Raw genomic sequence first — 51630 nt, forward strand, 5'->3', positions numbered from 1 at the left:
ACCGGCAGGATCTCGGTCGGCCCGCCCGGCGTATTCGCGTCAAAGACGCCAACGGCAAGCACGCCCGTCCACCAGGCGCCGGTGTCCAGGTTTGTCCGGTGGGCCAGCCGTTCGGGAACTTCGGGCTGCTCCTTGCGGCCGTGCCGCGGCGTATGCCCATGAACCACATGCGCCGGCAGGGCGGAGGCCGGCGCCCAGAGGAACCGCTCGCGAATCCATAGGCAGGTATCCTCGTCCTGCTCGGCCAGTTCCAGGCGCGGCATCAGCCCCGCATGGACGTAGATGCGATGGGCGTCACGGGCGACGACCGGCAGGTCCTGCATCCAGATCAGGTGCTCGCGCGGAATCTCCCCGCCGTAGGAAGCCAGGGTGGCCTCGCCGCCGTTGCCCAGCCAGAACGCGCGTTCCTCGCCGAACCCGTCCAGCAACATCGCTTCATGATTACCCTTCAGGCAGACGAGGCCGCCCTGCCGGTCCCACCGCATCAGGAACTCGATAACGCCCCGGCTGTCCGGCCCGCGATCCACATAGTCGCCCAGGCAGACGACGGTATGGGACCGCCCGCCGGCATGGGCTTCGATCATGTCGGCTGCCTGCTCCAGCAGGTCCAGCCGGCCGTGGATGTCGCCGATGGCATAGACGATGTCGGTGTCGGGAAGCTGGATCGGGCGCATGGTCGATGCAGTCAGTATTGGCTCGCGCAAAGGCGCCGCCAATGTGTCGACCGTCACGATGCAGGGAAGATGGTGGATGTGACAGGGATTGAACCTGTGACCCCCTCGGTGTGAACGAGGTGCTCTCCCGCTGAGCTACACATCCATCTCAGGAGGCGGGGTCTATAGCGACCCGGTTGGGCGGGGGCAAGAGGCGAGGCGATCCACCGTGGCGACCAATTCATCGAAGTGGCTGATCACCGCGTCGGCGCCCAGGTCCGCGACACCGTCGGGGGCGTAGCCGAAGTCCACGGCGATCACCGGGATGCCCGCCGCCTGGGCGGCCAGGGTGTCGTAGGCGGTGTCGCCCAGGTGGATGGCGCGGGCCGGGTCACCGCCGGCGCGCGCGATGGTGGTCAGCAGGTGGCGCGGGTCGGGCTTGGGGGCGGGGGCCTGGTCGGGGCCGATGACCACGGCGAAACGGCGGGTCATGTCGAGGGCGTCGAGCAGGGCCAGGGACAGGTTGGTCAGCTTGTTGGTGCAGACCGCCAGGGTGGCGCCGCGGGCCGTCAGGGCATCGAGGGCGCCGAGGCAGCCATCGAAGGGGCGGGTCTCATGGGCGATGCGGCCCAGGTATATGGCGATGAACCGCTGCAGCAGATTGTCGAGCTCGCCCGGGTCGAGGAGCGCGCCGGCGCGTTCGAAGCCGCGCTCGATCAGCCAGCGGGCGCCGCGACCAACATAGAGCCGCACCTCGCTGTAGGGCACGAGCGCCAGGCCCTCTTCGTCCAGCAGGGTATTGAGGGCGCCGACCAGGTCCGGGGCGCTGTCGACGAGGGCGCCGTCCAGGTCGAACACCAGGGTCCAGCCGGTCAGATCAATGGGGTTATGCATCGGGCCGGGCTTTCGGCTAAACGGCAGGGGAATGCAATGAGTGTCGGGACGAGTCGATGAGCAAGCGAGCCGCCGTGATCATGGCCGCCGGCCAGGGGACGCGGATGAAGTCGCCGCTGCCCAAGGTGCTGCACCGGGTCGGCGGCCGAACCATGCTCGACCGCGCGATCGATGCGGCGCAGGGCGCGGGCTGCGAGCGAGTGGTGGTGGTCTGCGGGACCCACAGCCCCTCGGTGATCGAGCATGTGAAGGCGCGGCTGGGCGAGGCTGCCGTGGCCATCCAGGACCCGCCGATGGGCACCGCCCACGCCGTGCTCTGCGCCAGGGAGGCGCTCGCGGGCTTCGAGGGCGAGGTGCTGGTCACCAACGCCGACTGCCCGCTGCTGACCGCCGCCGACCTTGAGCCCCTGTTCGGCAAGGGCGAGCTGACCATGCTGGCCTTCGAGCCGACCGACGCCGCCCTGTACGGCCGGATGATCCAGGACGCCGACGGCCGCCTGCTGCGAATCGTCGAGGCGCGGGACGCGAGCCCAGACGAACTGGCGGTCGGCGTCTGCTACAGCGGCATGCTTGTCGGGCGTGCCGGCCCTCTGTTCGACTGGCTGGCCCGCGTCGACAACAACAACGTCAAGTCTGAGTACTACATCACCAGCATTGTGGGGCTGGCGAACGCCGACGGCGTGCCGGTCGCGGTCGCCCTGGCCTCCGAGACCGCCGTCATGGGCGCCGACGACCAGGCCGGCGTCGCCCGCGCCGAGGCCCTGTGGCAGCAAAGCCGCCGCGCCGAGCTGCTGGCCCAGGGCGTCTCCATGGTCGCCCCGGAGACGGTGTGGCTGTCGTTCGACACCCAGATCGCCGGCGGCGCGGTGATCGAGCCCAACGTGGTCTTCGGTTCAAACGCCGTGATCGAATCCGGCGCGGTGATCCGCGCCTTTAGCCATGTGGAGGGCGCCGTGGTCCGCGCCGGGGCCATTGTCGGGCCCTACGCCCGCCTGCGCCCCGGCGCCGACATCGGCGAGGGCGCCCACATCGGCAACTTCGTCGAGGTCAAGAAGGTCAAGGTCGGCCCGGGCGCCAAGGCCAACCACCTGGCCTATCTCGGCGACGGCACGGTGGGGGCGAAGGCGAATATCGGCGCCGGCACGATTTTCTGCAACTACGACGGCTTCGACAAATTCGACACCCATGTGGGGGAGGGGGCCTTCGTCGGCTCCAACTCCTCGCTGGTGGCGCCGGTGAGTGTCGGCAAGGGGGCGATGACCGGCTCCGGCTCGGTGATCACCCGCGACGTACCGGATGATGCGCTGGGGCTGACTCGGCCCGAACAGGTCAACAAGGAAAACTGGTCGGCGCGGTTCCGCGCAGCCAAACTGAAGGCAAAGGGTAAGTCATGACACGGTTTCTTCTGATCGTTGGGGCGCTGGGCGCCCTGTTCCTGCCGGTGGGCGCGGCGGCGGCGGCCGAGCCCGACTTCGTCAGCATCTTCCGGAAGGTCTGCATCGATACGGTCACCTCGGTCGACGCCCAGGCCGCGGCGGGTCGCCAGGCCGGCTTCAGCGACGTCCAGGCGCCAGCGCCCCAGGGCCTCGAAAAGGCGGTGTCGATGACCCGGGTCGTCGGTGACCAGCAATGGCTGCTGATCGCGGGCGCGATGACCACGCCGGCGAACGACGAATTCCCGGTACAGGCCGGCCTGACCTGCCTGATCGGCGGAAACTCAGGGATCGACCACGCCGGCGTCGAGCGCTGGATAGGGTTCAAGCCCTACTCGGAGAAGGGCGGGGTGAAGATGTTTGCCTTCGAGGTCGTCGATGGCCGGCGAATTCCCCTCAACGCCGAGGACGGCAAGGCGGTGACCGCGGCGCTCGGCCGGCGCGGCTACTACCTGATCATGCTCGGTGGATCGCCAGGCCAGGAGCTGGTCGTCTCGGCCTTCAGCCGGTCTCCCGGAAAACCATGACCGCCGACGCCCAGAAGCAGGCGGCCGGAGAGGCCGCCGCGGAGCTGGTCGAGGCCGGCATGGTGGTCGGCCTGGGCACCGGCTCGACCGCCGCCTGGTTCGTGAAGGCGCTGGCGGCGCGGGGGTTGGACATCCGGGGGGTGCCGACCTCTGACGCCACTGCCGACCTGGCGCGCGAGTTGGGCATCTCCATCGTCGGGCTGGACGACGTCAAGCGCGTCGACCTCACCGTCGATGGCGCGGACGAGATCGGACCCGGCCTGTCGCTGATCAAGGGCGGCGGCGCGGCCTTACTTCGCGAGAAGCTGGTCTGGGAGGCGTCGAGTCGCTGCGTAGTCATTGCCGACGCGGCCAAGCAGGTGAAGGCGCTGGGAAAGTTCCCTCTGCCTATCGAGGTGGTCCGCTTCGGTCATATCCACACCGGCCAGCGGCTGGCCGACATCGCCGCCGAGTTCGACCTGCCGCCGCCGCGGCTGCGCAAGTCGGATCGGGGGCTGGTGATCACCGACGGCGGCAACCTGATCTACGACATGGCTTCGGGTCGCATCGAACACCCGGCCGCGCTGGGCGAGGCGCTGAAGTCGGTTACGGGGGTGGTCGATCACGGCCTGTTCCTCGACCTCGCGGATGAGGCCCTGATCGGGACAGACGCGGGCGTGGTGCGCCTGCAGCCCTGAATACCTAGATAGACGCCAAGCATTCTTCCGGAGACCTGACGCCGCCATGGCCAAGTACGACTACGACCTCTTCGTCATCGGCGCCGGCAGCGGCGGGGTGCGGGCCGCGCGGCTGGCGGCGATGAGTGGCGCCAAGGTGGCGGTTGCGGAAGAGCACCGCGTGGGCGGCACCTGCGTGATCCGCGGCTGCGTGCCCAAGAAGTTCATGGTCTACGCCAGCGAGGTGACGCATCAGCTGAAGACCGCCAAGGGCTTCGGCTGGACCATTCCCGAGGCGACGTTTGACTGGCGCACCTTCCGCGAGGCCAAGGATGTCGAGATCGCCCGACTGTCGGGGATCTATGTGGCCAACCTGACCAAGGCCGGGGCCGAACTGGTCCACGCCCGCGCCGTGCTGAAGGACGCCCACACGGTCGAGATTGTCGGCAAGGACATGACCGTCACCGCCGACAAGATCCTGATCGCCACCGGCGGCCGGCCGACCGTGCCGCAGGAGGTGCCAGGCATCGAGCATGTGATTACCTCGGAAGAGGCCTTCCAGCTCGACAAGCTGCCGGAGAGCATCCTAGTCGTCGGCGCCGGCTACATCGCCGTGGAGTTCGCCGGCATCTTCGCGGGCCTGGGCGTGAAGACCACCCTGCTGTACCGGGGTCCCAACATCCTGCGCGGCTTCGATGACGATGTGCGCACCCACCTGACGCGCGAGATGGAGCGGCGCGGCATCCGCGTGGTGCTGGGCTGCCAGCATGAGAAGATCGAGAAGACCGGCGAGGGGCTGGTCAGCCACCTGAACAACGGCCTCACCTTCACCACCGACCAGATCATGTTCGCCACCGGCCGCGAGCCCTATGTGAAAGGGCTGGGGCTGGAAAACGCCGGGGTCGAGCTGAACGAGAAGGGCGCGATCAAGGTCGACGCCTATTCCAAGACCAACGTCGACAACATCTGGGCGGTCGGGGACGTGACCGACCGCATCGCCCTGACTCCCGTGGCGATCCGCGAGGGCGCCGCCTTCGCCGAGACCGAATTCCGGAACAACCCCACCACCTTTGACCACGAGATGGTCGCCACCGCGGTCTTCTCCCAACCGGAGATCGGCACAGTCGGCCTGACCGAGCATGACGCCCGGCTGCAGTACGGAGAGATCGATATCTATCGCGCCGTATTCCGACCGATGAAGGTGACCTTCTACCACGGAGAGGAGCAGACTCTGATGAAGCTGGTAGTCAACGCGGCCGACCAGAGGCTCCTGGGTGTGCACGTGGTCGGCCCCGACGCCGGGGAGATGATCCAGATGGCCGCCATCGCCGTGAAGATGGGGGTCACCAAGCAGCAGTGGGACTCGACCTGCGCCGTCCACCCGACGGCCGCCGAGGAGCTGGTGACCATGAAGGAAAAATACATTCCGCCGAACCTCGGCACGGCCGCCTGACGGTAAATTTTCCCCGCAGCGTGGATTTGTTGCCACCCGCGCGCAATCTTTTGCCTGTATCGTGGCCTTCCTGTATGAGCCACGATCCTTTTGAGACCTAGAAGCAGACCGATGACCGAGCGCTGGACCCCGCAATCCTGGAGAGCCAAACCCGCCAAGCATATCCCGTCCGACTATCCGGACGCGGGGGCCGTGACGCGGGTCGAGGACGAGCTTCGCCGGATGCCGCCGCTGGTGTTTGCCGGCGAGGCCCGTCGGCTGAAGGGTCTTCTGGGCAATGTGGCGGACGGAAAGGCCTTCCTGCTACAGGGCGGTGACTGCGCCGAGAGCTTCAAGGAATTCTCGGCCGACAACATCCGCGACACCTTCCGCCTGATCCTGCAGATGGCGGTGGTGCTGACCTTCGCCGGCGGCAAGCCGGTTGTGAAGGTCGGCCGGATCGCCGGCCAGTTCGCCAAGCCGCGCTCGGAGCCTATCGAGACCATCGATGGCGTGACCCTGCCGTCCTACCGGGGCGACAACATCAATGGCATGGACTTCGACGGGGGCCGCACGCCCGATCCCGAACGCCTGCTGAAGGCTTACGGCCAGTCGTCCTCGACACTGAACCTGCTGCGGGCCTTCGCCGGCGGCGGCTATGCCGACCTCTACAACATCCATCGCTGGACCCTGGGCTTCGTCGCTGACAGCCCTCAGGGCGCGCGCTACCGCGAACTGGCCGAGAAGATCAGCGAGAGCCTGACCTTCATGGCCGCCATCGGGGTGACGCCGGACACCCATCCGGAGATGCACCGCGTCGAATTCTTCACCAGCCACGAGGCCCTGCTGCTCGGCTACGAAGAGGCGATGACCCGCGTCGATAGCACCAGCGGCGATTGGTACGACACCAGCGCCCACATGCTGTGGATCGGCGAGCGCACCCGGCAGCTGGACGGCGCCCATGTCCATTTCCTCAAGGGGGTGAAGAACCCCATCGGCCTGAAGTGCGGGCCGACCATGGAGGCCAACGACCTGATGCGGCTGATCGACGTGCTGAACCCGGCCAACGAGCCCGGCCGCCTGACCCTGATCGGCCGCTTCGGCGCCGACAAGGTGGCCGACCGACTGCCACGGCTGATGGCCGCGACCAAGAAGTCGGGCCGCAGCGTGGTCTGGTCGATCGACCCGATGCACGGCAACACGTTGAAGGCCGCCACGGGCTACAAGACCCGGCCGTTCGACCGGATCCTGGCCGAGGTAAAGGGTTTCGTCGAAGTGGCCGGGGCCGAGGGCGTCCACCCCGGCGGCGTCCACCTGGAGATGACCGGCCAGAACGTCACCGAATGCCTCGGCGGCGCCCGGGCGGTGTCCGAGGGCGACCTGGCGGATCGCTACCACACCCACTGCGACCCGCGCCTCAACGGCGAACAGGCGCTGGAGCTGGCCTTCCTGGTGGCCGAGAAGCTGCGCGCCCTGCGCACCGAGGACCTGCGGGCGGCGAGCTGAGGCCTACTGCAGGTTCTTCAGGTCGCTGAGCGGCCGGCCTGCCCGGCACAGGGCGACGTTGGCGCGGAGCCCCGGCATGAAGCCCTTGTGGAAGCCGGTCAGCTCCGACCGGCGCTCGACGGACTCGAACCGGGCCAAGGCGTTGCCGTAGCTGGTGCAGGTCAGATCTCGGTCGCCGGCCTTGCGGCCGATCACGCCCAGCTGCATCTCGGTCCAGGCCATGTCGCCCAGGGTGTTGACCCGCTGTTCAGGCGTCAACAGGGCGCTGACCTCGGCCAGGGCTTTGCGCTGGGCGGCGATGGCCTCGGGATAGAGGCCACGATTGGCAAGGTCGTGGGCGTAGGCTTGGTCGATGTTGCGCTTGAGGGTGATCAACGAATTGTCGCTGGCCTCCAGGGTCAGCAACCGCGCGACGCTGACCCGGGCGTCGGCGATGGCCTGGGAGGACAGCTTCTGTTGGCCCGCCCGCGCGGCTGAGGCGAACAGCGAATAGTCGATATAGGTCAGGGCATAGAGGGTGGCCGGGTCGTTCGGCCAGCGGCGGTCCAGCGCCAGCATGGCCTCGCGGCCCTTGAGGATGGCGGGGATGCCGTAGTCCCCGCTGGAGAGATAGAAGTTGCCGCTGGCCCGGTAGAACTCGGCATAGGCCCGCTGCTCGGCGCCCTCGCGGCCGTCGCGGAGCGCCCTGGGCCAGACGGCCAGTTCGGCGTCCATCTGGTTGCCCAGGGCGATCACCTTGGGGTCCTCGGCGTTGAGGAACCGCACCTCCGCCTGGGCCCGCAAAAGCTGGCCCCGGGTCAGATGCCAGGCATTGCCCCGCTCGCCGGCCGGAACCTGGTTCAGCACCACCTCGGCGGCCTTCAGCGCCCGATCGCCCTCGGCGATCTTGCTGTCGCCCAGCGCCAGAATGAGGCCCTGGTAGACGTGAGTGCGGGCCAGGTCCGGAGCCCAGTCGCGGGCTGGGAGCCCCTGGGCGGCCAGGGTCTTGAACAGCCGCTCGGCCAGGATGAGGTTCTTCTTGGCCAGCGCCCGTTCGCCCAGGTTGGGCTCGGGCGGCACGCCCTGAATCTTGGCCAGCTGGTTGAAGCCGCGCGCGGTCTCCAGCCGCAGGGCCGGCGGCGCATCGGGGCTCTGGGCCAGGACCAGCAGGTATTCCTGAGCCTTGCCGGCCAGCTTCAGCCGCGCGGCGGTGTTGCCGGGGGTGCGGGCCAGGTCGTCGTTCAGCTGGAACAGCATGAAGCCGGCCAGGGTGCGGACCTCGTCGAACCGCTTGGTCTCTGCGGCGCGGGCCTGTTCGGCGCTGGCGTAGAACACCAGGGTGGTGGCCAGGGCGGCCAGGATCAGGCCAAGCGCCATGCCCGCCCCGGCCACCGGCCAGCGATAACGGCCGATGAACTTGCCGACGGCGTAGGCTCGCCCGCCCCGCCGGGCCGCAACCGGGCGACCGCTCAGGTAGCGGTCGACATCGTCCATCAGGGCGTCGACGGACGGATAGCGCGTTTCCGGGTCGGCCGCCGTGGCCTCCTCGACGATGGCCTTCAGGTCTTCGGACGGGGGCTGGCCCTCCAGCAGCACTGCCAACAGGCGGCCGAGCGAATAGATGTCGGTCAGGGTTGTGGCTGCGGACCCCGCCACCCGTTCGGGCGCGGCGAAACCGGGGGTCAGGCTCAGGCCGCTGATCGAGCTATGGATCGGCCGGCCGCCCTCGCTGGCCTCCGGCGGCCTGGAGATTCCGAAGTCGATCAGCTTGGCGGTGCCGTCCTGGGTGACCAGCACATTGGGCGGGGTGATGTCCCTGTGGACGATCAGGTTCTGGTGGGCGAACCGCACCGCGCCGCAGACGTCCAGGAACAGGCGCAGCCGGGCCGGGGTGTCCAGCTTGCGCTCGGAGACCCAGCGGTCGATGGGCTGGCCATCGACGAACTCCATGACGATGAACGGCTCGCCGTTGATCGTGGTCCCGCCGTCGAACAGGCGGGCGATATTGGGATGGGCCAGCTCGGCCAGGATCTGGCGTTCCTGCTTGAACCGCTCAATCAGGGCGGCCGACAGGGCGCCCGGCCGGATCAGTTTGATCGCCACCGTGTGATCGAAGTCGCCGCTGTCGCGCTGGGCCCTGTAGACCGCGCCCATGCCGCCATGGCCGACCTGGGAGACGATACGATAGGCGCCGACCCGCTCGGGCGCATGGGTCTCGAAACTGTCGAGCGGGGCGCCGCCGGTCAGCAGCTGTTCCGAAAGCTCAGCGCTGGCGGCCAGCAGTTGCAGCATCCGGGCGCGTAGTGGGTAGTCGTCCTCGGTGCGGGCGATGATCCAGGTCTCGCGCTCACCGCTCGGCTGGTCGAGGGCGTCCTCGAGCATGGCCAGGGCCCGGACCTCGAGATCCTGAGACTTCATTCGGCGCTGTCCAGGGCTTCGCGCAGCCAGACCCGCGCGGTGTTCCAGCGGCGCTTGACCGTCGGCTCGCTGACGCGGAGCACCTCGGCGACATCGGCCGTGGTCATGCCGCCGAAGTACCGCATCTCGACGATGTCGGCCATTTCCGGGTCCATGGCCGAGAGTCGCACCAAGGCGTTGTCGAGCTTCTGCAGGTCCAGCGGCCGGTGGCCCGCGAACCGGGTGGTCAGCTCCACCTTCACATGCTCGCGCTTGTCCGACTGCTTGGCGCGGACATGGTCGATCAGGCTGCGGCGCATGAAGCGGGCGGCCATGGCCATGAAGTGGGAGCGGTCTTCCCATTCGATCTGCTTGAGCCGGATCAACCGCAGCACCGACTCATGCACCAGGTCGCCGGACGCCAGGGAGACGCTCGATTCCCGCCGCAGCAGGCTGGCCGCCACCTGGACGAGGTCGGGATAGAACAGGGCGAACAGCCGGTCGCGCGCCTGGCCGTCTCCCGACCGCCAGGCCTGAAGCAACTGAAGGCTCGTCCCGCTTTCGCTGACGCTCATGGCGTCCCTTCCCTTGGGGTCGCACAAGCCTAACCCCCGATTTGAGGGCGTGGGACGAAAAAGTCGGGGTTCGTGAAAAAATGTTCGGCGACCCCTGATCCGTTTTCCCCCCATCCCACGCCTTCCCCATTGAAGGGAGTTCTTCGTGGGGCGCAGCGAGTATCTCGAGGCAGGACGCGGGTGGGGCCGATGAGTGGGTCCGAAGCCGGCTTGCTGCGCCCCGGCCAGGGCTTCGCCACCACCAGTGGCCGGCAGGGGCGCGTCGGCGCCCTGCTGGGCGCGGGCGGGCAGGGCGAGGTCTACAGCGTCGGGCTCGATGGCCAGACCTTCGCCCTCAAATGGTACCACCCCCACTATGCCGAACTCGACACCACCCTGCGCTCGCGGCTCGACAGGGCGGTGCGGCGCGGGGCGCCGACCGAGGACTTCCTCTGGCCGCTGGACCTCGTCGATATCCCGGGCAGCCGCAGCTTCGGCTACGTCATGCTGCTGCGGACCGACGACTACGTCAGCATCCGAGACCTGATCGCGCCGCCGCCCAAGCGGCTGGAGCTGTCGCTGGCCCGGCGGGCGACCATCTGCCAACAGCTGGCCCGCAGCTTCCTGCAGTTGCACGCCAACGGGTTCTGCTACCAGGACGTCAACTTCGGCAACATCTTCCTGGACCCCAAGCGCGGCCGGGTCCTGATCTGTGACAACGACAACGTCAATATCGACGGGGCAGAGGCCAGCATCTACGGCACCCGCAAGTTCATGGCGCCGGAGGTGGTGCGCCGCGAGACCCTGCCCAACAGCCGGACCGACCTGTTCTCGATGTCGGTGCTGTTCTTCTACACCCTGTTCGGCTGGCACCCGCTGGACGGCCGCCGCGAGGCCGAGACCAAGCTGATGAATGCGGCCGCCGAGATGCGGCTCTACGGCGAACAGCCGCTGTTCCTATTCGACCCGCATGACGATGCCAACGGCCCGGTCCCCGGCCTGCACGACGCGTTGGTCGCGCGCTGGAACAGCCTGCCGACGCGGTTGCGGACCCTGTTCGAGCGCGCCTTCGGGCAGGGCTTGAGTGACCCCGCCGCGCGGGTGCTTGAGACCGAATGGCGCGGCGCTCTACGCATCGTCGAAGAGGCCAGCTTCGCCTGTCCCGAGTGCGGTTTCGAGCATGTCGCCGAGCCGAACCCGGCAGGGCCGCCTGGCGTGCACGAGCGCTGCCTGGCCTGCACCGAACCCCTGGCGACACCGGCCTTTCTGCAGGTCCGCGACCGGCTGCTGGCCATGACAGTGGGCGCGACGATGGATGGCGAGGTGCTGGAACGCACTCTGTCCGGAGTCGCCGCCGGCCGGGTCGAGGCTCATCCGCAGCACCCCGATCGCATCGGCCTGCGCAACCTCACCGGCGACGCCTGGCGGGCCATCCTGGCCGACGGAGCCTCCTACACCGTGCCGCCGGGCCAGGTGGTGCGGGTGCTGCCCGGCGCAACCATCGATTTCGGACGAAACCAGGGGCGGATCAGCCAGCGGCTGGCCGCCGGAGAAGGGACGTGAGTATGGCGTCGAACTGGACCATCGGCGGGGCGTCGGTGCGCGGCGCCGCCCATGTGCGGGCCGGAAAGGGCAACGAGGACGCCGTCGCATGGCATCCGGGGGCCGGGACCGGCGCGCGGGTGGTCGGGGCGGTGGCCGATGGCCATGGCGCCCGTGCCCACTTCCGCTCGGGGACCGGCTCGCGCCTGGCCGTGGAGCAGGCGGTGGCCCGTCTGGTCCGCCATCTCGACGACCCGGACGCCGATGAGGTCGGCTCGGCCCTGGCCGGCGACATCCTGCGCGGCTGGCGTCGGGCGGTGGACGCCGACGTCGCCGCCCGGCCCTACAGCGGGGAGGAGGCGGGCTTCCTGACAGGGCCCCGACTCGGCCCTTACGGCGCCACCCTGCTGACCTTCGCGGCCGAAGAGGATGTGATCACCATCCTGCAGATCGGCGATGGCGACCTGATGCTGGGTTATCCGGACGGCCGCGTCGTCCGCGCCCTGCGATCGGACGCCGGCCTGGTGGGCGAGGAGACCTATTCCCTCTGCCAGGAGGACGCCGAGACCCGCTTCAAGGTCACGAGCCTGTGGCGCGGCGAAGACGCCGACTGGCCCGACTTCGCCCTGCTGGCCACCGATGGGGTGGCCAAGTCCTACCGCGACGACGCCGTGTTCGCCGACGCCGTAGCCCGCCTTCGCGACTTCGCCCGCGAGGACTGGCCGGGCCTGCTGAGCAACCTCCCCGGCTGGCTGGAGGAACTGTCCGGCCAGGGCAGCGGAGACGACGCGACCCTCTGTATCGCCCTGCGAAATCCATCCCAGACCTGAGGAAGCCGAACCATGAGCAAGGATCCCAACAAGCGGATGATGCCGCCGGTCCCCAGGGACCATGACGACGCCAGCATGTCCGAGCTGATGCCGTTCCGGTCCTCGAAGATCAAAATGTTCAAGAGCCCGGTCGTGCTGTTCATGATCGTGGCCGGTCTGATCTCGGTGCTGATGTACGGCCTGATGATCCAGGTCCTGACCAATCCCAACGGCCAGGGCTTCCCCGCCTTCAAGCTGTTCGTGATCGTCGCAGTCTTCTCGATGCTGCTGATGATGCAGGTCGGCATCTATGCCTATAGCCGGACCGACCGGCCGATCTGGGGCCATATGGCGGCCTACGTGATCACCATCGCCCAGATGATCTCGCCGATCATCGCCCTCTACTTCTTCGTCTTCCGGAAGCTGCTCCCCGGCGGAATCATCGAGGGGCCCAACCCGCAGTTCATTCCCCAGTTCATCGGCATGTTCTTCGGGGCCGGCCTGATGGAGGAGCTGCTCAAGGCGGTTCCTATGCTGATCGGCGCTGGCTTGACCCTCTATGCGGCCAAGCAGCCGGGGCTGACCAAGAACTTCGCCTTCAAGCTGCTGAACATCCGGGGGCCGCTCGACGCGGTAGTGATGGGCGTGTTCACCGGCGCGGCCTTCATCATGGTCGAGACGGCGCTGGAATATGTCCCTGACTTCGCGATGAAGATCGGAACCCAGGGCGGCGGCTATGGCGGCGGGATCGCCGCAGGCATGCTGCTGCTGCTCCCCAGGGTGATGGGCGGGGCCGTCGGTCACATCGCCTACTCGATGATCTTCGGCTACTTCATCGGCCTGGCGGTTCTGCGCCGCAAGAAGTTCTGGATGCTGCTGGGGATCGGCTGGGGCGTGTCCTCGCTGGTCCACGCCCTGTGGAACAGCGTCGGCGTGATCAACCCGATGCTGCAGTACGGGGTGGCCCTCGTCTGCGCCATCTTCGCCGGCGCCGCCCTGCTCAAGGCCCGCCAGATCGACGCGGCGGAACTGGGCCGAGAGAACTTCACCTCCGGCTCCATCCTGGTCGATCGCCCCACGCCGCAGCCGGCGGCGGTCGCCGCGCCCGCATACAATCCGGCGCCAGCTCCAGCTCCGGCCAAGCGCCCCTCAGCCGAACAGCCGCTGGCGCTCGACATCGACGGCATGATGCTGCCCCTGCGCGGCGGCGCCAGCCTCGATCTCGGCGCCGAGCCGGCGCTAGGCGGGCGAGGGAAGGGCGTGGTCGGCCAGATCGTGCCGCACCCGTCGCGCGCCCATGTCCTTGGCCTCCGCAACGGTGGGACTATCGCCTGGACCGCCCGCCTGCGGGACGGCAGCCAGCAGGTGATCGAGCAGAACCAGAACATCCGGCTGGCCCCGGGCGTCCAGATCGACTTTGGCGGCGGGCTGACCGGCCGCGTCGTGCCGCTGGGCTGATCGTCATGACCAAGCTGACCTTCGATCCCGCCGGCGTCGCCCGGCGCCAGCTGCAGGTCATCCTGGCGCTGGACTGCTCAGGGTCCATGCGCGGCGACCGCATCGCCTCGCTGAACTACGCCCTGCGCACGGCCTTGCCGGAGCTGCGCCATGTGGCGGCCGACAATCCGGAGATCGACGTCCGCGTCCGGGTGCTGCGCTTCGGCAGCACCGCCACCTGGCATATCGCCGACCCGGTGCCGGTCGAGGATCTCAAGTGGACCGACGTGGTGGCCGAGGGGGAGACCCACATGGGCGACGCCCTGCGGCTGATCGGCGGAGTGCTGACCTCGGAGGCCATGCCAGGCCGCCAGCTACCGCCGGTCATCGTGCTGGCCTCGGACGGCTATCCGACGGACGACATCGATGGGGGCTTGAAGGCCTTCTTCGAGGCGGAGCATGCGGCCTCCGCGATCCGGCTGGGTATCGCCATCGGGTCCGACGTCGATGAAGAGATCCTGGTCCGCTTCATCGACCACCCTAGCATGAAGCCGCTCAAGGCGACCAACGCCGCCGACCTGGTCCACCACATCAAATGGGCGACGACCGCGCCGGTGAAGGCCGTCTCGTCGCCGACCAACGCCCCCGATCCGCTCGTGCCCCTGGCGCGGGAAGCGGACCTGGCCCCCACCGCCAACAGCGAAATCATCTGGTAGCAAGGAACAGAGCGATGTCCCTCGAAGACCGACTGTACACCCTGGTCGACCACGCCCGCCAACAGAACGGCGACGGCTTCCTCCGCACTCCGGCCCAACTGGTGCCGCGACTGAGCAGCCAGGCGCCCGACCTCCATGCCGAGGTGCGGATGCTGGCGGCCATCCTGGAGCAGGACCTGTCCGGCCGCATCGCCGGCTCGCCGGATCCAGCGGCCGAAGAGGCGCGGCTGGGCGGCGAACTCGCCGCCCGCGAGCGGCTGTCGATCTCCGCCTTCGGGCCGGCCCTGGCGGTCGCCCGGCGGATCGGCACACTCGGCAATGCCGCGCCGCCGCCGTCCGGCGGGGGTAGCTGGGCCGGGGACAGTATCGCGGTTGGCGGCGTCGCGCCGCAACCGCCGCCTCCGCAGTATGGCGGCCAGCCGCCCTACCAGCCGCCGCATCACTATGCGCCGCAGCCGCCAGCGGCCGAGAAGCCGCCGTTCTGGAAGAGCAAATGGGCCATCGGCATCGCGGCCGCCGTGGTGGTGCTGGTCGGCTTCCAGATGATGCAGCAGCCGAAAGGCCCCGGCCCTGGCCCTGGTCCTGGCCCAGTCGGCCCTGGTCCTGGCCCTGGCCCTGGTCCTGGACCCGGACCTGGCCCTGGGCCGGGTCCCGGACCTGGTCCTGGTCCCACTCCCGGCCCCACTCCCGGCCCCACCCCTGGACCTGGGCCTGGGCCCGGACCGGCTCCGAACCCCGGCCCGAACGGCGCGCCGCCAACCCTGGCTCCGCCGGACGGCCAGCTTCCCACTCTGGCGATTCAGCGGGCCAATGACGGCTCGTTCGGCATCCCCTTCATCCTGCCGATCAACACCGGCCCGATCGGGGGGGTGGTGATGCTGCCCAACGGGGGATGGGACAATGGCCTCGGCCAGGTCGGCTTCATGCGCAACAACAGCAGCCAGATCGAAACCGGCGGCGGCGGCCGGTTCACCAGGATGAACTCCCAGTACGGCCCAATGCGCGCCATGCAGCCCCAGTGGCAGCAGGACAACGTCGGCTTCGGCCAGATCTGCATCGCCTTCATCGGCCCGCAGGGCCAGCAGGACGTCCCGCTGCAGGGATCGACCATGTGCGTGATGGACAGCAGCTGCCAGCGGGCCTCGGCCTGCGGGCGCGTCGGCTGATCAACCCCTTCCAGGAGACCGACCATGTCCGATCAGCAACCCGGGCCGGAAGGCCAGCCGCCCGCCACGCCGTTCTGGAAGACCCCATGGGCCATCGGCGGCGCCGTGATCGTCGCGGGCTTGCTCGGCTATCAGGCCATGCAGCAGAACCGGGGGCCGGAGGTTCCGACGCGGCCGGTCGGACCGAATGACAACGTCGGCGGCAACACCCAGGCGCCCACCGGCTACGGCACCCCCCAGGCGCCGCCGCAGGCCGGGCAGGGCGGTTGGCCGGTGGCCCAGCCGAATGAACAGCCGGCGCCGTTCCAACCCATCGGCGGCCAACCGACGCCTCAGGGCCAGCAGGGGCCGAATGGCCAGCCAGGCCCCCAACCTCAACCGCCGGTAACGCCGCCGCAGCCGCCCGGTGGCATGGTCGAGCGGGACGGCCAGCAGATGTTTCCGCTGCTGGCCAAGCCCGGTGGCGACCTGCCGTTCGTCAACGTCAGCTACACCCCCTACATCGGTTCGAACTTCGACTTCCGGATCGAAACCCCGGAGGGGCAGGCGATGGGCAACGTCATGATCCCCGACGGCTGGGGGGCCGGCTGGGTCACCATCAGCATCTCGCAGCTCAAGAACCATGAGCTGATGAGCTTTGGCGCCGCGACCGCCGACTTGGGCAATATCGACGGCGTTCCGGTTCGGGCCGTGCGGCCAAACTGGACAGTCGACAGGGCCACGATGGGTGGCCTCTGCTTCGCCTTTATCGGGTCGAAGGGCCAGAGCGACGTGTCGCTGCCCGACGCCAACTTCTGCGTCATGGACCGCACCTGCGGCCAGGCCTACGCCTGCGGAAAGCTGCGTCGATGAGCGAGCAAGTCCACGACCAGCTAGCCCAGGCCCTGCATCAGATCCGGGGGCGGCTCGGCGACGGCATCCTGGCCGACCGGCGGCGCTTAAGCTCCCTGCTGATGGACGCCGCCCCGGAGGCCAAGCGGGACATCCGGGTGATCGGCGCCGCCCTGGACGAAGGGGTGCCCGCCGCGCTCAAGTCGGCGGAGCGCCATCTGCTTGGCCTGGAGATGGACCGCCAGGCAAACCGCCTGGAGGCCAGCACCGGCCTGCGGCTCGACATCGCCCTGCAGGTGGTGCGGATCCTGGCCTATGCCCTGGACCTCGGCCCGCTGCCGTCGGTTTACCAAGGCACGCAGCCGGTCGCCCCTCAGACCGACAGCTGGGCCGGCGTTTCCCAGCCGGCCGCCCCGCCTCAGCCGGCGCCGGTGAACTATGCGCCGCAGCCGGTCTATCCCCCGCAACCACCCTACAACCCCGGCCCCGGACCTGGCCCCGGCTATGCGCCGGCGCCGCCCAAGGCCGGGCTGCTCGACAAGCTGCCGTTCGATCGCAAGTACCTGTTCGGGGGCGCCGGCGCGGTGGCGGCGGTGGTCGGCGGCCTGCTGATATATGGCCAGAGCGCCAAGCCGGTCGGTCCGGACCCGAAAACGACCCCGGTCGAGCAGGCCGTGAATTATGCCGGCGAGCTCACCGACATGGGGGTGGCCGCCAAGCCGACGCTGGAGAGCAACGTCGGCTCGGCCACGCCGCTGGACATTCCGGTCGGCCGCCGGATCGCCACCACTGAGCTCCAGAAGCTGCTGGCGCAGGACAGCAGCACTCTGCTGGTCGACGTCCTGGCCGACCCCCACCAGACGACCCTGCGAAACGCCATCTACCTGCCAGCCGCCGGCTACCCGGGGACCGTCAACGACAACCTCCAGCCCCAGGTTGCCGCCCAGCTGAAGGCAGCGGTGGGCAACCAGCCGCAACGGCCGCTGGTGTTCTTCTGCGCCGGCGCCATGTGCTGGGAATCCTACAACGCCGTACTGCGGGCGGCGGCGGCGGGGTACAAGAACGTCTACTGGTACCGGGGCGGTCTGGCCTCCTGGCAGGCGGCCGGCCAGCCGTTCCAGCCCCTGCCGCAGGCGCCGGCCCCGCCAAGGGCGGCCGGCGCCAACATGTTCGATCCCTAGAGGCGGCCATGGCCCAGGGCCCAAACAGGTCAGCGAGCAAGGCGGCGGCCGATGGCCTGTCGGCCGGTGAGCGGGCGCTCATCGACGGCTCGCCCTCGCCGGGGGAGGCCCCGGTCGAGGTGCGTGGCGCGGTGCTCCGCGACCTGCTGAGCGGGGTGCGGGCCTGGCCTGGCCGTCCGACGGGCGAGATTGTCCTGACCGGCCTGACCGTGCTCGGCGGGCTGGAGATGGAGGGCTTGGCCGGGGGGCGGCTCCGATTCGTCGGCTGCCGGTTCGAGGGCGGATTGTCGCTTCCCGGCGCCCAGTTGGAACGCCTGGGCCTGGAAGACTGTGAAGCCTCCAGCGTCTCGCTGGAAGGCGCGCGGATCGGCCGGCTCCAGCTTGATCGCCTGACCACCCGGGGACATCTGCGCCTCGACGGGCTGACCGGCGCCATGGTGCAGCTGAAGGGTTCGCGGATCGGCGGGGTGATGTCCTTCGCCGACGCCCAGATCGCCGGCGACCTGGCGCTGCGGGACAGCGCGGTGGGCACCGGCAAGGTGGCGCTGAGCGGTGACCACGCCCGCATCGGCCGGCGGCTGCTGCTCGACCGCGACGTTCGCGCCGAGGGGACGGTGAGCCTGACGGCGGCCACCATCGACAGCCTCAGGATCCGCGCCGGCGCCCAGGTCTCCGGCGCCCTGGTCCTCGGCCGCGCCAGCCTGGGCGAGGCGAGGATCGAGGCAGGGTCTCGCCTTGCTGCCCTGGTCGGCGGCAATCTCAAGGTGGCGGCGGACCTGGTCATCGAGAGCGAGCACCGGCACGCATCGCCGGCCATCGACCTGTCCCTGCTGGAGGTGGCCGGTGACTTCGTCCTGGGCGACGGTTTCGACGGCGCCGCGCCCGTGCGGCTGACCGGCTGCGCCATCGGCGGCAACCTGTTGCTGCGCGGCTCCCTGCGGGTCGGGACGGGCGCTGCGCTGGACGTGAGCCGCCTGCGCTGCGGGCGGCTGGAGGTGGATTTCGGCCTGCTCGAAGGCGGGGTCTCGCTGCGTCAGGTCGACTGCGCCGGCATGGTGCTGGGCGGGGCGTATCGCTGTCCAGTGGACCTGCCGCTGCATCTGGGCGTCCATTGCACAGGCCGGGCCAGCCTGGGCTCCGGCGAGCGGCCGACCCATATCGCCGGCACCCTGTCGCTGATCGGCCACCGCTGCGGCGAGCTGGCGCTGCGGGGGCTGACCATAGAAGCGGCGGCGGAGGGGCGCTGGGCCGGGGTAGCCATCGCCGCCCGCCACCTGGAGGTCGAAACCTACCTGCGATTTGGCCAGCCCGAGGGCGACGAGGCGGTCAGCCTCCGTGGCGTGGTGGCCCTCGACCACGCCCGGCTGGGCGACGATATCCGCTTCTGCAACACCGCCATCACGGCTGCAGCGAGCAACGCGCTGGGCCAGGCCGGCGAAGCGCTGTCCCTCCGCCGGGCCATCTTGAAGGGCGACCTGGACTTGGCCGGCCTGGCCGCGACCGGCTCGCTGGACCTCTCCGGGATCGAGGTCGCGGGCGACGCCTTGCTTGGCGGTCTTGCCCTGACCGCCGACAAGGACGGTCGCCTCGATCTGCATTCAGCCCGGATCGGCGGCGCTTTGCGCGTCCGTGGCCTCACGCTCAAGGGTGGTTGGAAGGTGGATCTGGGCGACGCCTCCGTCTCGCGTCTGGACGACGACCATGGCCAGGCCTGGGCCGCCAATGCCGACACCGCGCCGCGCATGGAGATCGCCAGCCTGCGCTACGCCGATATCGAGGGCCTGACCGAGGGCCGTCGGCGGCGGACGGAGGACGCGGTCTCCGCCCGCCTGGCCTGGATCGAGGCGCACGGTCGGGACGCCCACGGGCGCGGCGCCGGCTTCAGCCCACAGCCCTATCGCACCCTGGTCGCCGTTCTGACTGAAGCGGGCCACGACAACGGGGTCAAACGCACCGAACTGGCCGCACGCCGCCAGCAGCGCCGGTTGGCCGGCGCGCCGTTGGTGATCCGCCTGGGGGGCGCTTTGCTGGAGCTGGTCAGCGGCTATGGCTACGCCCCGATCCGCGCCGCCGTGGCGCTGCTGATCTATTTTCTGTTGGGCTGGGCCGGAGTCGCGCTGGCCGACCACATGCACGCCTTCGAGGCCTCGCCCTTCATCGACGGATCAGTCCTGGCCGTGGCGGCGACCGAGGCGCCCAACGGCTGTCCCTGGCTGATCCCGCCGCTCTACACGCTGGACCTGATGGTGCCGCTGACCACCCTGGGCAACGAGAACTTCTGCTCGATCCGCACGGAGGCGACGGTCTGGCATTGGCTGGCGGTCGCCTACCGGCTGTTCGGCTGGGTGCTGCTGTCCGTCGCCCTGTTGACCTTCGCCGGGGTGATGAAGCGCGAGGTCTAGTTGAGGCGCTTCAGAACCAGGTCGCGCACTCGGCCGCTGCCCAGGCTCATCGAGATGACGCGGCCGGAGGAATCTCGGCGAAACCGGGCCAGATTGCCATTGAGGTTGAAGGTGTCGCGGATCATCGGCCCCATGGGAATGGGCGCCAGCGTGCGGTCCTCGAGCCGCAGCCACAGGCGGTTGTCCTCCAGCGTGACGCGATAGGTGACGCCCAGCTCCGGGCTGAAATAGCGGCCGGCGAAGGGGACGAGGTCGCCGTAGGCCGGCGCCCAGCGCTCGGCCCGGCGATGCAGGTAGCGACCGCCTTCCAGGGTGCGGATCACAAAGCTGTTCTGATCCTGAAAGGCGATCACGTCGCCGCCGAACCGGGCGCTGTCGGCGGTCAGCGGATACAGCGGCCCGGCCCCGGATACCCGCAGCCCCGCGCCATCCTGGACCAGCGCAAGCGGCCGTCCCGTCTTCTGGTTGACGTACAGCCCCGCCCGCCCGGCCGGATCACGCAAGGGGGCGACGTCCGGCTCCGGCGGGGGAGGGGGCAGGAACAGGGCGGCCACCGCACGGCCCAGCGGGATGGTGTTGGCGTCGCTGGCGTTGCACAGCACGACGATCGACAGCTGCTCGTTCGGATAGCGCGCCAGCCAGGCGCGATAACCGGCGGTAGCGCCGCTGTGGCCGATCTCCAGCACCCCGCTCCAGGCTTGGATCAGCACGCCCCGCCCATAGGCGATCCGCGTCCCGTCGTTCAGCACGCCGCGCTCGATGAGCGCCTCGCCCAGGTCGCCCAACGCCCCGGCCGCCAGCGCCCGGTTCCAGACCTGGAGGTCGGCGACCGTGGTCAGCAGCCCGCCGTTGCCGTAGCCGTCCTCGAACGGCATCAGCTCCTGATAGCCGCCGGCCGTCCGCTGATAGGCGGCGGCGCGCCCGGGAACGACGCGGTGGAAGTCGTCCCGCCAGCCGGTGTGGTTCATGCCCAGGGGCAGGAAGATCTTCTCACGGCTGTAGTCGGCCAGGGACTTGCCGCTGGTCCGCCGCACGATCTCGGTCAGCAGGTTGTAGCCGCTGTTGGTGTAGGCGTACTCGGCGCCGGGGACGTAGTTGAGGCCGCGCTGGCGCTGGATGATCTCCAGGATGTCGGTCTGGGTGTAGGCGCGCGTGGTCCGCGGCCAGCCCATGAAGGCCGCCAGATCGCCCCAGTCGCGCAGGCCGCTGGTGTGGTTCAGCAGCTGTTCGATGGTGATCGGGACGCCGTAGTCGGGCATCTCCGGCAGGTATTTGCGGATGTCGTCGCTGAGCTTCAGTCGGCCCTCGCGCGCCAGCAGCAGGATCGCGGCGGCGGTGAACTGCTTGGACACCGACCCGGCCTCGAACACCGTCTGGGCGGTGATCGGCACGTCGTATTCCAAGTGCGCCTGGCCATAGCCCCGCTCGACCAGCAGCTCCTCGCCCCGCATCGCCGAGACGGCGCAGCCGGGACGGTCCGTTCCGGCGTGGGCGGCGAAGATGGCGTCGACGCGCGCCGGGATGTCCGCCGTCGCCCCAACGGCCGGCGTCTGGCCGAAGGCGACCGCCGGTGCGGCCAGCACGGCCGCCGTCACTGCTAGAATACGCGCAATCCCCATGCCGACTTGGTATCGCGCCCCGCGGCGCGGCGCCAGTTCACGACGCCCGACGCACGAACGGTTGAAGTTTCCATCGCACCAGCGATCGCCACAGCCACTCGAACGGGCCGTAGTAGAAGGCCTGCATCCAGGGCTTGCTCCACAGCAGGATCAAAAGCCAGATTCCGGCGACCACATAGTAGAGCTCATAGCGCTCCAGCCTTCCGAACAGCCCGAGGCCGAAGCCGCAGAAGACGAACGCGGTGATGATCGAGGTCCCCAGATAGTTGCTGAGCGCCATCCGCCCGGCGGCCGCAAGCCGGCCGACCAGCCCGCCGAGGGCGCCTGACCGAACGATCAGCAGCAGGGTGCTGGCGTGGGCCAGGGCGACGAAGGGTCGGGGAATGGCGGCGAGATAGCTGGTTTGCTGCCGCAGGAAGGGCTCAAACCCCGACTGCGAGACGCGCCAGGCCATCCAGGCCAGCACCGGCACGCCAATGCCATAGCCGACGGCAATCATCGCCGCGTACGACCGGCTCTTCCAGCCAAGCGTGAAGAACCCCGACCTATAGAGGGCGATGCCGATGGCCATCTGGGCGATGGCCTCCCACAGGGTCTCGGTCAGCAGGAAGACGGTCTGCAGCAGGACGGCCATGAAGGCGCGCGCCTTCATCGCGTCCCAAAAGTCTCCGCGGTAGCCGGCGAGCTCGCTCTGGCCCAGCGAGGCCGGCGGGTTGAGGGTGTAGGATTGCTGTTCCCACATCTTGCGGGCGGCGTCGCTGGCGCCCGGCGCGTCGGCCGCTTCCTTGAGGCGCTCCAGGTGATGGGTCTCCAGCAGGCCCTTGACCACCAGCAGGGCCAGGATGACCACCCCCAGGCCGATCAGCACCCTGGGCGACCATCGGCGCATCATGAACACGATGGCCCCGGCAATGGCGTAGGTGACCAGGATATCGCCGAAGAACAGCAGATAGGCGTGCAGCATGCCGAACACGAACAGCCAGGCCACCCGCCGATAGTGGACGGCCGCCGGACCCGGCCGCTGGCCCTCCGCCCGTTCGGCGATCAGCATCAGGCTGGCCCCGAACAGCATGGTGAACAGGGCCCGCATCTTGCCGTCGGCCAGCACATAGTTGACCGCCCAGACCCAAAGGTTCGGCCCCTCGTGTCCCCCGTAGTAGGTCGGCGTGATGTAGGCCATCGCCGGCAGCCCCATGCCGACAATGTTCATCAACAGGATGCCCAGCACGGCAAAGCCACGCACCGCATCGATCGATGTGTGCCGATCGCTCTCAGTCATCGCGCCCTCCCCGGGACGAGGGGAGGGTGGACCCGTTCGCGCCACAGTCAAGCTTGCCCGGCGCGGCGAACCCCGCCAGTCTCCGCCGCCTTCGAGGGACCGATGACGTCAACGGAAAACGCCGCGCTGGCGCGGATCCGCGCCGACCTCGGCGAGCTGCTGCGGCTCGCCGGACCGGTGGTCATGGCGCGGCTGGGCATCATGGTCATGGGGCTGACCGACGCAATCATCGTGGGGCGGCATTCGGCCGAGCAGCTGGCCTTTCACGCCCTTGGATGGGCGCCGACCTCGGTGATCATCACCACGGCGGTGGGGTTGTTGCTGGGGGTCCAGGTGATGACCGCCCGGCTGGTTGGCGAGGGGCGGCGGGGCGAGACCGGCGCGGTGCTGAGGCGGGGGATTGTCTACGCCTTCTGGATCGGGGTGGTATCGACGGCCGCCCTTCTGGCCCTGGGGCCGCTGTTCCTGCATTCGCTGGGGCTGGAGCCGGGCCTGGCCGATGGGGCCACCCAGGCCATGCTGGTCTTCGCCCTTTCGCTGACGCCCTACCTGATCTCGGTGGCGGCGACCTTCTATCTGGAGGCCCTGTCGCGGCCGGGGCCGGGGATGTGGACGATGTGGGCGGCCAATCTGGTCAACCTCGGCCTCAACCTGCTGTTCGTGCCGGGCGCCTTCGGTCTTCCGGCCATGGGGGCGGTGGGCGGCGCCTGGGCCACCTTCGGAGCGCGTTTCTTCCTGATGGCCTTCCTGCTGGCCTGGGTCTGGCGGATGGCCGACGCCCGCGAGCTTGGCGTCTTCGACAAGCCCGCTCCCAATCCGGCCGAGGCGGCCGAGCAACGCCGCGTGGGCTATGGCGGCGGCGCCAGCTACTTCGTCGAGGTCGGCTCATTCGCCGGCATGAACTTGGTCGCGGGCTGGCTCGGCGCAGCGGTCGTCGCCGGCTATGCGGTGGTGCTGAACGTGGCGGCGGTGATCTTCATGGTCCCGCTCGGCCTGTCGGCGGCCACGGGGGTTCAGGTCGGACGGGCCTATGGCGCCGGCGACACCGCCGGGATGGCGCGGGCCGGCTGGCTGGGGTTTGGCGTGGCCCTTGCCTTCGGCATCCTGGTCTCGGCCCTGGTCTGGCCGCTCGCGCCCTGGATCGCCGGCGCCTACACCCAAGAGGCGGCCCTGGTCGCCTTGGCCGCGCCGGCCCTGGTGCTGTCCTGCCTGTTCTTCACCGCTGACAGCCTGCAGGTGGTGGCCGCCCAGGCCCTGCGAGCGCGGGGCGAGGTGTGGCTGCCGACCATGACCCACATCCTCTCCTACGCGGTGATCATGGCGCCCCTGGCCTGGTGGCTGGCCCACCCGATGAAGCTGGGCCTGAACGGCATCATCTGGGCGGTGATCCTCGCCAGCCTGGTGTCGGCTGGATGCCTGGTCGGGCGGTTCTGGATGCTGGCGCGGCGGCCGTGACGGGACAGGACGCCTAAGCCCCCAGGATCCAGCCCTCTTCGCTCTCGATGATCGCGACCTCGGCCTCGTCCACGCCCTTCGGCGGTCCGAAGGCCTCGCCCAATTTGCCGGCCTCGTCGAGGCGCAGGAAGTGTTCGCACAGGGCGCGGACCTGGGCCCGGTCGACGATTTCGCCGGTTTCCGGCCGCACGTCGCCGAGCGCCGGGTAGATCTCGACGAACAGCGCGTCCAGCCCCTCGACGTCGTCGCGCTTGAGGGTCTTCCAGCCGGTCTCGAACGGCCAGACCTTGGCCTTGCCGGCCATCTCGACGTGCAGGGCTCGCACCGCCGGGATGCCGACGATGGCCTGGCTGCCGACGGTGCCGTTGCCGAAGATCTGCCAGACGCTCTTGGCGCCGGCCTTGCCCTTGCCGGCCGTTGCGGCCTCGGCGGCGCGCAGCACCGGGGGCAGGTCGGGGCCATGCTCGGGCTTGGTCGGCGACAGCCAGGTCTGGGCGTCCTTCGCCGGGCAACCCCAGAACGGCCGGGCAGCGTCGGTCATCAGACGGTTGGCCTTGTTGGCCACGGCGAAGCGGTTGTTCACGTTGGTGGGCTTGTCGACCACGTTGTCGGCCAGGAACTTCCACATGCCCGACCAGTCGGCATCCTTCAGGCCCAGCTTGGCCGCCGTACCGCGCGGATAGCCGAGCGGGAAGTCGAACCCGACCAGCACGCGTTCGCCGCGCCGGCGCAGATCGGCCAGCACCTCGCGCAGGGTCGCCATGGCGGCCGCGCGGGTGGCGGGATTATGCGCCTCGAAGGTCGGGCGAAAGCGGGCGTCCTTCTTGTTGACGCCGATCCAGATTGAGTCCTTGCCCGTCTTCGGGGTGGAAGACGCGCTCCAATCAACCATCACATAGGCGTCGAACAACCGCGACACGAGGCACTCTCCAAATCAACGAACCGCGGGCTTTTAGGCCATGGCGGCGCGGCGCGAAAGCCGCGATGGCCGTGGGCGGGGTTGTTCTGTCATAACCGCATGCTAGTCCCCGCTCCGTACAAGGAGAGATCGCCCCGATGAGGTTCGCTGCCGTTCTCGCCGTCTGCCTGCTGGCGACCGCCTGTGGGCCAGGGCCTGACAAGATCAATAAGGTCGAGACCGCGCCGCCGCTGTCGGGTCCGACCTACGCGGCCGTCGGTTCCATCTCCGCGGTCACGCTCGACACGGTGACCATCGACCATGAGGCTGTGCCCGAGGCGGGCATCCCCGCCGGCCGCACCACCTTCAAGGCCTTCGCCGATGTGATGGCCACGGCCCCCGAGGCGCCGGGCTCGCGCGTGGCGGTCAGCTTCCGCAAGCAGGGCAACGACTGGGCCCTGACCGAACTGGCCGCGAGGCCCTAGAGGTATTTTTGCCACAGGGGTGGCTGGTACCCCCCTTTGTGGGCGCCTGAGTTGAGGCGGCTGCTGATAGCGTCGGTCCGTCAACACCGTTCCAGGACCGCATCATCATGAAGAAGATTCTCGCCACCCTGGCCGCCGGCGCCATGCTCGCCGTGATCGCCAGCGCCCCGGCCTCGGCCGCGGGCTTCAAGATCAAGACCGGCACCAGCGCCAAGGACGCCGGCCGTTGCGCCGCCGCCACCGTACTGTTCGCCAAGCTCGCCGAGTCCCTGCCGAAGGAAGAACAGACCAGCGATTTCGCCGATCTGGCCATCGTCTGGATCAACTACATCACCTCGGCTGATACCGCCTTCGGCGAGGAGGCGGCCAAGGAAATGGGCGCCACCGCGACCCGATACGATACGGTGAGCGAGGGCGGCAAGAACACGGACGCCATTATCAAGGCTGTGGCCGACGACATCGGCACCTGCATGGTGTTCCTGACCGCTTAGACCAGGAAGGCCGGGCGAGCAGCGCCCGCCCGGCCGCTGGTTAGCTCAGTTTGACCAGCATCTTGCCCATGTTCTCGCCCTTGAAGAGCTTGATGAAGGCTCCGGGGGCGCTCTCCACGCCTTCGTCGACGGTTTCCTTCCACTTGAGCTTTCCGGACCCGATCCAGTCGGACATGTCCTTCAGGAAGGCCGGCAGCATGTCGTAGTGGTTCGAGACGATGAAGCCTTCCAGCTTCAGGCTCTTGCCGACCGCCATGATGATGTTCGACGGGCCCTTGGGCTCGCCCGTCTCGTTGTACTGGCTGATCATGCCGCAGAGAGCGAAGCGGGCGAACGGGCGGGCTGAGTCGATCGCGGCCTCTAGATGTTCGCCGCCGACATTCTCGAAATAGACGTCGATGCCCTTGGGCGCGGCCTCACGCAGGGCGGCCTTCAGGTCGGGCGTCGCCTTGTAGTCGATCACATGGTCGACCCCGATCTCCTTCAGGAAGGCGACCTTCTCCGCGCCGCCGGCCGAGCCGATCACGGTGTGGCCCTTGATCTTGGCGATCTGGCAGACGACCGAGCCCACGGCTCCGGCGGCGGCGGAGACGAACACCACATCCCCCTCCTTCAGCGCGGCGACGCGCAGCAGGCCGGCGTAGGCGGTCATGCCGGGCATGCCGGCGACGCCGAGGAAGGCCTGGATCGGCAGGCCATGGGTGTCGAGCTTCTGGATCGTGGAGGCGGGCGCGTTGAACGCCTCGCGCCAGCCGAACATCGATTGGACGGTGTCGCCGACCTGGAAGCCCGGGTCGTTGGAGGTGATCACCTCGCCGACGGCGCCGCCCTGCAGCGCCTCGCCGATCTGGAACGGCGGCACGTAGGAGGGCCGGTCGTACATCCGGCCCCGCATGTAGGGATCGACCGACATGTAGTGGTTGCGAACCTGCACCTCGCCCGGGCCGGGCGGCGGCAGATCGACCGAGGCGACCTCGAAATTGTCGGCGACGGGCACGCCCTCTGGACGGCTCTTGAGCCGGACTTCACGGAATGTGGTCATGATTTCCTCCCGCCCTTGCGGCGTGTGAATTTCAAACAACTGTTAGACCTCTGGGGCGGTTCGCGAAAGCGGCGAACTGCGCTAAAGCGGCGGCCATGACGAAAGTTCTCAGAGCCGGCGTGGTCGGATCAGGCGTTTTCGGCGGCTATCACGCGCGAAAATATGCCGAGATGGAAGGGATCGAGCTGGTCGGGATCTTCGATCTGCACCCCGAGCGCTGCTTCGACATGGCCAATCAGTATGGCGCCGAAGCCTACGGCGAACTGGCCGACCTGCTGGCCGTGACCGACATCATCACCGTGGCGACGCCCGCCACCACCCACGCGGGAGCGGCGCTGCAGGCGCTGGCCGCCGGCAAGTCGGTCTATGTCGAAAAGCCCCTGGCCACGACGCTGGAGGACGCCGACAGGCTGATCACGGCCGCCGCCAAGGCCGGGCTGGTGCTGGCCTGCGGCCATCAGGAGCGGGTGGTCAGCCAGGCCATGGGCCTGCTCGATATTCCGGAAAAGCCCCTCCGCCTTGAGGCGGTGCGCAAGGGGACGCCCTCGCCGCGCAGCAAGGACGTCTCGGTGGTGCTGGACCTGATGATCCACGACATCGACCTGGCCCTGTCGCTAACCGACGCCGAGCCCTTCACCGTGGAGGGGGAGGGGAACGCCGACGAGATCACCGCCGAGGCCAGCTTCACCGACGGCTTCACCGCTGTATTCACCGCCTCGCGGATCGCGGGGGCCCGCGAACGGACCATGCGGATCGTCTACCCCTCCGGCGTGCTGGAGATCGACTTCGTCACCCGCGCCTTCAGCAACAATACCGGCTTTGCCCTGAACGAGGCCTTCACTGACACTCCCGCCGGCCGCGACCCCCTGGGGACCAGCGTGCAGGGGTTCGTCAACGCGGTGCTCGGCAAGTCGCCCCGGCCGGTGGTGACCGGCGAGGAAGCGGCGCGGGCGCTGGACCTGGGGTTGGCGGTGGAGCAGGCGGCGGGGTTCTGAGCCGTCTAACGCCACGTCGCGGTTGAACCCTCAGGAAACCGCGTCATGGTCTCTGCAACAGCCGGAGCACGCACCATGACCAACGCCTGGGACTTCGAGTTCACCGCCATCGACGGCCAGCCGCTGCCGCTGACCACCTTCAAGGATCACCCTGTGCTGGTAGTCAACGTGGCCAGCAAGTGCGGCCTGACCCCGCAATACGACGGGCTGGAGAAGCTCTATGCGGAATACCGCGACCGGGGGCTGGTGGTGCTGGGCGTGCCCTGCAACCAGTTCATGGGGCAGGAGCCGGGCAGCGAGGCGGAAATCCAGGAATTCTGCCGCACCAACTTCGGCGTCGAGTTCCCGATGACCGCCAAGGTGGACGTCAAGGGCGACACCGCCCACCCCTTCTACAAATGGGCGGTGGAGCAGGTGGGCGAGCCGGCCGAGCCGGTGTGGAACTTCCACAAGCTGCTGGTCGGCAAGGACGGGACCCTGATCAACGTCTTCGGCCCCCGCACCGACCCGCTCGATCCGGAGATCAAAGCGGCGGTGGAAGAGGCGCTTTAAGCGTCTTTCCCTTTCGCTCGCCCGCGCAAAGTGGCAAACACCGCCGTTCCGAAGATGACGGGGTGTAGCGCAGCTTGGTAGCGCATCTGCTTTGGGAGCAGAGGGTCGCAGGTTCAAATCCTGCCGCCCCGACCATCATCGGGCTTGAGACGTTGAAAGAGGCCGCCATGCTCGCCCGCATCTTCCGCCCCGCCAAGACCGCCATGCAGTCCGGCAAGGCCAAGACCCGCGACTGGATCCTGGAATTCGAGCCGGCCGCCGCAAAGCGCAACGACCCGCTGACCGGCTGGACCCAGAGCGTCGACATGAACGGCCAGGTCCGGCTCAGCTTCGAGACCCGCGACGAGGCCGTCGCCTACGCCCAGAAGCACGGCATCGCCTTCCAGGTTATCGAGCCCAAAGAGCCGAAGAAGATCATCAAGGCCTACGCCGACAACTTCGCGACCAACAGACGCCAGCCCTGGACGCACTAGCCGTTCACCCAGCGGGGGAAGGGCGGTAGACTCCCCGAAGAGACTCCATAGCTCAGCTGGATAGAGCATCCGCCTTCTAAGCGGACGGTCGTAGGTTCGAATCCTACTGGAGTCGCCAGCCTTCAGTCTGCAGCTGGACCGCCACATCCCGCCCGTTACCGCTCATGTCCGGGCATATCGGGGACAGGTACTCCGGGCCAAGCCAGTCTATAGCTGTCGCCAGCGGGGCTGCGGAGAACCAGTCCCCTGCGGCGGGGACTGGTTCTCCGCGCCCGACGCGATGTATGCTCGATGACTGTCAGACGGAGTACCTGTCCCCGACAGGCCACCGGCGGCGCGGCTTCTCCACGCTCTCAGCTTACGACGCAGCCTCAAGGGCCGTCAGGCCAGCTCCGAGGTCGGCAATCAGGTCGCTCGCCTGCTCCAACCCGATGTGTAGCCGAAACAGCGGCCCCTCCATCCCCGTCACGAACGTCCGCGACTTCAGCTGCGGGTCACAGCGGATGGCCAGGCTCTCGAAGCCGCCCCAGCTGAAGCCCAGGCCGAAGATCTTCAGGGCGTCGAGGAAGGCGTGTTCGGCCTCGATGGGCACCGGGTTCAGCACGAAGCCGAACAGGCCGCTGGCGCCGCTGTAGTCCCGGTCCCAGATGGCGTGGCCCGGCGCGCCGGGGAGGGCGGGGTGGAGCACCCGCGCTACCTGGGGCTGGGCGCTGAGCCAGCCAGCGACGGCGCGGGCGGTCTCATCGTGGCGGGCCAGGCGGGTGGGGAGGGTGCGCAGGGACCGCAGGATGTCGTAGGCGGCGTCGCCGGTGACCGCCCAGCCGAAGTCGTGCACGCCCTCTTCCAGTTTCGCCGCCAGCGCCGCATCGTTGGTCGCGGCGCTGCCCATGAATATGTCGCTGTGGCCGCAGACGTACTTTGTCAGAGCCTGGACGCTGATATCGACATCGTGTGCCAGCGGCTTGAAATACAGGCCCGCCGCCCAGGTGTTGTCCATCAGGGTTAGCACGCCCCGCGCCCGCGCCGCCGCGGCGATGGCGGAGACGTCCTGTATCTCGAAGGTAAGGGAGCTGGGCGATTCCAGCAGGATCAGCCGGGTGTCGTCGCGGACCAGCGCCATCAGCTCGTCGGGCGACAGGCGGGCGTCGTAGATCTCGACCCGCACGCCGAACCGGCTCAGCACCCGCTGGCAGAATACCCGCGTCGGCTTGTAGGCGCCCTCGGTGACCAGGATGGAGTCCCCGGCCTTCAGCACCGCCGTCAGCGCGCCGGAGAGGGCCGCCAAGCCGCTGGGATACAGGTGGACGCTCGTCGCCCCCTCCAGCTCCGCCAAGCCCTCGCACAGGGCCTCCTGCGCCGCCAGCCCGGCGCGGCCGTAGCCGAGCTCTTCCTCGTACAGGGCGCGGGAGTTGGGCAGCAGCACGGTCGAGCCCCGCTGGATCGCCGGCCCGACGGTGCGGGCGCGAGGCTGGACCTGGCGGCCGGCGTGGATCAGGCGGGTCTTCTCGTCCATCGGCGCAGTTAGGGCGAGCGGGGAGGGCGGATCAAGCGCGCAGGTCCACCGTCATTGCGCAACGCTGGCTCATGTCGAAGCCGAGGGCGGCTTCCTTGTCGCGCAGATGGGCCAGGGCAGGGCTCAGGTCGGCCTCCTCGACGATCTCGAAGCCGAAGCGGCGATACCAGGGCGCGTTCCAGGCGATGTCGCGAAAGGTGGTCAGCGCCGCCTGCCGGCAGCCCAGCCGCCGACCGGCCTCCAGCGCCGTGTGCATCAACACGCCGCCGGCGCCGGTTCCCTGGTGCTCCAGGGCCACCGAGATCTGGAAGATGATGAACTGGTCGCCTCGCGGCCCGGCCACGACGAAGCCGCCCGCGTGGCCGGTCCTCGGCGATCCAGGCGCTGCCGGCGTCGACATAGGGTTCCAGCTGGTCTGACGGAGTCGGATCGGCGGTCCCGAACTGCGGGCGGTCGCTGTTCAGGAAGGCTTGATCGCCGGACCGTTCAAGCTCCGCCATCAGCGGCAGGTCCGCGCGCGTGGCCTGACGGACCGTCCAGCTGCTCATGGGCCGGTGACGACCTCGGTATCGCCCGGCCGGCCCCAATCGGCCCAGCTGCCATCGTAGACCGCCGTGCGGTCGCGGCCGAGGCGGGCGAGCGCCAGGGCCAGGATCGAGGCGGTGATGCCCGAGCCGCAGGTGGTGACGATCGGCCGAGAGATGTCGACCCCCGCCGCCTCGAACACGGCCTTCAGCTGCTCGGCAGGCTTCATCGTGCCGTCGGGGGCGATGACGCTGGAGGCCGGCACGTTGCGGGCGCCGGGCATGTGGCCGGACCGCAGGCCCGGCCGAGGCTCCGGCGCCTCGCCCAGGAAGCGGCCGGCGGGGCGGGCGTCGACCAGCTGCTCGCGACCGTTGCCAAGGGCGCGGCGCACCTGGGCCTGGTCTCGGACCAGGTCGTTGCTGTAGCGGCTGGTAAAGTGGCGCTCGCGCGGCGGCGGCACGCCGTCCTCGACGGGGCGGCCCTCGGCGATCCACTTGGGCAGGCCGCCGTCCAGCACCACCACATCCTCATGGCCCATGGCCCGGAAGGTCCACCAGACGCGCGGCGCCGAGAACAGGCCCTGGCTGTCGTAGATCACCAGCCGGGCGCCGTCGCCGATGCCCAGCTTGCGCATCCGGGATGCGAACTTTACCGCCGAAGGCAGCATGTGCGGCAGGTCGCTGGTCTCGTCGGAGATGTCGTCGATGTCGAAGAACACCGCGCCGGGGATATGCACCAGGGCGTACTCGGCCTTGGGGTCGCGCGGGTCGCCGGGCAGGAAATAGCTGGCGTCGATGATCCGCACGTCCGGCGCGTCGAGATGCTCGGCCAGCCAGGCCGTGGAGACGAGCGGATCGGTCGGCATGCGGTATTCCTCTAGAGCCAGCCGGCGGCGGGAAGGCCCTTCTCGGCCAGGAAGGCGGGGTTGAACAGCTTGCTTTGATAGCGTGATCCGTGGTCGCACAACACCGTCACAATGGTGTGGCCCGGCCCCAGGTCGCGCGCCATGCGGATGGCCCCGGCAACGTTGATCCCGGTCGATCCGCCCATCAGCAGACCCTCATGCTCGGCCAGGTCATAGACGATCTGGATCATCTCGTGGTCGTCGATGCGGTAGGAGAAGTCCGGCCTAAACCCTTCAAGATTGGCGGTAATTCGGCCTTGACCGATGCCCTCGCTAATCGACGATCCCTCCGCCTTCAGCTCGCCGTCGACGTACCAGCTGTGCAGCGCGGCTCCATACGGGTCAGCCAGGCCGATCTTCACTGACGATCGCCGCGCCCGCAGCGCGTTGGCCACCCCCGCCAGGGTGCCGCCGGACCCGACGGCGCAGATGAAGCCATCGACGCGGCCCGCCGTCTGCTCCCAGATTTCCGGCCCGGTCGTCTCCTCATGGGCCCGACGGTTGGCGACATTGTCGAACTGGTTGGCCCAGACTGCGCCCGCCGGCTCCTTGGCGTCAAGTTCCGCCGCCAAGCGCCCGGAATACTTCACATAGTTGTCGGGGTTGGAGTAGGGGACCGCGTCCACCTCCACCAGATCGGCGCCGGCCAGCCGGATGGCGTCCTTTTTCTCCTGGCTCTGGGTGCGCGGAATGACGATGGTGGTCTTGTAACCCAAGGCCCCGCCGACCATGGCCAGGCCGATGCCGGTATTCCCCGCCGTGCCCTCGACGATTCGCCCGCCGGGCTTCAGCCGCCCGGACGCCTCGGCGTCGCGGATGATGTAGAGGGCGGCCCGGTCCTTCACCGATTGGCCGGGGTTCATGAACTCGGCCTTGGCGAGGATCTCACAGCCGGTCGCCTCGCTGGCGGCCCTCAGGCGGATCAGGGGCGTGTTACCGATGGCCTCGATCACGCTGCGGGCGATGGTCATGCGGGGCGGTCCGTGTCGTTGGTGTCAGGCCTTCTAGATCGTGCGCGGGCGTCGATCCGCAAGGAAGAAAATCTGGGGGCGGCCTTGGCGCGGCCTTGGGCCAGCCTAGCTGGCGGGCATGTCTTCCAAATCCTCCGGCGGCGCCCTGCGCCTGGTCCTTGGCGACCAGCTAGCCGCGTCCCTCTCGGCGCTCCGCGATCTCGATCCCGCCGCCGACACGGTGCTGATGGCCGAGGTGATGGAGGAGGCGACCTATGTGCGCCACCACAAGCAGAAGATCGCCCTGACCTTCGCGGCCATGCGGGCCAGGGCCGAGGCGTTGCGGGCGGAAGGGGTGACGGTTCGCTATGTCTCGATCGACGATCCGGACAACAGCGGCTCCATCGCCGGGGAGATCGGCCGGGCGATCGACGCGGTGTCGCCGGCGCGCGTGGTGCGCACCGCCAGCGGGGAGTGGCGGCTGGAGGCGCTGCTGACCGCCTTCGAGCAGACGCAGCGGCTGCCCTTCGAGGTGCGGGAGGACGACCGGTTCCTGTGCAGCCGCGCGGACTTCACGCAGTGGGCGGAGGGCCGCAAGGGCCTGACCATGGAGTGGTTCTATCGGATGATGCGCCAGCGGACCGACCTTCTGATGGACGGCGACCAGCCGGCCGGCGGGGTGTGGAATCTGGACCATGACAATCGTCACGGGCCAGCCAAGGGCCTGCGTCCGCCGACCAACCCGCGGACGCCCCCGTCGGCCGCGACGAAGGCCGTTCTGGCGCAGGTCGCCGCCCGATTCGAGGGTCACTTCGGGTCGCTGGAGGCCTTCGCCTGGGCGACCACGCCTCAGGAGGCGCAGGCGGAGTTCGACTGGTTCCTCGACCACGCCCTGCCGGGCTTTGGCCAGTGGCAGGACACGATGATGAGCGGCGAGACCTGGATGTGGCATGCGGGGATCTCCACCAGCCTGCACCTTGGCCTGCTCGATCCGCTGGCCGTCTGCCGGGCCGCCGAGGGCCGCTGGCGGGATGGGCGCGCGCCGCTGAACGCGGTCGAGGGGTTCATCCGCCAGATCATCGGCTGGCGCGAGTTCGTCCGGGGCGTCTACTGGCTGAAGATGCCCGAGTACGGCCTGCGAAACGCCCTGGAGGCCGACCGCGCGCTTCCCTGGTTCTATTGGTCCGGCGAGACGGACATGGCCTGTGTCGCCGACGTGGTCGACCAGGTGCGCGAGCACGCCTACGCCCACCACATCCAGCGGCTGATGGTCACCGGCAACCTGGCCATGCTGCTGGGCGTCGCGCCGGCGGAGATCAACGACTGGTACATGGTGGTATTCGCCGACGCCTATGAATGGGTCGAGCTGCCCAACACCCATGGGATGGCCACCTTCGCCGACGGCGGCATCGTCGGCTCCAAGCCCTATGCGGCGAGCGGGGCCTACATCAACCGGATGAGCAACTACTGCCGGGGATGCCGCTACGATGTGAAGGGGCGGCTGCAGGACGACGCCTGTCCGTTCAACGCCCTCTACTGGGACTTCCTGGATCGCCACGAGGCGCGGCTGGCCGCGTCAGGCCGGCTGCTGATGCCCTACAAGACCCTGTCGCGGATGGATCCGGAGGAGCGCCGTCGCATCCGCGCCAAGGCCGAGGCGACTCGCCAGGCGATGGGCGCCGTGCCCCGCGAGGCCTAGGCCCGCGCCAGGCCCAGCTGGATAACATTGGTCCGGCCGCTGCGCATCCCGGCCTCGCAATAGGCCAGGTAGAACCGCCACAGCCGCCGGAACCGCTCGTCGAAGCCCAGCGCCCGCACCTGCTCCCACACCCCGTCGAAGGTCCGCAGCCACTGGTTCAGGGTGTCGGCGTAGCATTCCCCGAACCGGTTGATCCCTGTCCAGCTCAGGCCCGCCTTGTCGGTCTGTTTCTTCAGAGCCTCTTCGCCCGGCAGCATGCCGCCCGGGAAGACATAGCGCTGGATGAAGTCGGCGTGGCGGCGATAGTGGTCAAACAGATCGTCGCGGATGGTGATGATCTGCAGGCCGGCCCGACCGCCCGGCGAGAGCACGTCGTGGATCTTGCCGAAATAGGTGGGCCAGTATTCCTCGCCCACCGCCTCGAACATCTCGATCGAGGCCACCCGGTCGAACCGGCCATCGACGTCGCGATAGTCGATCAGCTTGATGTCGGCCTTTTCCGCCAAACCCTGGTCAAACAAGCGCTTACGGGCATAATCGTACTGCGCCTGGGAGATGGTGATGCCGGTCACCTTGGCGCCGACCTCCTTGGCCGCAAACTCGGCGAACCCGCCCCAGCCACAGCCGATCTCCAGCACCGTCTGGTCGGTTCTAAGGTCGATGGAGCGGGCGAGGGCGGCGTACTTCTCCCGTTGAGCCTCTTCGAGCGTCTGGTCGGCGCGCTCGAACCGGGCCGAGCTGTAGGTCATCGTCCGGTCCAGCCACAGCTCATAGAAGCTGTTGCCCAGGTCGTAGTGGGCATGGATGTTCTTGCGCGAGCCCTCGCGGGTGTTGGGCCGCAGGAAATGCAGCAGATTGTTGTAGGCCTTGACCAGCGGGTTGCCGGCCATGATGCGGGCGATCTGGTCGAGGTTGAAGGTGAAGGCGGTCAGCAGCGCCGCCAGGTCCGGCGTGTCCCATTCGCCGGCCATGTAGCCTTCGGCGAAGCCGATGTCTGCGCCGGACATCACCCGGCCTATGGCCTTGTAATCCTTGACGATCAGTTCGGCCTGCGGTCCCGGCTGGCTGCCCCGGAAGGTCAGCCGCTGGCCCTGTGGCATGACCACGTCCAGCGCCCCGACGGTCCAGTTGTTGCGCAGCACCTTCATCGCCGTGCGGAAGGCCGCCGGCGCGCGGCGGAAGTCAGGCGTTTCCCAAACGGATGCGGCGTTTACGGCGAATTCTGTCATCTTCGCTCCGCTCACTTTTCTCAATTGTACCATTGTTTTCCGGTTGCGCGAGACCAAGGGGCTCGCCAGCGCTGAGTCCGGCTTTGGGGCCCGGCGCCCGGAGGCCGAACGGGGCGCCCTTGAGAAACAAGCGAAGTGCTTCCCAATGGATCGCCGCCACGACTTTCAAGGTCATCAAAGGAATGGACCAGAACAACGCCGCAAGTCGTTGATCGGTCAGCGGTTCACGGGTCGCCGCTTGGGTGGCGACGAAGTCCGGCTTGCCGCCTACCGCCTTAACGATTCGCAGGTCGAAGGTCTCACCAGGCGCGGCGATGTCGAACCGGTACTCGCCCTCGACCTTGTAAAAGGGCGAGACATAGAGCCGCTTGGCCGCCCGCTGCACCTGCCGCTCACCGTCCGTGGCCGGAATGACGTAGGCGTGGGTCTGGCCGAAGGTGTTGTTCACCTCATAGACCACCGCCTCCAGCCGCCCGTCGGCCGCGTGGACGAAGAAGAGCGACAGCGGGTTAAAGACGAAACCCAGCACGCGAGGGAAGCACAGCAGGCGGATGGTCGCCGCGCTCGCCCGGACCCCCGCCTCCGCCAGGGTCCGCTCCACCCACGGCCGCAGGTCGGCGCTGACCCGGTCGCCATGGTCGCGCGGCTCGAAGCTCATCACCCCGAACCGGCCGAGCCGCATAAGCTTCAGGCCGGCGAAGGCCTCCTCCAGCCGGTCGACATCGACCAGCAGCTGGAACAGCCGATAGCGGAACTCGTGAGGCCGTGGCGCGAACCGCCGGTGCCAGGTGTCCCCGACATAGAGGGCGGCAGGTCTCACGCCGCGGCCCGCTCGCGACCGACGGTGGATTGGCCCTCAAAGCCTGCGACGCGGTGGTCGACGAAGTCCCACGGAACCTTGCCGCCGAGCTCCAGCGCCACTTTGACGCCAGAGGTGATGCCGTCTTCATGGAAGCCGTAGCCCAGCCAGGCGCCGGCGTACCAGACACCGCCGCGGCCCTGGATCCGCCCGATCCGCCGCTGGGCGGCCAGGGCGGGGGTGTCGAACTGCGGGTGGTCATAGTCGAATTCGGCGATGACCAGAGCCGGGTCGGCGGGCGGGCCGTTGAGGGTGACGAACAGCGGCTCCGACGTGGTGAGCATCTGAAGGTTGTTCATCCAATAGGTGACATAAGGCTTTGAAGTCGCCCGGCTATCGCCGATGTAGTTCCAGCTGCCCCATGCCTGTCGCCGCACGGGCATCAGCGCCGGGTCGCGGTGCAGAACCGCGCGATTGGCCGAATAGCGGACGGCGCCGAGGAAGGCCCGCTCCTCCGGGCCTGCATCGGCCAGCAGCTTCAGGCTCTGGTCCGAGTGACAGGCCAGAACCACCTGGTCAAACCGCTCGACCCCGCCGGCCGTCTCGACCAGAACGCCGCCGGGAACCCGCCGCACCGCCGTGGCCGGACTGTTCAGCCGCACCCGGTCGCCGAGGATCGCGCCGATCCGCTGGACATACTCGCGGCTGCCGCCAACCACGGTCTTCCACAGCGGCGGGGTGAACTGCAGCAGGCCATGGTTGGACAGGAACCGCAGGAAGCTCTCGGCCGGAAAATCGCCGATCCGCCCCTCGGTGGTCGACCAGATGGCGGCGCCCATGGGCAGAAGATACTGATCGCGGAAGCGCTCGCAGAAGCCGCGCAGCTTCAGGTAGGCGCCCAGCGACATGTCCTTCATATCGGCCTTGAGGAGGTCGTTGCGCGCCAGGTCGTTGAACCGCTTGATGTCGTGCAGCATCCGCAGGAACGAGGGGTTCAGCAGGTTGCGCTTCTGGGCGAACACCCCGCGTGGGAAGTTGGACGACCACTCCACCCCGCCGCCGGCGCAGGCGAAGCTCATGTCGGTAGGCCGCGTCTCGACGTCCAGGCTGTCCAGCAGCCCCACGAGGTTGGGATAGTTGCTTTCGTTGTAGACGATGAAGCCGGTATCGACCGCCACCGCCTCGCCGGCGCAGTCGACCGTGACCGTGTTGGCGTGACCGCCCAGCCGGCTGTCCTTCTCGAACAGCACGACCTCGTGGGCATCCTTCAACGCCAGGGCCGCCCCCAGACCCGCTACTCCTGAACCGATTACTGCGATCTTCACCTGGGGTCCGTCTCCGTCAGGCAGCCTTAAGGGCCGCATAAGCTTCCAGCGCGCGAGCCCGGGCCATGCCGTGATCGACAATCGGTTCCGGGTAGTCACGGCCGAGCACGACATCTGCCCGACCCAGCACTTCAGATACGGCCGTCCACGGCGCATGGATGACCGAGTCCGGCAATTTCGCCAATTCAGGGACCCAGCGCCGAACATAGGCGCCGTCCGGGTCGAACCGCTGGCCCTGTACGATCGGGTTGAAGATGCGGAAGAAGGGCGAGGCGTCGGCGCCCGATCCTGCCACCCACTGCCAATTTCCGGCGTTCTGGGCAACGTCGGCATCGACCAGCGTGTCCCAGAACCAGGCCTCGCCTCGCCGCCAGTCGATCATCAGGTCCTTGATCAGGAAGCTGGCCGCGATCATTCGCACCCGGTTGTGCATGAAGCCGGTAGCCCACAGCTCCCGCATTCCTGCGTCAACGATCGGATAGCCGGTCAGGCCTTTCGACCAGGCCTCGAAGCCGGGCTCGTCCTTGCGCCAATCCAACTGGTCGAACTGCGGCTTCCAGGCCTTGGTCGGCAGGTCGGGGTTGTGGAAGATCAGATGATGGTTGAACTCGCGCCAGCCGAGCTCGGCCAGGAACTTCTCGACCTGGCTATGGGAGACACCCCGCGCCGCCGCATCCTGCGCCGCGCGCCAGACCTGCCGGGGGCCGATCTCGCCGAAATGCAGGTGCGGCGACAGGCGGGATGTACCGGCCCGGTCCGGCCGATCCCGGTCGGTGGCATAGTGGTCGACCGCACCGTCCAGAAAGTCGTGCAGCGCTTCGCGCGCCCCGGCCTCGCCCGGCGTCCAGTCGAACCCGCCCGACCAGTCCGGCCCGCTCGGATGCAGGCCCCAGTCGGCCAGCCGCTCGCTCTTGGGCCACTTTGCCGGCGCCGCGAGCTCGGCAGGCGCGCGGTGCAGCACGAAGCTGCCGACCCGCGCCGACGCCGCCCGCCAATAGGGGGTGAACACCTTGTATGGGCCGCCTGAGCCGGTCTCGACCTCCCAGGGCTCGTTCAGCAGGGCGCTGTTGCAGGACAGGCATCGGACGCCGCCACCTGTAAGCTTCGCCTTGATCGCCTTGTCCCGGGCGATGGCGCCGGCGTCATACAGCCGGTTCCAATGCACCGCCTCCGCGCCCGTCTCCCGCACCAGCTCGTCGAGCACCTTGCCCGCCTCGCCCCGCCGCAGGATCAGCCGCGAGCCCCGCGCTTCCAGTTCGGCCTCCAGCGCCTTCAGCGACTTGTCCAGCCACCAGAGCGAGGCGCCGCCCATCGGCCGAACGCCGGGCGTCTCGTCGAGGATGTAGACGGGGATTACCGTCCCCTCGATGGCGTGCAGGGCCGGATTGTCCGCGAGGCGAAGGTCCTGGCGAAGCCAGAGGAGGGTGGTTGGCGTAGTCACGCCACGGCTACGCACCAGGCGCCGGATCGGATCACCGCGACCCGCTTGACCGCCCCCGCGTCAAAGCCCACACCCTGCCGCCCATGGACCTTGCCGGCCTTCAAAAGCTCCTCGACGCCGTCACCGGCGCCCGCGTCGCCTGCGTCGGCGATGTCATGTTCGACCGCTTCGTCTACGGCGATGTCAGCCGCACCAGCCCCGAGGCGCCGGTGCCCGTGCTGGCGCTCGGGCGCGAGACGGTCATGCTCGGCGGGGCCGGCAACGTCGCCCGCAATGTCGCCGCGCTGGGCGGCAAGGCGGCCCTGGCCGGCCTCATCGGTGATGATGCCTCCGGCAAGGAGGCCCTGCGTCTGATCGCCGACGAGCGCGGCATGGAATCCCACTTGGTCACCGACCCCGCCCGACCGACCACGGTCAAGACCCGCTACGTCGCCTCCGGCCAGCAGCTGCTGCGCGTCGATTCGGAAGACGCCTCGCCGGCCGTCCGCGAGCTCGAAACCAAACTCGCCAATGCCGCCCGCCATGCCGCCGAGGGCGCCGGCGCCATCCTGCTGTCCGACTACGGCAAGGGCGCCGTGACCCAGAAGGTCATCGAGGCCTGCCTAGAGGCCCGCGACAATGGCGCCGTGCTGATCGTCGACTCCAAGGCCCGCAGCTTCGCCCGCTACGGCGCCGCCGACCTGGTCAAGCCCAATGCCGCCGAGCTGGCCCGCGCCACCGACCTGCCTACCGACACCGACGAGGAGGTCGAGGCGGCCCTGGCCCGCGCCCTCGACCTGTCCCGCTGCGAGGCGGTGCTGGTCACCCGCGCCGCCAAGGGCATGAGCCTGGCCGTGCGGGGGCAGGGGGTTCGCCACTTCCCCGGCCGCCCGCGCGAGGTGTTCGATGTCTCCGGCGCCGGCGACACGGCGCTGGCCGCCCTCGGCCTGGCGCTGGCCGCGGGCCAGGCGATGGACGACGCCGTCGCCTTCGCCCTGCTGGCCTCCGGCGTAGTGGTCGAAAAGGCCGGCACCGCGACCGCCAGCCCTCGCGAACTGGTCGAGGCGGAGATCGCCGCCCGCTTGGCGCCGGCCGAACTGAAGCTGGCCAGCCCAGCCGCCATGGCCGCCCAGGCCGCCGAATGGCGCAAGCAGGGCCTCAAGGTCGGGTTCACCAACGGCTGCTTCGACATCCTGCACAAGGGCCACGTCGCCTACCTGGCCCAGGCCCGCGCCTGGTGCGACCGGCTGATCGTGGCGGTCAACAGCGACGCCTCGGTGCGCAAGCTCAAGGGCGAAGGCCGTCCGGTCAACGACCTGGAATCCCGCGCCGTGGTTCTCGCCGGTCTGGCCCACGTCGATCTGGTCACCGCCTTCGACGAGGACACCCCGATCAAGCTGATTGAGGCCGCCCGTCCCGACGTGCTGATCAAGGGCGCCGACTACACCGTCGAGGGCGTCGTCGGCCACGACCTGGTCCAGGGCTGGGGCGGAGAAGTGAAGCTGGCCCCCCTGGTCGACGGCTATTCGACCACCGCTGCAATCGCCCGGATGACCGGGAAGGAGTCCTGAAATGACCCGCCGCATCGTTTTCGTCACCGGCGGCGCCGGGTTCATCGGCTCCAACATCGTCGCCAAGCTCTGCGAGGACCCGACCCTCGACGTGGTCGTCTGCGACTGGCTGGGCACGACCGATGGCGGCAAGTGGCGCAACATCGCCAAGCACCCCATCGGCGACTTCGTGCCGCCGGAGGAGATGTTCGAATGGCTGGAAAAGCGCTGGCGCGACGTCGAATGCGTGATCCACATGGGCGCCATCAGTTCGACCACCGAGGCCGACGCCGACAAGATCATCCAGACCAATTTCTGCCTGTCGCGTGACCTCTACCGCTGGTGCGCGGATCGCCAGCGCCGCTTCATCTATGCCTCCAGCGCCGCCACCTACGGCGATGGCCTGACCGGTTTTGAGGACAAGGACGATCTCGAAAGCCTCAAGGCCCTGCAGCCGCTCAATGCCTACGGCTGGTCCAAGGCCCTGTTCGACGTCTTCGCCGCCCGCCAGGCGGCCCGCGACTACAAGCCGCCGCAATGGGTGGGCCTGAAGTTCTTCAACGTCTACGGCCCCAACGAGGCCCACAAGGACAGCATGAAGTCGGTCGCCGCCCAGATCTTTCCGAAGGTCCGCGCCGGTCATACCGTCCAACTGTTCAAGAGCCACAACCCCGACTATCCGGACGGAGGCCAGCTGCGCGACTTCGTCTACGTCCGGGATGTGGCCGAGGTCATCGAATGGCTGGTCGCCACCCCGACCGTGAATGGCATCTACAACCTCGGCTCCGGCAAGGCCCGCAGCTTCGCCGAGATGGCCCAGGCCGTCTTCGAAGCGGCCGGCAAGCCGCCGCTGATCGACTACGTCGACATGCCAAAAGGCATTCGCGATAAATATCAGTACTTTACGGAGGCTCGCATGGACCGCCTCCGCGAGGCGGGCTACCCGGGCCAGTTTACGCCGCTCGAGGATGGCATCGCCGAGTACGTCTCCAGATACCTCGCCGCTAGCGACCCCTATCGGTAGCCGGGGATGGTCGATGTCCTGCTGCTGATGCACGACGACACGACCACCGAGCCGGTCGGCTGGGACGACTATTTTACGCGCCTGAACGAGCTTGGCGTCTTCCGCGGCGGCAGCGCCATTGGCGTGGGCGACGCTTTCCGCAAGGCCGGGACGGCCGGCCCGGTCGCCGTCCGCCTGACGGGCTACATCCGCGTCGAGGTCGCCAGCCTCGCGGCCGCCGGCGACCTGCTGTCCGGCAACCCGACCTACGAAGCCGGCGGCACGGTCGAAATCCGCGAGCTGCCCCGAGACGATGGCTGACCTCCGCACATTGCGGAACCCGCTGAGACCTTTGTCCCACCCACGGCAATTGCGGACAGGCGCCTAACCCTGCGTCACGATTGCCCATGGGTCTCGTGGGCGTAAACTCGCTCCCAACAAGTTCGAAAGGGAGCACGTCATGGTCGGCATCGCCGCCTGGGGGGCCTACGTCCCGCGTCTTCGGCTGAGCCGCAAGGCCGCCGCCAGCGCCAACAGCTGGGTGGCTCCCAACCTGATGGGCAAGGCCAAGGGCGAGCGGGCCATGGCCAATTGGGATGAGGACGCCCTGACCATGGCGGTCGAGGCCGGGCGCGACGCGCTGGGGCCGGGCGACGACCGTAGCCACATCGACGGCCTGTGGTTCGCCTCCACCACCGCCCCCTTCGCCGACCGCCTCAACGCCGGCATCGTTTCCGCCGCCCTGACCCTGGACCGCCGCGCCGCCGCCGCCGATGTCACCGGCTCGCAGCGCTGCGGCCTGACCGCCCTGGCCCAGGCGCTCAACGCCGTGAAGGCCGGCGCCGCCAAGACCGGCCTGGTCGTCGCCGGTGATCACCGCCGCGCCCGCGCCGCCTCGCCGCAGGAGCTGGACAACGGGGACGGCGCCGCCGCCTTCGTGGTTTCCAACGACAATCCCGTGGCCGAACTGCTCGGCCACGGCGTCCACACCGCTGACTTCGTCGACCACTTCCGCGGCGCCGACGCCGACTTTGACTACCAGTGGGAAGAGCGTTGGATCCGCGACGAGGGCATCGTCAAGTTGGTCCCACTCGCCGTGAAGGATGCGCTGACCGAGGCGGGCGTCGAAGCCGGCGCGGTCACCCACTTCTGTTTCCCGTCAGTGTTCGGCGGCATGGCCACCACCCTGGCCAAGCGGCTGGGCATTCCGGCCGAAGCGGTGCGTGACAATCTTGCGGGGGTCATGGGCGAGTCCGGCTGCGCCCACGGCCCGGTCATGCTGGCCCACGCCCTGGAAGAGGCCAAGGCCGGCGACGTCATCCTGGTCGCCCAGTTCGGCCAGGGCGCCGAGGCCTTCGTCTTTAAGGTCACCGAGGCCATCGCCGACGCCCGTCCGGCGCGCGGCGTATCCGGTTCACTCGCCGATCGAAAAGAAGAGACCAACTATCTGAAATTCCTGTTCTTCAACGATCTCGTCGAATGGGATCGGGGCATGCGAGCGGAGAAGGACAACAAGACCGCCCTGACCACCCTCTACCGAAACGAGGACCAGATCCTCGGTCTGGTCGGCGGCAAGTGTCGCGAAACAGGCGTGGTGCAATACCCCCGCACCCGCATCTCGGTGTCGCCCAACAACCCGACGGTCGACACCCAGGACCCCTATCCCTTCGCCGAGCGCAAGGCGTCGGTCCTGACCTATTCTGCCGACTTCCTGACCTATTCGATGAGCCCGCCCAACCACTATGGCACCATCGTCTTCGAGGGCGGCGGCCGCATCTTCATGGACATCACCGACGTCGAGCAGGGCGACGTGGACACCGGCCTGCCGGTGAAGATGGTCTTCCGCCTGAAGGAGGTCGATGAGAAGCGCGGCTTCCGCCGCTATTTCTGGAAGGCCGCCCCCGACCGTTCCGCCCAATCCAGCACCGCCGCTATCGCGGCCGAATAGGAGACTCCCTCATGGCCAGCGGCATCAAGGACAAGGTCGCCATCCTTGGCATGGGCTGTTCGAAGTTCGGGGAGCGGTGGGACGCCGGCCCCGAGGACCTGATGGTCGAGGCCTACCTTGAGGCCATGCAGGACGCCGGTATCGAGCCGACCCAGCTCGACGCGGCCTGGTTCTCGACCCACATCGACGAGGTCGGGGTCGGAAAGGGCGGCACCCCGATGAGCCTGGCCCTTCGCCTGCCCAACATCGCTGTGACCCGGGTTGAGAACTTCTGCGCCGGTGGGTCCGAGGCCTTCCGGGGCGCGGTCTATGCGGTGGCCTCGGGCGCGGCGGACATCGCCATCGCGCTCGGCGTCGAGAAGCTGAAGGACACCGGCTACGGCGGCCTGCCGACCGGTCAGGCGGGCACCCTGATCCCGCAAACCGCGCCGAACGGCTCGGCGCCGGGCAACTTCGCCCAGCTGGCGTCCGCCTACCGCGCCAAGCACGGCGTCTCCAAGGAAGACCTCAAGCGGGCCATCGCCCATGTCTCGGTCAAGAGCCACGCCAACGGGGCCAAGAACCCCAAGGCCCACCTGCAGAAGGCGGTCACCGAAGAGCAGGTGCTGAATGCCCCGATGATCGCCGAACCGCTCGGCCTGTTCGATTGCTGCGGCGTGTCGGACGGCGCAGCGGCGGCCATTGTCACCACCCCCGAGATCGCCCGGGCGATGGGCAAGAAGAACCTGGTCACCGTGAAGGCCATGCAGCTGTCGGTCTCCAACGGCTGGGAGAGCCAGTACAACGGCTGGGACGGCAGCTACTTCCACACCGCCCGCATCGCCGCCTCCAAGGCCTATCGCGAGGCGGGCATCGAGCGGCCGCGCGAGCAGATTTCGATGATGGAGGTCCACGACTGCTTCAGCGTCACCGAGCTGGTGACCATGGAGGACCTGCATATCAGCGCCGAAGGGCAGGGGTGGAAGGACGTGATGAACGGTTTCTTCGACGCCGACGGCGGCATTCCCTGCCAGATCGACGGCGGCCTCAAATGCTTCGGCCATCCCATCGGCGCGTCGGGCCTGCGGATGCTCTACGAGATGTACCTGCAGCTCCAGGGCCGGGCCGGGGAGCGGCAGCTGGCCAATCCGGTGTTCGGCATGACCCACAACCTCGGCGGCTCGCCATCGACCAACGTCTGCTCTGTGGCCATCGTGGGCCAAGAGGGGGCTTAACCCTCTCCGCCGGGCGTGCGAGGTTAGGGCATGCCGCCGTGGCTTACAGGACGCCGACTCTGGATCGCGCTGGGCGCCGTGGCGCTCGCGGCCATCCTCGCCCTGGCGTGGATGGTCTACGGCGTCGATGTGCTGCGCGCCTCTCTCGACCCGCGCGTGCCCTTCCAGACCTACGATCCGCCGACCGCTCCGCCCTATGACCAGGCCCGCGCCTGGGCCCTGCTGCCGGCTGCGCCGGACAAGCCGCGCTATGACGATCCGCCGGCCGATGTCTTCTTCATCCATCCGACCACCTATGACGGGGGCGACCACTGGAACGCCCCCTTCCGCGACGGGCGGGCCACCCGGCTGACGCGGGAGGTAATGCTGCCCAACTACGCCGGACCCTTCGCCAAGGCCGGCCGGGTGTTCGCCCCCCACTACCGCCAGGCCAGCCTCTACGCCCAGCTGACCCTGCGCGAGGACGCCCGCGAGGCCCGCGCCTTTGCCTATGAGGACGTTCGCAATGCCTTCCGGCTGTGGAAGGCCAGGTACGGGGGCCAGCGGCCCTTCATCCTGGTCGGCGTCGAGCAGGGCGGCCTGCTGGCGGCCCGGCTGTTGGCCGAGGAGATCGCCACGGACCCGGCCCTGATGAAGCGCATGGCGGCCGCCTACCTGATCGAGACCGTTGTCCCCGCCGAAGCCTATGGCCCGACCCGCCCGCCACAGGCCTGCACCCAGCGTCGGGAGGCCGGCTGCGTGCTGGCCTGGAAGTCGGGTTCGGCCATCGAGCGAGGACGCATCTCCGAGCGCTCCCTGGTCTGGGGCCCCAACGGGACCCTGGTGAACCTTGGCGGCCGCACGCCCCTCTGCGTCAACCCACTGACAGGCTCGACGACAACCGCCCCTGCGCCCGCCGAAGCCAACCTCGGCGCCGCTAACGCCGCCGGCCTCGGCTGGGGCGAACGGCCGCCGCTGGTCGCCCGGGCCGTGGAGGCCCGCTGTGACGAGGGGATCCTGAAGGTGTCACGCCCGAAAGCCGCGTCGTTGCGACCGAAGGGCGGCTGGGCGGAGAAGCTCAGGATGCCCCCCTATAACCTGTTCTACGGCGACCTGGAGGCCGACGCCGGCGCCCGCGTCGCCACTTTGCTCGGCATCCCGGACATCGCCAACGCCGCCCCGCCCATCACCCAGTCGATCAGTGTGCGGTCGGTGCCGACGCGTCGGATCGACTGAAGCGCCGCATCCGGCCGGTCAGTCGCTGCCGCCGCCAGCCGCTTCAATGGCCTCTTCGATCTCCCGGCGGACCCAGATCGGCCGGGCGACATAGCGCATCGGGGTGCTGCCTGAGCCGGTGCCGTGGACATAGACCGAGCCATAGTCGAACACTCGGCCGAGCAAGCCCTGGTCGACGGTGACCGACTCGATCTTGCCGAGGCGCTGCTCGATGGTGCGCCGGCCGATCAGGCCCCACTTGGCGACCACCTTGCGGTCGGTGACGGCGATCTCGGTCGTCAGAAGGTACACCAAGGCATAGACCACGTTGACGACGCAGACGATGGCGACCACGCCGACCGGGATCCAGACCGGTAGGGAGATATCGGCCTGGGCCAGCCAGGCGGCCAGCACACCCGCCTGGACGAACCCGAGGGCAACCGCCAGGACGACCAAGGTCGATAACGCGGGAAACAGGATTCCCCAGTGGACCTTGACGACGGCCCGGATGCTCTCGCCCGGCGCCAGGTTCGACGTGATGTAGCCCATGCAAACCCCCAACGGTTGGAGCGTATTTGAACAGGTTCTGGCCGTTCATCCATCCCCGTTTGCGGTATCTCAGCCGCCCGCCTGCTTCAGCCCCGCGTATTGCGGTTGGTCGATACGGACCTGGTCGACGATGGAGGCCTTGAGGTGGGCCAGCAGCTTGGCGTCGGTCGGGGCGATCTGGCCGTCCCGGATTTTCGCGCAGAGTTCTCCGTTCAGGCTGGTCCAGTCCCCATCATGGCCGAGGAGGTCGCGCAGGCGCTCGACCTGAGCGTCCTCGGCGGGCTGGCCTGCGGCGATCTCGCGCTTGATGGCGTTCAGGGCGTTGACGGCGACCCGGGCGTGGAAGGCGTCGCGGTCCTTGAGGTTGGGGGCGGCGCGTTCCTCGATGAAGCGGACGACGCTTTCCAGGAGTTCGATGCTGGTCGGATGGGTGATCACCGGGCGGCCTCCAGGAGGTTGACGAGGTCGATTTCGGTCTCGCTGGTCCGGCGGCCGATCATGGCGCGTTCGACCGAGGCGTCGGAGCCCGTGGCGTAAGCCATGTACATGGTCAGGCACATGCAGCCCCACTTCAGGGAGCCCAGCATCTCCCAGTAGAGCACGCGCTCCAGAGGGATGGGTGTCCCGCCGGCGGCCTCGTAGCCCTCCAGCAGGTCGGCGTAGTCGCCGAAACCGCCCACCGGCTTGTCGCCGCCGAACCGCCAGCTCCGCGTGCAGATCCAGCCCATGTCCTCGGCCGGATCGCCAAGATGTGCAAGCTCCCAGTCGAGCACGCCGACCAGGCCCTTGTCCGGGTGGACCATGATGTTGCCGTTTCGGAAATCCCCGTGGACAAGAACCGGTCGGTCCACCGTGGGGGCGCGGTCCTTCAGGTAGCGGATGGCCGCCTCGAAGATCGGTCGCTCGGCGCCGGAGGTGCGGTACACCCCTTCGTATTTTTCGATTTCGAGCAGGGCGCTGGAGGTGGCCAGCGGCGGCAGGCCTTCGGTCGGCACGCCGTGGATGGCGGCCAGGGCGGCGCCGCAGTCGCGGGCCAGGGTTTTGCGGACCTCGGCGAAGGGCGGGTCGCGAGCGATGCGCTTGCCAAGGGTCTCGCCCTCAAGGCGGGCCATGACGTAGGCCTCGCCGATCTCGCTGCCCGGCGCGCTCTCGGCCAGCACTTGGGGCACGGCGGCGCCGCGGGCGGCGGCCGCGCGGATCAGGGCGGCCTCGGTGGCTAGGGGCACGGCATTACCGCTGCCGGTGGGGCTGGGCGGCTTGCGACGCAGGATCAGCGGCGCGCCGGTGTCGGTCTCGAAGGCCCAGGTTTCCTGGCTGGCCCCGCCCGACAAGCGGCGCAGGTTCACAATCGTAGTTGCGCCCGGCCCCAGCTGGGGGGCGATGGCGGATAGGGCCTGTTGCAGATCGTCCATGGTTTCGATTCCGTCCCTTCACCCACCGTCAGTCAACCTTGCACGGACCCGTCCCCAAGGTTAGGGAGACCCCGCTTTCCTCCTGCACGAAGGAGTCAACCATGCAGGCCACCGCTATCCGGTAGTCCGTCCGGCGCCAAAGGCAGCGCCGCACCGACAGTCCACCGCCGCCATCGGCGCGCGGCGCGACGCCTCATGACTCCGATCGAAAGCACTTCCATGACCAGAAGTCTCTGGCGCCATGCCGACTTCCTGAAATTGTGGGCGGCCCAGGCCGTCTCCGCGTTCGGCGCGCGGATCACCCGCGAAGGCCTGCCGCTGGCCGCCATCCTCACCCTCGACGCCAAGCCGGCGCAGCTTGGCCTGCTCGCCGCGCTCAGCATGGGGCCGGGGGTGATCCTCGGCCTGTTCGCCGGCGGCTGGGCCGACCGCAGTTACCGCCGGCCGATCCTGATCGGCTCGGACCTGATCCGAGTCCTGATGCTGCTCAGCGTGCCCATTGCCGCCTGGATGCACTGGCTGACCATGCCGCAGCTCTATGTCGTCGCGGCGGTAGTCGGGGCGGCCAGCCTGATGTTCGCCATCGCCGACCACGCCTACCTGCCGGGCCTGATCGGGCGGGACCAGCTGATGGACGGCAACACCAAGCTGGGCGTCACCGAATCGGTGGCGGAGATCGGCGGACCGGCCCTGGCCGGGGTGCTGTTCCGCGTGCTGAGCCCGCCGTTCGCCCTGCTGGTCAATGCCGCGACCTACCTGGTTTCTGCGCTGTTCCTGTTCGCGATCCGCACGCCGGAACCGCCGCCGGAGGTGATGCCCAAGGCGCGGCATCCGTTCGAGGACCTGGTGTTCGGGTTCACGGCGATCCGGGACCAGCCGCTGATGCGGCCGCTGCTGACCATGACCGTGTTGCAGACGCTGTTCAGCAGCTTCTTCGCCGGGCTGTACCTGCTGTTCGCCATCAAGACGCTGGGGCTGTCGACGCCCTTGCTTGGGGTGATCATTGCGGTCGGTGGCGTGGGGGCGCTGCTGGGCGCCCTGATTGCCCCTCGGGCCGTGAAGTGGCTGGGCCTTGGTCCGGCCATCCTGTGGCTCGGACTAGCGGGTGCGATCTCGGCGGCCTTCATACCGCTGGCCCCGGCGACGGTGGTCGGCGGCGCCGCTGTGCTGATCCTGGGCCAGATCTTCGGCGACGCCCTGGCCGTGGCGGCGATGATCCCGGCCGGAACCCTGCGCCAGTCAGTGTTTCCACCCAGCCAGTTGGGTCGTACCGGGGCGGTGTTCCATGTGGCGCGCGGGGCCATGTCGGTGGTCGGCGCCCTGCTCGGCGGGGCGGCGGCGCAGGTCTTTGGGGTGCGTGAGACGATGTGGGTGGCGGTGGCTGGGATGGTGGTCTCCGCGCTGATCCCGTTCGCTTCGCCGCTGCGGACGCTGAAGGCACTGCCTGATTGAGGCGGGGACTGGTTCGCCGCCGCGCCGATATTGACGAAGGGAGCGCCGGCTTGGCTCGGCGTACCTGTCCCCGATCGCGCCAGATCGGGGACAGGTACGCCGGGTAGGGGCGGCGCCCTGATCGGCCGCGGCGGGGAAGCGGCGAACCAGTCCCCTTGGCCTTTCGCCGACCGCGAGGCGGCGAACCAGTCCCCTGCGGTCAGCCGGCGTCACCGGAGCCGCCCGGTTTCCAGTCGAACAACTCCTGAAGCAGGCGCATGCGCTGGCCGCGCTCGCCGGTCAGGTCCGGGTCGCGGGCCAGGACCAGGCGGGCATCGTCGGCGGCCACGGCGATCAGGTCGCGGTGGGCGGAGGGGTCGGCCAGGCGGTAGGCGGGAAAGCCGCTCTGCTTGAGGCCCAGCGGGTCGCCGCCGCCGCGCAGTTCCAGGTCGCGCTCGGCGATCTCGAAGCCGTCGTCGGTGCGGCGCAGGATGTCGAGGCGCTTCTCGGCGATGTCGCCCAGCGGCGGATCGTAGACCAGCAGGCAGGCGCTTTCCCGCCGGCCCCGGCCGACGCGGCCGCGCAGCTGGTGCAGCTGAGCCAGCCCGAAGCGGTCGGCGTGCTCGATGACCATGATGGTGGCGTTGGGCACGTTGACCCCGACCTCGACCACGGTGGTGGCGACCAGCACGTTGAGCCGCCCCTCGGCGAAGGCGGCCATGGCTTCGTCCTTCTCGGCGGCGGGCATCTGGCCGTGGACCAGGCCGACGCCGGCGCCGAATGCCTGGCGCAGGGCCACGGCGCGTTGCTCGGCGGCGGCGAGGTCGCTTTCCTCGGACTCGGCGACCAGCGGGCAGATCCAGAAGGCCTGCGCGCCCTCCGACACGGCCTTGCGCAGGCGGTCGACCACCTGCGGCAGGCGGGGGGAGGGGACGGCGGCGGTGGCCACCGGCGTGCGGCCGGGGGGCTTTTCGTCGATGCGGCTGACGTCCAGGTCGCCGAAGACGGTGAGCTCCAGGGTGCGGGGAATGGGGGTGGCCGACATGGCCAGCAGGTGGACGGCGTCGCCCTTGTCCTGCAGGCGCTTGCGCTCGTTGACCCCGAAGCGGTGCTGTTCGTCGATGATCGCCAGGCTGAGGCCCTTGAACCTCACCTCGTCCTGGAACAGGGCGTGGGTGCCGACGGCGACCCCGGCCGTGCCGTCCATCAGGGCCATCAGCTTCTCGGCGCGGACCCCGCCCTTGTCGCGACCGGTCAGCAGGACGACGCGGATACCCTGCGCCTCCAGCATCGGGGCGATGGTCTCGAAATGCTGGCGGGCGAGGATTTCGGTGGGGGCCATCATGGCCGCCTGGCGGCTGGCGTCGAGGATGTCGGCCATGGCCAGCAGGCAGACGATGGTCTTGCCGGAGCCGACGTCGCCCTGAAGCAGCCGGCTCATCCGCTCGCCGGCCTGGAGGTCGCCGCGGATTTCGCTGAGCGATCGGATCTGGGCGCCGGTCAGCTTCCAGGGCAGAGCGGCTTCCAGGCGGTTGGCGAGCTGGCCCGGGAGGATGGCGGG

At 68.8% G+C, this 51630-nt stretch carries 47 protein-coding genes and 3 tRNA genes (1 of these 50 cut by a window edge); 29 read left to right on the forward strand and 21 right to left on the reverse strand.

The annotated features are described in order from the left end of the window. The 3 genes from GVN21_RS09410 to GVN21_RS09420 all read right to left on the reverse strand — a co-directional run. On the reverse strand, positions 1–674 hold the 5' portion of the coding sequence (locus tag GVN21_RS09410) for a metallophosphoesterase family protein (RefSeq protein ID WP_166574477.1). The gene continues 19 nt to the left of window position 1, outside the view; the window shows 674 of its 693 coding nt (coding positions 1–674); its start codon is at positions 672–674; its stop codon lies off the left edge, out of view. Between the two features lie 70 nt (positions 675–744). Next, positions 745–819 (reverse strand) — tRNA-Val (locus tag GVN21_RS09415). Between the two features lie 17 nt (positions 820–836). Then, a complete protein-coding gene (locus GVN21_RS09420; protein WP_166574478.1) occupies positions 837–1547 on the reverse strand; it encodes an HAD hydrolase-like protein in 711 nt (236 codons plus the stop codon). 56 nt (positions 1548–1603) lie between these two features. Between GVN21_RS09420 and glmU the strand changes: the two genes are divergently transcribed. From glmU to GVN21_RS09445, 5 genes are all read left to right on the forward strand, one after another. Then, on the forward strand, positions 1604–2941 hold the full coding sequence (glmU, locus tag GVN21_RS09425) for a bifunctional UDP-N-acetylglucosamine diphosphorylase/glucosamine-1-phosphate N-acetyltransferase GlmU (RefSeq protein WP_166574479.1): 1338 nt from the start codon (positions 1604–1606) through the stop codon (positions 2939–2941). Then, on the forward strand, positions 2938–3507 hold the full coding sequence (locus GVN21_RS09430) for a hypothetical protein (RefSeq protein WP_166574480.1): 570 nt from the start codon (positions 2938–2940) through the stop codon (positions 3505–3507). The genes glmU and GVN21_RS09430 overlap by 4 nt, the downstream gene beginning before the upstream one ends. Then, on the forward strand, positions 3504–4184 hold the full coding sequence (rpiA, locus tag GVN21_RS09435) for a ribose-5-phosphate isomerase RpiA (RefSeq protein WP_166574481.1): 681 nt from the start codon (positions 3504–3506) through the stop codon (positions 4182–4184). Before GVN21_RS09430 ends, rpiA begins: the two co-directional genes overlap by 4 nt. 46 nt (positions 4185–4230) lie before the next feature. After that, a complete protein-coding gene (gor, locus tag GVN21_RS09440; RefSeq protein WP_166574482.1) occupies positions 4231–5616 on the forward strand; it encodes a glutathione-disulfide reductase in 1386 nt (461 codons plus the stop codon). A gap of 111 nt (positions 5617–5727) precedes the next feature. Then, entirely contained in the window at positions 5728–7101 is a 1374-nt protein-coding gene (locus GVN21_RS09445) for a 3-deoxy-7-phosphoheptulonate synthase class II (protein WP_166574483.1), read from the forward strand. Positions 7102–7104: 3 nt separating this feature from the next. On the opposite strand, the gene GVN21_RS09450 is transcribed toward GVN21_RS09445, so the two are convergent. After that, positions 7105–9498, reverse strand: a complete 2394-nt coding sequence (locus GVN21_RS09450) for a serine/threonine-protein kinase (protein WP_166574484.1) — start codon at positions 9496–9498, stop codon at positions 7105–7107. Then, complete coding sequence (locus GVN21_RS09455) at positions 9495–10052, reverse strand: ECF-type sigma factor (protein ID WP_166574485.1); 558 nt, start codon at positions 10050–10052, stop codon at positions 9495–9497. Before GVN21_RS09455 ends, GVN21_RS09450 begins: the two co-directional genes overlap by 4 nt. A 189-nt stretch (positions 10053–10241) precedes the next feature. Here GVN21_RS09455 and GVN21_RS09460 point away from each other — a divergent pair, with 189 nt between their 5' ends. The 8 genes from GVN21_RS09460 to GVN21_RS09495 are packed head-to-tail and all read left to right on the forward strand — an operon-like array spanning position 10242 to position 20115. Then, a complete protein-coding gene (locus GVN21_RS09460) occupies positions 10242–11594 on the forward strand; it encodes a serine/threonine-protein kinase (RefSeq protein ID WP_166574486.1) in 1353 nt (450 codons plus the stop codon). Positions 11595–11596: 2 nt separating this feature from the next. Continuing rightward, positions 11597–12403, forward strand: coding sequence for a PP2C family serine/threonine-protein phosphatase (locus tag GVN21_RS09465; RefSeq protein ID WP_240902846.1), 807 nt, complete (start codon positions 11597–11599; stop codon positions 12401–12403). Positions 12404–12415: 12 nt separating this feature from the next. Next, positions 12416–13840 (forward strand): PrsW family glutamic-type intramembrane protease, encoded by a 1425-nt coding sequence (locus tag GVN21_RS09470; RefSeq protein WP_166574488.1) that lies wholly within the window; start codon positions 12416–12418, stop codon positions 13838–13840. 5 nt (positions 13841–13845) lie between these two features. Continuing rightward, positions 13846–14535: a VWA domain-containing protein gene (locus tag GVN21_RS09475; RefSeq protein ID WP_166574489.1), complete on the forward strand. Its 690-nt coding sequence runs from the start codon at positions 13846–13848 to the stop codon at positions 14533–14535. A 14-nt stretch (positions 14536–14549) separates the two neighbouring features. Then, positions 14550–15701 carry a hypothetical protein gene (locus tag GVN21_RS09480; RefSeq protein ID WP_166574426.1) on the forward strand — a complete coding sequence of 384 codons (1152 nt, stop codon included), beginning with the start codon at positions 14550–14552 and terminating at the stop codon, positions 15699–15701. 24 nt (positions 15702–15725) lie between these two features. Beyond that, positions 15726–16553 carry a hypothetical protein gene (locus GVN21_RS09485; RefSeq protein WP_166574490.1) on the forward strand — a complete coding sequence of 276 codons (828 nt, stop codon included), beginning with the start codon at positions 15726–15728 and terminating at the stop codon, positions 16551–16553. After that, positions 16550–17713, forward strand: a complete 1164-nt coding sequence (locus tag GVN21_RS20555) for a rhodanese-like domain-containing protein (protein ID WP_205690010.1) — start codon at positions 16550–16552, stop codon at positions 17711–17713. The genes GVN21_RS09485 and GVN21_RS20555 overlap by 4 nt, the downstream gene beginning before the upstream one ends. 8 nt (positions 17714–17721) lie before the next feature. Further along, entirely contained in the window at positions 17722–20115 is a 2394-nt protein-coding gene (locus GVN21_RS09495) for a hypothetical protein (RefSeq protein ID WP_166574491.1), read from the forward strand. Here the strand turns inward: GVN21_RS09495 and GVN21_RS09500 are convergent. Together GVN21_RS09500 and GVN21_RS09505 are read right to left on the reverse strand one after the other, a co-directional pair. Then, positions 20112–21698, reverse strand: coding sequence for a serine hydrolase domain-containing protein (locus GVN21_RS09500; RefSeq protein WP_166574492.1), 1587 nt, complete (start codon positions 21696–21698; stop codon positions 20112–20114). The two genes, GVN21_RS09495 and GVN21_RS09500, sit on opposite strands and share 4 nt — an antisense overlap. A 73-nt stretch (positions 21699–21771) precedes the next feature. Continuing rightward, complete coding sequence (locus GVN21_RS09505) at positions 21772–23013, reverse strand: DUF418 domain-containing protein (protein ID WP_166574493.1); 1242 nt, start codon at positions 23011–23013, stop codon at positions 21772–21774. Positions 23014–23115: 102 nt separating this feature from the next. Here GVN21_RS09505 and GVN21_RS09510 point away from each other — a divergent pair, with 102 nt between their 5' ends. Beyond that, positions 23116–24468: an MATE family efflux transporter gene (locus GVN21_RS09510; protein ID WP_166574494.1), complete on the forward strand. Its 1353-nt coding sequence runs from the start codon at positions 23116–23118 to the stop codon at positions 24466–24468. Positions 24469–24481: 13 nt separating this feature from the next. On the opposite strand, the gene GVN21_RS09515 is transcribed toward GVN21_RS09510, so the two are convergent. After that, positions 24482–25387 carry a cobalamin biosynthesis protein CbiG gene (locus GVN21_RS09515; RefSeq protein ID WP_166574495.1) on the reverse strand — a complete coding sequence of 302 codons (906 nt, stop codon included), beginning with the start codon at positions 25385–25387 and terminating at the stop codon, positions 24482–24484. A gap of 137 nt (positions 25388–25524) precedes the next feature. Here GVN21_RS09515 and GVN21_RS09520 point away from each other — a divergent pair, with 137 nt between their 5' ends. Next, positions 25525–25851, forward strand: coding sequence for a copper-binding protein (locus GVN21_RS09520; protein ID WP_166574496.1), 327 nt, complete (start codon positions 25525–25527; stop codon positions 25849–25851). A gap of 107 nt (positions 25852–25958) precedes the next feature. Beyond that, positions 25959–26342, forward strand: a complete 384-nt coding sequence (locus tag GVN21_RS09525; RefSeq protein ID WP_166574497.1) for a hypothetical protein — start codon at positions 25959–25961, stop codon at positions 26340–26342. A gap of 40 nt (positions 26343–26382) precedes the next feature. Here the strand turns inward: GVN21_RS09525 and GVN21_RS09530 are convergent, their stop codons facing one another. After that, positions 26383–27384, reverse strand: coding sequence for an NADP-dependent oxidoreductase (locus GVN21_RS09530; protein ID WP_166574498.1), 1002 nt, complete (start codon positions 27382–27384; stop codon positions 26383–26385). A gap of 95 nt (positions 27385–27479) precedes the next feature. Here GVN21_RS09530 and GVN21_RS09535 point away from each other — a divergent pair, with 95 nt between their 5' ends. The 5 genes from GVN21_RS09535 to GVN21_RS09555 all read left to right on the forward strand — a co-directional run bounded on the left by GVN21_RS09535 (position 27480) and on the right by GVN21_RS09555 (position 29522). Continuing rightward, positions 27480–28379: a Gfo/Idh/MocA family oxidoreductase gene (locus GVN21_RS09535; protein ID WP_166574499.1), complete on the forward strand. Its 900-nt coding sequence runs from the start codon at positions 27480–27482 to the stop codon at positions 28377–28379. Positions 28380–28454: 75 nt separating this feature from the next. Next, positions 28455–28931 (forward strand): glutathione peroxidase, encoded by a 477-nt coding sequence (locus GVN21_RS09540; RefSeq protein ID WP_166574500.1) that lies wholly within the window; start codon positions 28455–28457, stop codon positions 28929–28931. A 58-nt stretch (positions 28932–28989) separates the two neighbouring features. Next, positions 28990–29066: transfer RNA gene (locus tag GVN21_RS09545), tRNA-Pro, on the forward strand. 32 nt (positions 29067–29098) lie between these two features. Continuing rightward, positions 29099–29404 carry an ETC complex I subunit gene (locus GVN21_RS09550; RefSeq protein ID WP_166574501.1) on the forward strand — a complete coding sequence of 102 codons (306 nt, stop codon included), beginning with the start codon at positions 29099–29101 and terminating at the stop codon, positions 29402–29404. Between the two features lie 41 nt (positions 29405–29445). Next, a tRNA-Arg gene (locus GVN21_RS09555) sits at positions 29446–29522 on the forward strand. 240 nt (positions 29523–29762) lie between these two features. Here GVN21_RS09555 and metC read toward each other — a convergent pair. The 4 genes from metC to GVN21_RS09575 all read right to left on the reverse strand — a co-directional run bounded on the left by metC (position 29763) and on the right by GVN21_RS09575 (position 33317). Then, the gene (gene metC / locus GVN21_RS09560) at positions 29763–30917 is read right to left on the reverse strand and encodes a cystathionine beta-lyase (RefSeq protein WP_166574502.1); all 1155 of its coding nucleotides are present in this window, start codon (positions 30915–30917) and stop codon (positions 29763–29765) included. Between the two features lie 31 nt (positions 30918–30948). Beyond that, complete coding sequence (locus GVN21_RS09565) at positions 30949–31317, reverse strand: GNAT family N-acetyltransferase (RefSeq protein ID WP_240902841.1); 369 nt, start codon at positions 31315–31317, stop codon at positions 30949–30951. Positions 31318–31461: 144 nt separating this feature from the next. Continuing rightward, positions 31462–32307 carry a 3-mercaptopyruvate sulfurtransferase gene (gene sseA, locus GVN21_RS09570; RefSeq protein ID WP_166574504.1) on the reverse strand — a complete coding sequence of 282 codons (846 nt, stop codon included), beginning with the start codon at positions 32305–32307 and terminating at the stop codon, positions 31462–31464. A gap of 11 nt (positions 32308–32318) precedes the next feature. Further along, on the reverse strand, positions 32319–33317 hold the full coding sequence (locus GVN21_RS09575) for a cysteine synthase A (protein WP_166574505.1): 999 nt from the start codon (positions 33315–33317) through the stop codon (positions 32319–32321). A 118-nt stretch (positions 33318–33435) separates the two neighbouring features. On the opposite strand from GVN21_RS09575, the gene GVN21_RS09580 reads away from it, so the two are divergent. Further along, positions 33436–34995 carry a cryptochrome/photolyase family protein gene (locus GVN21_RS09580; RefSeq protein WP_166574506.1) on the forward strand — a complete coding sequence of 520 codons (1560 nt, stop codon included), beginning with the start codon at positions 33436–33438 and terminating at the stop codon, positions 34993–34995. On the opposite strand, the gene GVN21_RS09585 is transcribed toward GVN21_RS09580, so the two are convergent. Genes GVN21_RS09585 through GVN21_RS09600 form a run of 4 tightly spaced genes read right to left on the reverse strand, consistent with a single transcriptional unit; the run spans position 34992 to position 39789 of the window. Next, a complete protein-coding gene (locus GVN21_RS09585; protein WP_166574507.1) occupies positions 34992–36224 on the reverse strand; it encodes a cyclopropane-fatty-acyl-phospholipid synthase family protein in 1233 nt (410 codons plus the stop codon). The two genes, GVN21_RS09580 and GVN21_RS09585, sit on opposite strands and share 4 nt — an antisense overlap. Further along, positions 36178–37044 (reverse strand): DUF1365 domain-containing protein, encoded by an 867-nt coding sequence (locus GVN21_RS09590; protein WP_166574508.1) that lies wholly within the window; start codon positions 37042–37044, stop codon positions 36178–36180. Before GVN21_RS09590 ends, GVN21_RS09585 begins: the two co-directional genes overlap by 47 nt. Next, complete coding sequence (locus GVN21_RS09595) at positions 37041–38348, reverse strand: FAD-dependent oxidoreductase (RefSeq protein ID WP_205690011.1); 1308 nt, start codon at positions 38346–38348, stop codon at positions 37041–37043. The genes GVN21_RS09590 and GVN21_RS09595 overlap by 4 nt, the downstream gene beginning before the upstream one ends. Before the next feature lie 16 nt (positions 38349–38364). Continuing rightward, positions 38365–39789: a deoxyribodipyrimidine photo-lyase gene (locus GVN21_RS09600; RefSeq protein ID WP_346764240.1), complete on the reverse strand. Its 1425-nt coding sequence runs from the start codon at positions 39787–39789 to the stop codon at positions 38365–38367. An 83-nt stretch (positions 39790–39872) separates the two neighbouring features. On the opposite strand from GVN21_RS09600, the gene rfaE2 reads away from it, so the two are divergent. From rfaE2 to GVN21_RS09630, 6 genes are all read left to right on the forward strand, one after another. Next, positions 39873–41339 (forward strand): D-glycero-beta-D-manno-heptose 1-phosphate adenylyltransferase, encoded by a 1467-nt coding sequence (gene rfaE2 / locus GVN21_RS09605; protein WP_166574511.1) that lies wholly within the window; start codon positions 39873–39875, stop codon positions 41337–41339. A 1-nt stretch (position 41340) separates the two neighbouring features. Further along, on the forward strand, positions 41341–42342 hold the full coding sequence (gene rfaD / locus GVN21_RS09610) for an ADP-glyceromanno-heptose 6-epimerase (RefSeq protein WP_166574512.1): 1002 nt from the start codon (positions 41341–41343) through the stop codon (positions 42340–42342). Between the two features lie 6 nt (positions 42343–42348). Beyond that, on the forward strand, positions 42349–42642 hold the full coding sequence (locus GVN21_RS09615) for a hypothetical protein (protein WP_166574513.1): 294 nt from the start codon (positions 42349–42351) through the stop codon (positions 42640–42642). A 139-nt stretch (positions 42643–42781) separates the two neighbouring features. Next, positions 42782–44269, forward strand: a complete 1488-nt coding sequence (locus GVN21_RS09620) for a 3-oxoacyl-[acyl-carrier-protein] synthase III C-terminal domain-containing protein (protein ID WP_166574514.1) — start codon at positions 42782–42784, stop codon at positions 44267–44269. Between the two features lie 11 nt (positions 44270–44280). Then, positions 44281–45483 (forward strand): acetyl-CoA acetyltransferase, encoded by a 1203-nt coding sequence (locus GVN21_RS09625; protein WP_166574515.1) that lies wholly within the window; start codon positions 44281–44283, stop codon positions 45481–45483. 30 nt (positions 45484–45513) lie between these two features. Then, complete coding sequence (locus GVN21_RS09630; RefSeq protein ID WP_166574516.1) at positions 45514–46698, forward strand: DUF3089 domain-containing protein; 1185 nt, start codon at positions 45514–45516, stop codon at positions 46696–46698. An 18-nt stretch (positions 46699–46716) separates the two neighbouring features. Here GVN21_RS09630 and GVN21_RS09635 read toward each other — a convergent pair whose 3' ends face one another. From GVN21_RS09635 to GVN21_RS09645, 3 genes are all read right to left on the reverse strand, one after another. After that, positions 46717–47226, reverse strand: coding sequence for a PH domain-containing protein (locus GVN21_RS09635; protein ID WP_166574517.1), 510 nt, complete (start codon positions 47224–47226; stop codon positions 46717–46719). Between the two features lie 69 nt (positions 47227–47295). Continuing rightward, positions 47296–47664 carry a DUF6285 domain-containing protein gene (locus GVN21_RS09640; protein ID WP_166574518.1) on the reverse strand — a complete coding sequence of 123 codons (369 nt, stop codon included), beginning with the start codon at positions 47662–47664 and terminating at the stop codon, positions 47296–47298. Then, positions 47661–48638 (reverse strand): phosphotransferase family protein, encoded by a 978-nt coding sequence (locus GVN21_RS09645; protein WP_166574519.1) that lies wholly within the window; start codon positions 48636–48638, stop codon positions 47661–47663. Before GVN21_RS09645 ends, GVN21_RS09640 begins: the two co-directional genes overlap by 4 nt. Before the next feature lie 219 nt (positions 48639–48857). On the opposite strand from GVN21_RS09645, the gene GVN21_RS09650 reads away from it, so the two are divergent. Beyond that, on the forward strand, positions 48858–50090 hold the full coding sequence (locus tag GVN21_RS09650) for an MFS transporter (RefSeq protein ID WP_166574520.1): 1233 nt from the start codon (positions 48858–48860) through the stop codon (positions 50088–50090). 199 nt (positions 50091–50289) lie between these two features. Here GVN21_RS09650 and GVN21_RS09655 read toward each other — a convergent pair. Then, a partial coding sequence (locus GVN21_RS09655) for an ATP-dependent DNA helicase RecG (protein WP_166574521.1) occupies positions 50290–51630 on the reverse strand: 1341 nt, incomplete at its 5' end.

Origin of the sequence: Caulobacter sp. SLTY (assembly GCF_009905535.1) — a bacterium.
Classification (GTDB): domain Bacteria; phylum Pseudomonadota; class Alphaproteobacteria; order Caulobacterales; family Caulobacteraceae; genus Caulobacter.

Excerpts from the sequence above, each read along its gene's own strand:
- GVN21_RS09485 (WP_166574490.1), top strand. The coding sequence starts at position 15,726 with ATGTCCGATCAGCAACCCGGGCCGGAAGGCCAGCCGCCCGCCACGCCG.
- GVN21_RS09505 (WP_166574493.1), bottom strand. The coding sequence starts at position 23,013 with ATGACTGAGAGCGATCGGCACACATCGATCGATGCGGTGCGTGGCTTT.
- GVN21_RS09620 (WP_166574514.1), top strand. The coding sequence starts at position 42,782 with ATGGTCGGCATCGCCGCCTGGGGGGCCTACGTCCCGCGTCTTCGGCTG.
- GVN21_RS09470 (WP_166574488.1), top strand. The coding sequence starts at position 12,416 with ATGAGCAAGGATCCCAACAAGCGGATGATGCCGCCGGTCCCCAGGGAC.
- GVN21_RS09475 (WP_166574489.1), top strand. The coding sequence starts at position 13,846 with ATGACCAAGCTGACCTTCGATCCCGCCGGCGTCGCCCGGCGCCAGCTG.
- GVN21_RS09530 (WP_166574498.1), bottom strand. The coding sequence starts at position 27,384 with ATGACCACATTCCGTGAAGTCCGGCTCAAGAGCCGTCCAGAGGGCGTG.
- GVN21_RS09520 (WP_166574496.1), top strand. The coding sequence starts at position 25,525 with ATGAGGTTCGCTGCCGTTCTCGCCGTCTGCCTGCTGGCGACCGCCTGT.
- GVN21_RS09540 (WP_166574500.1), top strand. The coding sequence starts at position 28,455 with ATGACCAACGCCTGGGACTTCGAGTTCACCGCCATCGACGGCCAGCCG.
- GVN21_RS09445 (WP_166574483.1), top strand. The coding sequence starts at position 5,728 with ATGACCGAGCGCTGGACCCCGCAATCCTGGAGAGCCAAACCCGCCAAG.
- metC (WP_166574502.1), bottom strand. The coding sequence starts at position 30,917 with ATGGACGAGAAGACCCGCCTGATCCACGCCGGCCGCCAGGTCCAGCCT.
- GVN21_RS09625 (WP_166574515.1), top strand. The coding sequence starts at position 44,281 with ATGGCCAGCGGCATCAAGGACAAGGTCGCCATCCTTGGCATGGGCTGT.
- gor (WP_166574482.1), top strand. The coding sequence starts at position 4,231 with ATGGCCAAGTACGACTACGACCTCTTCGTCATCGGCGCCGGCAGCGGC.
- GVN21_RS09455 (WP_166574485.1), bottom strand. The coding sequence starts at position 10,052 with ATGAGCGTCAGCGAAAGCGGGACGAGCCTTCAGTTGCTTCAGGCCTGG.
- GVN21_RS20555 (WP_205690010.1), top strand. The coding sequence starts at position 16,550 with ATGAGCGAGCAAGTCCACGACCAGCTAGCCCAGGCCCTGCATCAGATC.
- GVN21_RS09550 (WP_166574501.1), top strand. The coding sequence starts at position 29,099 with ATGCTCGCCCGCATCTTCCGCCCCGCCAAGACCGCCATGCAGTCCGGC.
- GVN21_RS09420 (WP_166574478.1), bottom strand. The coding sequence starts at position 1,547 with ATGCATAACCCCATTGATCTGACCGGCTGGACCCTGGTGTTCGACCTG.
- GVN21_RS09480 (WP_166574426.1), top strand. The coding sequence starts at position 14,550 with ATGTCCCTCGAAGACCGACTGTACACCCTGGTCGACCACGCCCGCCAA.
- GVN21_RS09565 (WP_240902841.1), bottom strand. The coding sequence starts at position 31,317 with ATGTCGACGCCGGCAGCGCCTGGATCGCCGAGGACCGGCCACGCGGGC.
- GVN21_RS09630 (WP_166574516.1), top strand. The coding sequence starts at position 45,514 with ATGCCGCCGTGGCTTACAGGACGCCGACTCTGGATCGCGCTGGGCGCC.
- GVN21_RS09510 (WP_166574494.1), top strand. The coding sequence starts at position 23,116 with ATGACGTCAACGGAAAACGCCGCGCTGGCGCGGATCCGCGCCGACCTC.
- GVN21_RS09460 (WP_166574486.1), top strand. The coding sequence starts at position 10,242 with ATGAGTGGGTCCGAAGCCGGCTTGCTGCGCCCCGGCCAGGGCTTCGCC.
- rfaE2 (WP_166574511.1), top strand. The coding sequence starts at position 39,873 with ATGGACCTTGCCGGCCTTCAAAAGCTCCTCGACGCCGTCACCGGCGCC.
- GVN21_RS09465 (WP_240902846.1), top strand. The coding sequence starts at position 11,597 with ATGGCGTCGAACTGGACCATCGGCGGGGCGTCGGTGCGCGGCGCCGCC.
- GVN21_RS09495 (WP_166574491.1), top strand. The coding sequence starts at position 17,722 with ATGGCCCAGGGCCCAAACAGGTCAGCGAGCAAGGCGGCGGCCGATGGC.
- GVN21_RS09650 (WP_166574520.1), top strand. The coding sequence starts at position 48,858 with ATGACCAGAAGTCTCTGGCGCCATGCCGACTTCCTGAAATTGTGGGCG.
- glmU (WP_166574479.1), top strand. The coding sequence starts at position 1,604 with ATGAGCAAGCGAGCCGCCGTGATCATGGCCGCCGGCCAGGGGACGCGG.
- GVN21_RS09450 (WP_166574484.1), bottom strand. The coding sequence starts at position 9,498 with ATGAAGTCTCAGGATCTCGAGGTCCGGGCCCTGGCCATGCTCGAGGAC.
- GVN21_RS09535 (WP_166574499.1), top strand. The coding sequence starts at position 27,480 with ATGACGAAAGTTCTCAGAGCCGGCGTGGTCGGATCAGGCGTTTTCGGC.
- GVN21_RS09580 (WP_166574506.1), top strand. The coding sequence starts at position 33,436 with ATGTCTTCCAAATCCTCCGGCGGCGCCCTGCGCCTGGTCCTTGGCGAC.
- rfaD (WP_166574512.1), top strand. The coding sequence starts at position 41,341 with ATGACCCGCCGCATCGTTTTCGTCACCGGCGGCGCCGGGTTCATCGGC.
- GVN21_RS09585 (WP_166574507.1), bottom strand. The coding sequence starts at position 36,224 with ATGACAGAATTCGCCGTAAACGCCGCATCCGTTTGGGAAACGCCTGAC.
- GVN21_RS09430 (WP_166574480.1), top strand. The coding sequence starts at position 2,938 with ATGACACGGTTTCTTCTGATCGTTGGGGCGCTGGGCGCCCTGTTCCTG.
- GVN21_RS09615 (WP_166574513.1), top strand. The coding sequence starts at position 42,349 with ATGGTCGATGTCCTGCTGCTGATGCACGACGACACGACCACCGAGCCG.
- GVN21_RS09575 (WP_166574505.1), bottom strand. The coding sequence starts at position 33,317 with ATGACCATCGCCCGCAGCGTGATCGAGGCCATCGGTAACACGCCCCTG.
- sseA (WP_166574504.1), bottom strand. The coding sequence starts at position 32,307 with ATGCCGACCGATCCGCTCGTCTCCACGGCCTGGCTGGCCGAGCATCTC.
- GVN21_RS09635 (WP_166574517.1), bottom strand. The coding sequence starts at position 47,226 with ATGGGCTACATCACGTCGAACCTGGCGCCGGGCGAGAGCATCCGGGCC.
- GVN21_RS09525 (WP_166574497.1), top strand. The coding sequence starts at position 25,959 with ATGAAGAAGATTCTCGCCACCCTGGCCGCCGGCGCCATGCTCGCCGTG.
- rpiA (WP_166574481.1), top strand. The coding sequence starts at position 3,504 with ATGACCGCCGACGCCCAGAAGCAGGCGGCCGGAGAGGCCGCCGCGGAG.
- GVN21_RS09645 (WP_166574519.1), bottom strand. The coding sequence starts at position 48,638 with ATGGACGATCTGCAACAGGCCCTATCCGCCATCGCCCCCCAGCTGGGG.